General features: G+C 62.7%; 54 protein-coding genes (2 of these 54 cut by a window edge). 36 read left to right on the top strand and 18 right to left on the bottom strand.

Annotation, left to right across the window (positions count from 1 at the left end):
- Positions 1-461, top strand: partial view of a sigma-70 family RNA polymerase sigma factor gene (locus BLW22_RS17170; protein WP_074847107.1) — the 3' portion only. It extends 82 nt beyond the left edge of the window; 461 of the gene's 543 nt are visible here — the last part of the coding sequence; the start codon falls outside the window, past its left edge; the stop codon is at positions 459-461.
- Complete coding sequence (locus tag BLW22_RS17165; RefSeq protein ID WP_074847106.1) at positions 458-1,390, top strand: FecR family protein; 933 nt, start codon at positions 458-460, stop codon at positions 1,388-1,390. Before BLW22_RS17170 ends, BLW22_RS17165 begins: the two co-directional genes overlap by 4 nt.
- Here BLW22_RS17165 and BLW22_RS17160 read toward each other — a convergent pair.
- A complete protein-coding gene (locus BLW22_RS17160) occupies positions 1,387-3,204 on the bottom strand; it encodes a sigma-54-dependent Fis family transcriptional regulator (protein WP_074847105.1) in 1,818 nt (605 codons plus the stop codon). The two genes, BLW22_RS17165 and BLW22_RS17160, sit on opposite strands and share 4 nt — an antisense overlap.
- Before the next feature lie 262 nt (positions 3,205-3,466).
- On the opposite strand from BLW22_RS17160, the gene BLW22_RS17155 reads away from it, so the two are divergent.
- The 17 genes from BLW22_RS17155 to BLW22_RS17065 all read left to right on the top strand — a co-directional run bounded on the left by BLW22_RS17155 (position 3,467) and on the right by BLW22_RS17065 (position 21,880).
- The gene (locus BLW22_RS17155; protein ID WP_027607299.1) at positions 3,467-4,561 is read left to right on the top strand and encodes an ABC transporter ATP-binding protein; all 1,095 of its coding nucleotides are present in this window, start codon (positions 3,467-3,469) and stop codon (positions 4,559-4,561) included.
- Positions 4,561-5,658, top strand: coding sequence for an ABC transporter ATP-binding protein (locus tag BLW22_RS17150; RefSeq protein WP_065927119.1), 1,098 nt, complete (start codon positions 4,561-4,563; stop codon positions 5,656-5,658). The genes BLW22_RS17155 and BLW22_RS17150 overlap by 1 nt, the downstream gene beginning before the upstream one ends.
- Positions 5,655-6,521, top strand: a complete 867-nt coding sequence (locus BLW22_RS17145) for a carbohydrate ABC transporter permease (protein WP_065927120.1) — start codon at positions 5,655-5,657, stop codon at positions 6,519-6,521. Before BLW22_RS17150 ends, BLW22_RS17145 begins: the two co-directional genes overlap by 4 nt.
- 10 nt (positions 6,522-6,531) lie before the next feature.
- The gene (locus tag BLW22_RS17140; protein WP_003174634.1) at positions 6,532-7,332 is read left to right on the top strand and encodes a carbohydrate ABC transporter permease; all 801 of its coding nucleotides are present in this window, start codon (positions 6,532-6,534) and stop codon (positions 7,330-7,332) included.
- 10 nt (positions 7,333-7,342) lie between these two features.
- Entirely contained in the window at positions 7,343-7,615 is a 273-nt protein-coding gene (locus tag BLW22_RS17135) for a DUF2160 domain-containing protein (RefSeq protein ID WP_027607297.1), read from the top strand.
- 162 nt (positions 7,616-7,777) lie between these two features.
- A complete protein-coding gene (locus BLW22_RS17130; protein ID WP_074847104.1) occupies positions 7,778-9,520 on the top strand; it encodes an ABC transporter substrate-binding protein in 1,743 nt (580 codons plus the stop codon).
- 1,201 nt (positions 9,521-10,721) lie between these two features.
- On the top strand, positions 10,722-11,930 hold the full coding sequence (locus BLW22_RS17115; RefSeq protein ID WP_074847103.1) for a methyl-accepting chemotaxis protein: 1,209 nt from the start codon (positions 10,722-10,724) through the stop codon (positions 11,928-11,930).
- A 9-nt stretch (positions 11,931-11,939) separates the two neighbouring features.
- A complete protein-coding gene (locus BLW22_RS17110; RefSeq protein ID WP_053130151.1) occupies positions 11,940-12,308 on the top strand; it encodes a response regulator in 369 nt (122 codons plus the stop codon).
- 22 nt (positions 12,309-12,330) lie between these two features.
- Positions 12,331-12,618: an STAS domain-containing protein gene (locus BLW22_RS17105; RefSeq protein WP_074847102.1), complete on the top strand. Its 288-nt coding sequence runs from the start codon at positions 12,331-12,333 to the stop codon at positions 12,616-12,618.
- A 40-nt stretch (positions 12,619-12,658) separates the two neighbouring features.
- Positions 12,659-14,695 (top strand): chemotaxis protein CheA, encoded by a 2,037-nt coding sequence (locus BLW22_RS17100; protein ID WP_074847101.1) that lies wholly within the window; start codon positions 12,659-12,661, stop codon positions 14,693-14,695.
- 29 nt (positions 14,696-14,724) lie between these two features.
- On the top strand, positions 14,725-16,383 hold the full coding sequence (locus BLW22_RS17095) for a methyl-accepting chemotaxis protein (RefSeq protein ID WP_065924562.1): 1,659 nt from the start codon (positions 14,725-14,727) through the stop codon (positions 16,381-16,383).
- A 36-nt stretch (positions 16,384-16,419) separates the two neighbouring features.
- Positions 16,420-16,959 (top strand): chemotaxis protein CheW, encoded by a 540-nt coding sequence (locus BLW22_RS17090; protein WP_027607290.1) that lies wholly within the window; start codon positions 16,420-16,422, stop codon positions 16,957-16,959.
- A gap of 9 nt (positions 16,960-16,968) precedes the next feature.
- On the top strand, positions 16,969-17,778 hold the full coding sequence (locus tag BLW22_RS17085) for a CheR family methyltransferase (RefSeq protein WP_065924564.1): 810 nt from the start codon (positions 16,969-16,971) through the stop codon (positions 17,776-17,778).
- Positions 17,775-18,305, top strand: a complete 531-nt coding sequence (gene cheD / locus BLW22_RS17080; RefSeq protein WP_065924565.1) for a chemoreceptor glutamine deamidase CheD — start codon at positions 17,775-17,777, stop codon at positions 18,303-18,305. Before BLW22_RS17085 ends, cheD begins: the two co-directional genes overlap by 4 nt.
- Complete coding sequence (locus BLW22_RS17075; RefSeq protein WP_065948072.1) at positions 18,268-19,350, top strand: protein-glutamate methylesterase/protein-glutamine glutaminase; 1,083 nt, start codon at positions 18,268-18,270, stop codon at positions 19,348-19,350. Before cheD ends, BLW22_RS17075 begins: the two co-directional genes overlap by 38 nt.
- A 200-nt stretch (positions 19,351-19,550) precedes the next feature.
- A complete protein-coding gene (locus BLW22_RS17070; RefSeq protein ID WP_065924567.1) occupies positions 19,551-20,924 on the top strand; it encodes an iron-containing redox enzyme family protein in 1,374 nt (457 codons plus the stop codon).
- Positions 20,925-20,935: 11 nt separating this feature from the next.
- Positions 20,936-21,880 carry a class I SAM-dependent methyltransferase gene (locus BLW22_RS17065; protein ID WP_074847100.1) on the top strand — a complete coding sequence of 315 codons (945 nt, stop codon included), beginning with the start codon at positions 20,936-20,938 and terminating at the stop codon, positions 21,878-21,880.
- 143 nt (positions 21,881-22,023) lie between these two features.
- Here BLW22_RS17065 and BLW22_RS17060 read toward each other — a convergent pair whose 3' ends face one another.
- Positions 22,024-22,455 (bottom strand): hypothetical protein, encoded by a 432-nt coding sequence (locus tag BLW22_RS17060; protein WP_074847099.1) that lies wholly within the window; start codon positions 22,453-22,455, stop codon positions 22,024-22,026.
- 165 nt (positions 22,456-22,620) lie between these two features.
- Between BLW22_RS17060 and BLW22_RS17055 the strand changes: the two genes are divergently transcribed.
- Positions 22,621-23,634 (top strand): ABC transporter substrate-binding protein, encoded by a 1,014-nt coding sequence (locus BLW22_RS17055; RefSeq protein ID WP_065924570.1) that lies wholly within the window; start codon positions 22,621-22,623, stop codon positions 23,632-23,634.
- A gap of 109 nt (positions 23,635-23,743) precedes the next feature.
- Here BLW22_RS17055 and BLW22_RS17050 read toward each other — a convergent pair whose 3' ends face one another.
- Complete coding sequence (locus BLW22_RS17050) at positions 23,744-24,532, bottom strand: AraC family transcriptional regulator (RefSeq protein WP_074847098.1); 789 nt, start codon at positions 24,530-24,532, stop codon at positions 23,744-23,746.
- Between the two features lie 86 nt (positions 24,533-24,618).
- On the opposite strand from BLW22_RS17050, the gene BLW22_RS17045 reads away from it, so the two are divergent.
- Complete coding sequence (locus BLW22_RS17045; RefSeq protein WP_074847097.1) at positions 24,619-25,617, top strand: bile acid:sodium symporter family protein; 999 nt, start codon at positions 24,619-24,621, stop codon at positions 25,615-25,617.
- A gap of 88 nt (positions 25,618-25,705) precedes the next feature.
- Complete coding sequence (locus tag BLW22_RS17040) at positions 25,706-26,890, top strand: sugar transporter (RefSeq protein ID WP_074847096.1); 1,185 nt, start codon at positions 25,706-25,708, stop codon at positions 26,888-26,890.
- Between the two features lie 78 nt (positions 26,891-26,968).
- Here the strand turns inward: BLW22_RS17040 and BLW22_RS17035 are convergent, their stop codons facing one another.
- From BLW22_RS17035 to BLW22_RS16995, 9 genes are all read right to left on the bottom strand, one after another.
- Positions 26,969-28,168 (bottom strand): NAD(P)/FAD-dependent oxidoreductase, encoded by a 1,200-nt coding sequence (locus BLW22_RS17035; RefSeq protein ID WP_074847095.1) that lies wholly within the window; start codon positions 28,166-28,168, stop codon positions 26,969-26,971.
- Positions 28,169-28,294: 126 nt separating this feature from the next.
- Positions 28,295-29,290 carry a GlxA family transcriptional regulator gene (locus BLW22_RS17030; protein WP_074847094.1) on the bottom strand — a complete coding sequence of 332 codons (996 nt, stop codon included), beginning with the start codon at positions 29,288-29,290 and terminating at the stop codon, positions 28,295-28,297.
- Complete coding sequence (gene tal / locus BLW22_RS17025) at positions 29,287-30,210, bottom strand: transaldolase (RefSeq protein WP_065924576.1); 924 nt, start codon at positions 30,208-30,210, stop codon at positions 29,287-29,289. The genes BLW22_RS17030 and tal overlap by 4 nt, the downstream gene beginning before the upstream one ends.
- 24 nt (positions 30,211-30,234) lie before the next feature.
- Positions 30,235-31,188, bottom strand: coding sequence for a sugar-binding transcriptional regulator (locus BLW22_RS17020; RefSeq protein WP_074847093.1), 954 nt, complete (start codon positions 31,186-31,188; stop codon positions 30,235-30,237).
- 45 nt (positions 31,189-31,233) lie between these two features.
- Positions 31,234-32,034, bottom strand: coding sequence for an SDR family oxidoreductase (locus tag BLW22_RS17015; RefSeq protein WP_065924578.1), 801 nt, complete (start codon positions 32,032-32,034; stop codon positions 31,234-31,236).
- Positions 32,035-32,045: 11 nt separating this feature from the next.
- Entirely contained in the window at positions 32,046-32,810 is a 765-nt protein-coding gene (locus BLW22_RS17010) for an SDR family oxidoreductase (protein ID WP_065924579.1), read from the bottom strand.
- Between the two features lie 413 nt (positions 32,811-33,223).
- Positions 33,224-34,735, bottom strand: a complete 1,512-nt coding sequence (locus BLW22_RS17005) for a sugar ABC transporter ATP-binding protein (RefSeq protein ID WP_065924580.1) — start codon at positions 34,733-34,735, stop codon at positions 33,224-33,226.
- Between the two features lie 15 nt (positions 34,736-34,750).
- Positions 34,751-35,683, bottom strand: a complete 933-nt coding sequence (locus BLW22_RS17000) for a sugar ABC transporter substrate-binding protein (RefSeq protein WP_065924581.1) — start codon at positions 35,681-35,683, stop codon at positions 34,751-34,753.
- Between the two features lie 50 nt (positions 35,684-35,733).
- The gene (locus tag BLW22_RS16995; protein WP_027607262.1) at positions 35,734-36,741 is read right to left on the bottom strand and encodes an ABC transporter permease; all 1,008 of its coding nucleotides are present in this window, start codon (positions 36,739-36,741) and stop codon (positions 35,734-35,736) included.
- A gap of 361 nt (positions 36,742-37,102) precedes the next feature.
- Between BLW22_RS16995 and BLW22_RS16990 the strand changes: the two genes are divergently transcribed.
- The 3 genes from BLW22_RS16990 to BLW22_RS16980 are packed head-to-tail and all read left to right on the top strand — an operon-like array spanning position 37,103 to position 40,342.
- A complete protein-coding gene (locus tag BLW22_RS16990) occupies positions 37,103-37,939 on the top strand; it encodes a transketolase (RefSeq protein ID WP_065948088.1) in 837 nt (278 codons plus the stop codon).
- A complete protein-coding gene (locus BLW22_RS16985) occupies positions 37,929-38,861 on the top strand; it encodes a transketolase family protein (RefSeq protein WP_065924583.1) in 933 nt (310 codons plus the stop codon). Before BLW22_RS16990 ends, BLW22_RS16985 begins: the two co-directional genes overlap by 11 nt.
- Positions 38,862-38,866: 5 nt before the next feature.
- Entirely contained in the window at positions 38,867-40,342 is a 1,476-nt protein-coding gene (locus BLW22_RS16980; RefSeq protein WP_065924584.1) for an FGGY family carbohydrate kinase, read from the top strand.
- 161 nt (positions 40,343-40,503) lie between these two features.
- Here the strand turns inward: BLW22_RS16980 and BLW22_RS16975 are convergent, their stop codons facing one another.
- A complete protein-coding gene (locus tag BLW22_RS16975; RefSeq protein WP_074847092.1) occupies positions 40,504-41,448 on the bottom strand; it encodes an aliphatic sulfonate ABC transporter substrate-binding protein in 945 nt (314 codons plus the stop codon).
- A gap of 235 nt (positions 41,449-41,683) precedes the next feature.
- On the opposite strand from BLW22_RS16975, the gene BLW22_RS16970 reads away from it, so the two are divergent.
- Genes BLW22_RS16970 through BLW22_RS16960 form a run of 3 tightly spaced genes read left to right on the top strand, consistent with a single transcriptional unit; the run spans position 41,684 to position 44,500 of the window.
- The gene (locus BLW22_RS16970; protein ID WP_074847091.1) at positions 41,684-42,742 is read left to right on the top strand and encodes an ABC transporter substrate-binding protein; all 1,059 of its coding nucleotides are present in this window, start codon (positions 41,684-41,686) and stop codon (positions 42,740-42,742) included.
- Complete coding sequence (locus tag BLW22_RS16965) at positions 42,729-43,718, top strand: ABC transporter permease (RefSeq protein ID WP_143045145.1); 990 nt, start codon at positions 42,729-42,731, stop codon at positions 43,716-43,718. The genes BLW22_RS16970 and BLW22_RS16965 overlap by 14 nt, the downstream gene beginning before the upstream one ends.
- On the top strand, positions 43,712-44,500 hold the full coding sequence (locus tag BLW22_RS16960; RefSeq protein ID WP_065924588.1) for an ABC transporter ATP-binding protein: 789 nt from the start codon (positions 43,712-43,714) through the stop codon (positions 44,498-44,500). The genes BLW22_RS16965 and BLW22_RS16960 overlap by 7 nt, the downstream gene beginning before the upstream one ends.
- On the opposite strand, the gene BLW22_RS16955 is transcribed toward BLW22_RS16960, so the two are convergent.
- The gene (locus BLW22_RS16955) at positions 44,501-45,349 is read right to left on the bottom strand and encodes an AraC family transcriptional regulator (protein WP_065924589.1); all 849 of its coding nucleotides are present in this window, start codon (positions 45,347-45,349) and stop codon (positions 44,501-44,503) included.
- Between the two features lie 110 nt (positions 45,350-45,459).
- Here BLW22_RS16955 and BLW22_RS16950 point away from each other — a divergent pair, with 110 nt between their 5' ends.
- Positions 45,460-45,870 (top strand): hypothetical protein, encoded by a 411-nt coding sequence (locus tag BLW22_RS16950; protein WP_065948095.1) that lies wholly within the window; start codon positions 45,460-45,462, stop codon positions 45,868-45,870.
- 74 nt (positions 45,871-45,944) lie between these two features.
- Here BLW22_RS16950 and BLW22_RS16945 read toward each other — a convergent pair whose 3' ends face one another.
- Positions 45,945-46,280, bottom strand: coding sequence for a hypothetical protein (locus BLW22_RS16945; RefSeq protein WP_074847090.1), 336 nt, complete (start codon positions 46,278-46,280; stop codon positions 45,945-45,947).
- Between the two features lie 90 nt (positions 46,281-46,370).
- On the opposite strand from BLW22_RS16945, the gene BLW22_RS16940 reads away from it, so the two are divergent.
- On the top strand, positions 46,371-46,715 hold the full coding sequence (locus tag BLW22_RS16940) for a hypothetical protein (protein ID WP_053134342.1): 345 nt from the start codon (positions 46,371-46,373) through the stop codon (positions 46,713-46,715).
- A gap of 55 nt (positions 46,716-46,770) precedes the next feature.
- The gene (gene glsB / locus BLW22_RS16935; protein ID WP_027607252.1) at positions 46,771-47,679 is read left to right on the top strand and encodes a glutaminase B; all 909 of its coding nucleotides are present in this window, start codon (positions 46,771-46,773) and stop codon (positions 47,677-47,679) included.
- Between the two features lie 37 nt (positions 47,680-47,716).
- On the opposite strand, the gene BLW22_RS16930 is transcribed toward glsB, so the two are convergent.
- From BLW22_RS16930 to BLW22_RS16920, 3 genes are all read right to left on the bottom strand, one after another.
- Positions 47,717-47,956 (bottom strand): DUF6124 family protein, encoded by a 240-nt coding sequence (locus tag BLW22_RS16930; protein WP_065948099.1) that lies wholly within the window; start codon positions 47,954-47,956, stop codon positions 47,717-47,719.
- A gap of 677 nt (positions 47,957-48,633) precedes the next feature.
- Positions 48,634-49,878, bottom strand: a complete 1,245-nt coding sequence (locus tag BLW22_RS16925; RefSeq protein ID WP_065924595.1) for a saccharopine dehydrogenase family protein — start codon at positions 49,876-49,878, stop codon at positions 48,634-48,636.
- 28 nt (positions 49,879-49,906) lie between these two features.
- Positions 49,907-51,004, bottom strand: a complete 1,098-nt coding sequence (locus BLW22_RS16920) for a carboxynorspermidine decarboxylase (protein WP_074847089.1) — start codon at positions 51,002-51,004, stop codon at positions 49,907-49,909.
- Between the two features lie 185 nt (positions 51,005-51,189).
- Here BLW22_RS16920 and BLW22_RS16915 point away from each other — a divergent pair, with 185 nt between their 5' ends.
- The 5 genes from BLW22_RS16915 to BLW22_RS16895 form a co-directional block, all read left to right on the top strand.
- Positions 51,190-51,858: a DUF2268 domain-containing putative Zn-dependent protease gene (locus BLW22_RS16915; RefSeq protein ID WP_074847088.1), complete on the top strand. Its 669-nt coding sequence runs from the start codon at positions 51,190-51,192 to the stop codon at positions 51,856-51,858.
- A gap of 719 nt (positions 51,859-52,577) precedes the next feature.
- Positions 52,578-53,597, top strand: a complete 1,020-nt coding sequence (locus BLW22_RS16910; protein ID WP_027607242.1) for a LacI family DNA-binding transcriptional regulator — start codon at positions 52,578-52,580, stop codon at positions 53,595-53,597.
- Positions 53,581-54,585, top strand: coding sequence for an ABC transporter substrate-binding protein (locus tag BLW22_RS16905; RefSeq protein WP_065924596.1), 1,005 nt, complete (start codon positions 53,581-53,583; stop codon positions 54,583-54,585). Before BLW22_RS16910 ends, BLW22_RS16905 begins: the two co-directional genes overlap by 17 nt.
- A complete protein-coding gene (locus BLW22_RS16900; protein ID WP_053134326.1) occupies positions 54,586-55,404 on the top strand; it encodes an ABC transporter permease in 819 nt (272 codons plus the stop codon).
- Positions 55,401-55,815 carry the 5' portion of an ABC transporter permease gene (locus BLW22_RS16895; RefSeq protein ID WP_065948102.1) on the top strand. It continues 380 nt past the right edge of the window, so the window shows 415 of its 795 coding nt (coding positions 1-415); the start codon lies at positions 55,401-55,403; the stop codon falls past the right edge of the window. The genes BLW22_RS16900 and BLW22_RS16895 overlap by 4 nt, the downstream gene beginning before the upstream one ends.

Raw genomic sequence — 55,815 nt, 5'->3', positions numbered from 1 at the left:
TGCATGGCTGGCTGCGCCGAAAACTGGGGTGTTCCCAGCACGCCGCCGACCTGGCCCACGATGCCTTCATCCGCGTGCTGATGCTGGCCGAGCCGCAAAATATCCAGGAACCCCGGGCCTTCCTGGCCACCACGGCGGGGCGTTTGCTGATCGATGGCGCCCGGCGTCGACGCATTGAAAAAGCCTACATGGAAGCCCTGGTGATCCAGAGCGAGGACGCCGGCATGCCCGACCCGGCCGCGATCCATATCGCCCTGCAAGCCCTGGAACGCATCGCCGAAATGCTTGCCGGCTTGCCCGCCAAGGCCCGCGAAGCCTTCCTGTTGAGTCGCTTGGACGGGTTGACCTACAGCGAAATCGCCACGCGCCTGGACGTGTCTGCCAGTACCGTCAAAAACTACATCTCCAGCGCCCTGGTGCACTGCTACCACAGCCTGCACGCGGCAGACCCGCTGGCATGAATTCCGAACAGATCATCCAGCAAGCGGCGAATTGGCTGACCCGCCTGCACGACGAAGAGGTCAGCGACGCCGAGCGTCAGGCCTTCAACGCCTGGTGCCAGGCCGACCCTCGTCACGCCGTCGCCATCGACCGCATGCGCGCGCTGTGGGGAAGCCTCGATGCCTTGCCTGCACAACCCGCACGCGTGGCCCTGAACCGCGCATTTGCCCCGCGTCGCGCGCGCGGTGCCCAGGCGATGGGCGTGCTCGGCGTATTACTCTGCGGCTGGCTGGGCCTTACGCACCTGCCGGTGTGGATGGCCGACCAGCGCACCGACGTGGGCGAGCGGCGCCAGATCGTCCTTGAAGACGGCAGCCAGTTGCAACTCAACAGCAACTCGGCGGTGGACGTGAAATTCGACGGCCACCAACGGGTGATCGAACTGCTGCAAGGCGAGCTCTGGGTCGACGTGGCCAAGGATGCGACGCGGCCCTTCGTGGTGCGTACCGACCAAGGCACGGCGACGGCACTGGGCACGCGTTATTTGGTCAAGCGCGCGCCAGACGGCACGACGGTGGTGACGGTGATCGAGTCCACCGTGGCAGTCAAAGGGGACAGCAGCGAAGGGGTCAAGGTCACTGCCGGCCAGCGTTCGATCCTCGACCATGGTCGCGCCCAATCGCCCCAGGCCACCGACGACACCGACCCGGACGCCTGGACCCGTGGCCTGCTCAAGGTCAACGACCAACCCCTGAGCGAAGTGCTGCAAACCCTGGCCAGCTACCGCCACGGCCTGCTGCGCTTCGACCCCCAGGCCTTGCAGAACCTGCGGGTGACGGGGGTGTTCAAGCTGGATGACACGGCGGCGGCGCTGTCGACCCTGGCGGATAACCTGCCGATCCAGGTGGAGTACTTCACCGACCTGCTGGTGGTGGTCAAGCCGCGCTAGCGTTCGTTCTGGCGCAGGCGCTTGTACAGGGTGTTGCGGCTCACCCCCAGCTCCCGCGCCAGGTGGGAAATATTCCCGCCAGCGGCCTTCAAGCGCTGGGTCAGGTCGATGCTGGCATCCAGGTGTTCACTGTCGGGCAGTGGCGCCGTCACGTTCAAATCGACAAAAAAATCGTCCGGCAGATGCTCCGGGCGGATCGGCTGTTCCTCGGCCATCGCCAGCGCCACCTGCAGCACGCTGCTCACCTGGCGCAGGTTGCCGGGCCACGGGTGCTGTTCGAACAGTGCCAGCACCTCGGCGCTGAGCCCGGCCCACTGGCCTGGCTCCCGGTGTTGCTGCCACAGTTGCTGGAACAGCGCCCGTTTGTCGCTGCGCTCGCGTAGCGGTGGCAATTCAAGGGTCAGGCCGCCGATGCGGTAGTACAAGTCCTCGCGAAAGCGCCCGGCCTGGACCTGCTCGCGCAAGGCCCGGTTAGTGGCCGAGATGATGCGCAAATCCACCGGGAACAACTCGCTGCTGCCCACCGGCTGCACACAACGCTCCTGCAATACCCGCAACAGGCGCGCTTGCGTCGGCAGCGGCATGTCGCCGATTTCATCGAGGAACAGCGTGCCCTTGTCGGCCTTGCGGATCAGGCCAATGCTGCCTTTCTGGTTGGCGCCGGTGAACGCGCCTTTTTCGTAGCCGAACAGTTCCGATTCCACCAGCTCGGCGGGAATCGCCGCACAGTTCACCGCGATAAACGCCTGCTGGCTGCGGGAACTGGCCTGGTGCAGGGCCTTGACGAAGACTTCCTTGCCCACGCCGGTTTCGCCGTGGATCAGCAGCGGGATGTCCTTCTCCAGCAAACGCTCGGCCTGGCGCACGGCTTTTTCCACGCGCACATCGCCAAAGTGCAGGGTCTTCAAACCAATCGCGGCGGGCTTTGGCGCAACGGGTTCGCTGAACACGCGGGCCTGCACCGGCATCTGCTTCGGTCGCTTCAGCAGGCACTGGAAGCGATTGCGTCCCGCCGCCTGCAACGAAAAGGGCAGGCCCTCCGGTTGATTGAGCAACTCCAGCAGCGACACCTTGAACAAACTGTCGATCATCACCCGCGACAGGCTGATGCCCAACAGGTTGTCGGCCCGGCGGTTGGCCGAGAGCACCTGGCCGCTCTCGTCAAAGATCAGCAGGCCCGCCCATTGGCTGTCGAGGTTGCTCAGGCCGGTGTTGAAGGTCAGTTGGAAATGCTCACCGCGAAACAGGTTGAGGATCAGCCGATTCTCCACGGTCTGGCTCATCATCTTGACCATGCCCAGGGTGTGGGAGGGCGGCAGGTAGCTGTCACTGGAGACATCCAGCACCGCGATGATTTCGCGCTGGGCATCGAAGATCGGTGCTGCCGAGCCGGTCATGAAGCGGTTGGCCTTGAGGAAGTGTTCGTCATGTTCGATATGCACCGCCTGGGCACAGGCCAGTGCGGTGCCGATGGCATTGGTGCCGCTGGAACGCTCCATCCAGCTGGCGCCGGCGCTGAACCCCCGGGCCAGCTTGGGCTCGATAAAGCGCTGGGTGCCCCAACTGGTCAGCACCTGGCCCTGGTTGTCGGCCAGCATGATCAGGCAGTTGGAATTGCTCAGGATGTTTTCGTAGTAGGGCAGGACTTCCTGGTGCGTGGTCTGCACCAGGGAATGCTGGCTTTCCAGCAATTGGCTGATGCCCTCGGCGGGCAGTTGATCGAAGCTGGGCGTGCTCTGGTGGTCCAGGCCGAAGGCGCGGCAACGGCGCCAGGATTCCTGGATAAGGGTGTCGTGAGCCAGGGGTTCGGCCATGGGGCGACCTTCTTTTTATTGTTTTGGGGTCTTGCACAATCAACGGATGCAACCACGTCAATCGGGTTCAAAGAGTGTTGTTCATAACTGTTCATTGTCAACCCCCGGATTGTTCAGTTGTTCAGCCAGACCTGTTCATTTCTGTTCGCTCCTGAACATCCCGTTTCACCCATTTCCTTGCGGATCAAGCACCTGCCGTTTTTGGCATGAAACTCGCTCTGACGACTGGCCAGATTCATTCCAATAATAAAAAGGTCGTGTCATGTCATTGACCCTGGAACATGTCTCCCGCGTCGTCGAAGGCCAAACCTGGATCGACGACGCCAACCTGCGCTTCGAAGCCGGCTCCTTCAACGTCTTGCTTGGTCGCACCCTGTCCGGCAAGACCAGCCTGATGCGCCTGATGGCGGGCCTGGACAAGCCCGACAGCGGGCGCATCCTGATGAACGGCGTGGATGTCACCCACAAACCGGTGCGCCTGCGCAACGTGTCGATGGTGTATCAGCAGTTCATCAACTACCCGACCATGACCGTGTTCGAAAACATCGCCTCGCCGTTGCGCCAGGCCGGTGTGTCCAACGAGCTGATCCAGAGCAAGGTGCTGGAAACCGCGCGGATGCTGCGCATCGAGAAGTTCCTGCAACGTCACCCGCTGGAGCTGTCCGGTGGCCAGCAGCAACGCACGGCCATGGCCCGCGCGTTGGTGAAAGACGCCGAACTGATCTTGTTCGACGAGCCACTGGTGAACCTGGACTACAAATTGCGCGAAGAGCTGCGTCAGGAAATGCGCGAGCTGTTCAAGGCGCGGCACACCATCGCCATCTACGCCACCACCGAGCCCAACGAGGCCCTGGCCCTGGGCGGCACCACCACCATTCTTCACGAAGGCCGGGTGATCCAGAGCGGCAAGGCCGCCGAGGTGTATCACCAGCCACAGACCGTGTTGGCCGCCGAGCTGTTTTCCGAGCCGCCGATCAACCTGATGCCGGGACGTATCAGCGGTAACGAGGTGAGCTTCGCCAATTTCGTGCACTTCCCGCTGAACGTTGACCTGCGTCCCATCGGCGAAGGCGAATTCCGCTTTGGTGTGCGCCCCAGCCATATCAGCCTGGTGCCGAGCAACGACGACGACCTCGAACTGGCGGTGACCGTGGAAGTCGCCGAGATCAGCGGCTCGGAAACCTTCCTGCATGTGCGCAGCGAGCATTTCCTGCTGGTGCTGCACCTGCCGGGGGTGCATGAGTACGACGTCGACGCGCCGATCCGCGTGTACATCCCCACCCATAAACTGTTTGTGTTCGATGGCCAGGGCCGTTTGGTCCAGGCCCCCGGGCGCCGCGTCGCGAGGGTTGCCTGATGGCCGAGATCCATTTGCAGAACCTGGCGCACAGCTACAGTCCCACGCCGAGCGGCCCTGAGGACTACGCCATCCGGGCAATGAACCACGTGTGGGAGCAGGGCGGTGCCTACGCCTTGCTCGGGCCGTCGGGCTGCGGCAAGTCGACGTTGCTCAATATCATCTCCGGCCTGCTGAGCCCGTCCGAAGGGCAGGTGCTGTTCGATAGCAAAGTGGTCAATGACCTCACCCCGGAAAAACGCAACATCGCCCAGGTGTTCCAGTTCCCGGTGGTGTACGACACCATGACCGTGTTCGATAACCTGGCCTTTCCCCTGCGAAACCAAGGCATGGCCGAGGCGAAAATTCACAGCAAGGTGCAGGAAATTGCCGAAGTCCTCGACCTGCAAAACCTGCTGAGCAAAAAAGCCCGCAACCTCACCGCCGACGAAAAACAGAAAGTCTCCATGGGCCGTGGCCTGGTGCGGGATGACGTGTCGGCCATCCTCTTTGACGAACCGCTGACGGTGATCGACCCGCACCTGAAGTGGAAGCTGCGGCGCAAGCTCAAGCAGATCCATGAGCAGTTCAATATCACCATGGTCTACGTCACCCATGACCAGCTTGAGGCCTCGACTTTCGCCGACAAGATCGCGGTGATGTACGGCGGGCAGATCGTGCAGTTCGGCACGCCCCGTGAGTTGTTCGAACGGCCCAGCCACACCTTTGTCGGCTATTTCATCGGTAGCCCTGGGATGAATCTGATCGAAGTGCAGGCCGAGGCCGGCGGTGTGCGCTTTGCCGGTACGCTTCTGCCGTTATCCGAGGCCTTGCAGCAACGCATTGCCGGCAGCGACTACAAGACGCTGCAGGTGGGGATCCGCCCGGAATTCATTCACGTGTGGGACGAGTACAACCCTGACGCCCTGCAGGCCGATGTCACTCACCTCGAAGACCTCGGCACCTACAAGATCATGACCCTCAACCTTGACGGCGCCACCCTCAAGGTGCGCCTGGCCGAAGACAAACCGGTGCCCGAGGGCAGGGCGTCCATCAGCTTTCCCGCGCAGTGGCTGATGGTGTATGCCGACGACTACCTGCTGGAGGTGCAGCCATGAACAAGGTGCAGAACAACAGGGCCTGGTGGCTGGTGTTGCCGGTGTTCCTGCTGGTGGCGTTCAGTGCGGTGATCCCGATGATGACGGTGGTCAACTATTCGGTGCAGGACATCTTCGACCAGTCCAGCCGCTACTTCGTCGGCGCCGACTGGTACAAGCAGGTGCTGCTCGACCCACGCCTGCATGACTCGCTGCTGCGCCAGTTCATCTATTCGGCTTGCGTGCTGCTGATCGAAATCCCCCTGGGTATCGCCATCGCCCTGACCATGCCGACCAAGGGCCGCTGGTCGTCGCTGGTGCTGATCATCCTCGCCATTCCGTTGCTGATTCCGTGGAACGTGGTGGGCACCATCTGGCAGATTTTCGGCCGTGCCGATATCGGTCTGCTGGGCTACAGCCTCAACGCCCTGGGCATCAGCTACAACTATGCGGCCAACACCATGGACGCCTGGGTCACCGTGCTGGTGATGGATGTGTGGCACTGGACCTCACTGGTGGCGCTGCTGTGTTATTCCGGGCTGCGAGCGATCCCGGATGTGTACTACCAGGCCGCACGTATCGATCGGGCTTCGGCGTGGGCGGTGTTCCGGCATATCCAGTTGCCGAAGATGAAAAGCGTGCTGCTGATCGCGGTGATGCTGCGCTTCATGGACAGTTTCATGATTTACACCGAGCCCTTCGTCCTCACGGGGGGCGGGCCGGGGAATGCCACGACGTTCCTCAGTCAGACGCTGACCCAGATGGCCGTAGGCCAATTCGACCTGGGCCCGGCGGCGGCGTTTTCCCTGGTGTACTTCCTGATCATCCTGTTGGTGTCCTGGCTGTTCTACACCGCTATGACCCACTCCGACGCCAACCGCTGAGGCCGCCAACATGAGCAAGCGCAAGGTTATTCCGCTGCTGATCTACATCCTGTTCCTGCTGGTGCCGATCTACTGGCTGCTGAACATGTCCTTCAAGAGCAACACCGAAATCCTCGGCGGGCTGACCCTGTTTCCGCAGGATTTCACCCTGGCCAACTACAAGGTGATCTTCACCGACCCCAGCTGGTACACCGGTTACCTCAACTCGCTGTACTACGTGAGCCTGAACACGGTGATTTCCCTGAGCGTGGCGTTGCCGGCAGCCTATGCCTTCTCGCGCTACCGCTTCCTGGGTGACAAGCACCTGTTCTTCTGGCTGCTGACCAACCGCATGGCGCCACCCGCGGTGTTCCTGCTGCCGTTTTTCCAGCTGTATTCGTCCATCGGCCTGTTCGACACGCACATCGCCGTGGCCTTGGCCCACTGCCTGTTCAACGTACCGCTGGCGGTGTGGATCCTGGAGGGCTTCATGTCGGGGGTGCCCAAGGAAATCGACGAAACCGCCTACATCGACGGCTATAGTTTTCCCAAGTTCTTCGTGAAGATTTTTATCCCGTTGATCGGCTCCGGCATCGGTGTGACCGCGTTTTTCTGCTTCATGTTTTCCTGGGTCGAGCTGCTGCTGGCGCGCACCCTGACCTCGGTCAACGCCAAGCCCATCGCCGCGGTGATGACCCGCACGGTGTCGGCGTCGGGTATCGATTGGGGGGTGCTGGCAGCGGCGGGGGTGTTGACCATCCTGCCCGGCATGCTGGTGATCTGGTTTGTTCGCAACCATGTGGCCAAGGGCTTTGCCCTGGGCCGGGTCTGAGGAGTCGATGATGGAATGGATGGCCTGGACCACCCCCACTGCACTGTTCTTTGGCGGCATTGCCCTGATTCTGGCGGGCATGACCACCTGGGAGCTGCGCTCGCCGAGCATTCCGCGGCGCGGCGTCCTGCCGATCAGCACCACCCGTGGTGATCGCTTGTTTATCGGTCTTCTCGGCAGCGCCTACCTGCATTTGCTGGTGATCGGCGTTACCGACTGGAGCATCTGGGTAGCGTCCGCGCTCTCCCTGGTATGGCTGTTGAGTGTGATGCGTTGGGGCTAGTGCCCCGACACCTTGTAGGAGCGAGCTTGCTCGCGAAAATCGCCAACGATAACGCGGGCATTCTGGATGTACGCGGTGTCCTCGGGTTTTTCGCGAGCAAGCTCGCTCCTACAGAGGGTTGTGGCGTTTGTAGTCCTTTTTGAAATTAACCAGGAGGTCTCTATGTTGAATAAAAACAATAAGCTGCGACATAGCATTTCATTGGCCGCCGTACTGGCCCTCAGCGGTTTGAGCGCTTCGGCCTGGGCTGATGCGTATGAAGATGCGGCGAAGAAATGGATCGGCAGCGAGTTCAAGCCGTCGACCCTCACGGCCGACCAGCAGGTGGAGGAGTTGAAGTGGTTTATCAAGGCCGCCGAACCGTTCCGTGGGATGAAGATCAACGTGGTGTCGGAAACCCTCACCACCCACGAGTACGAATCCAAGGTGCTGGCCAAGGCCTTCAGCGAAATCACCGGCATCAAGCTGACCCACGACCTGCTGCAGGAAGGCGACGTGGTGGAGAAACTGCAAACCCAGATGCAGTCCGACAAGAATATCTATGACGGCTGGGTCAACGATTCCGACTTGATCGGTACGCACTTTCGTTATGGCAAGACCGAATCCATCACCGACCTGATGGCCAACGAAGGCAAGGCCTTTACCTCGCCAACCCTGGATATCAAGGACTTTATCGGCATCTCCTTCACCACCGCGCCGGACGGCAAGATCTACCAGCTGCCCGACCAGCAGTTTGCCAACCTCTACTGGTTCCGCGCCGACTGGTTCGAGCGTCCCGAACTGAAAGCCAAGTTCAAGGAAAAATACGGCTATGACCTCGGCGTGCCGGTGAATTGGTCGGCCTATGAAGACATCGCCAAATTCTTCAGTGAAGACGTCAAGGAAATCGACGGCAAGCGCATCTATGGGCACATGGACTACGGCAAGAAAGACCCGTCCCTGGGCTGGCGCTTCACCGATGCCTGGTTCTCCATGGCCGGTGGCGGCGACAAGGGCCTGCCCAACGGCTTGCCGGTGGACGAGTGGGGCATCCGCGTGGAGGACTGCCACCCGGTGGGCTCCAGCGTCACCCGTGGCGGCGACACCAACGGCCCGGCGGCGGTGTTCGCCACGCAGAAATACGTGGACTGGATGAAAGCCTACGCCCCCCCGGAAGCGGCGGGCATGACCTTCTCCGAATCCGGCCCGGTGCCGTCCCAGGGCAACATCGCCCAGCAGATATTCTGGTACACCGCGTTTACCGCCGACATGACCAAGCCGGGCCTGCCGGTGGTGAACGCCGACGGCACGCCGAAATGGCGCATGGCGCCGTCGCCGGTCGGACCGTATTGGGAAAAAGGCATGAAGAAGGGGTACCAGGACGTGGGTTCCTGGACTTTCCTCAAGTCGACGCCGGAGAAGCAGAAACTCGCGGCCTGGTTGTACGCGCAGTTCGTCACCTCGAAAACCGTGTCCCTGAAGAAAACCATCGTCGGCCTGACGCCGATTCGTGAGTCCGATATCAACTCCCAGGCCATGACCGACATGGCGCCGAAACTCGGTGGCCTGGTGGAGTTCTACCGCAGCCCGGCGCGGGTCGAGTGGACCCCGACCGGCACCAACGTGCCGGACTACCCACGTCTGGCGCAACTGTGGTGGAGCAACATCGCCGCCGCCGCCAGCGGCGAGAAAACCCCGCAACAGGCCCTCGACAACCTGGCCAAGGAGCAGGACGCGATCATGACGCGCCTGGAACGCTCCAAGGTGCAGCCGGTGTGCGGCCCGAAAATGAACCCCGAGCGTGACGCGCAATACTGGTTCGACCAGCCGGGCGCGCCGAAACCGAAACTGGCCAACGAGAAACCGAAAGGCGAGACCGTGGCCTACGGCGACCTGCTCAAGCAGTGGGAGGCCGCGCGTAAGTAAACGTGCCCGGGCGTGAACCACAAGACGGCACCCAGGTGCCGTTTTGTTTTGGTGCAAACATGAAGGCGCAGCTCTGTGACCGATGACGCGCGGTGGTCAGGCAATCCTGAGTATGGGTGTCTACACAATTTTCAGTGGTCTGTGGCGAGGGAGCTTGCTTCCGTGGCGGCCTTCGGGCCGACCATGTATTTGGAGTTGACCGAGTACATATCCGTTGCTGCGGTCACGGCTGCCTATGGTTCCGCTCTTACAGCGGGTCACTTTTGGAAAGACCCAAAAGTAACCAAAAGGTCTTCGCCCCAACACTCGGCACCTCGCCTAGGCTCGGTGTGTCCTCACTCCGGCTTTGGAGCGTGGGCCGCCGCGATGGGCCATCCCTGGCCCAGCGCGGCTAACCCGGCGTCCTGCCGGGTTACCCACGCTCCAAAGCCTGCGTTCGGCCAGCGTGTTTGACGGGGCGATTTTAGATCAAAAGCCAAAGCGAGGCGGCCTTAAAGCCGACCTGATCTTTGAAGCGTACGCGGTGTGGCTTCTACTTCCTTAACCGCTGACGAAGTCAGCAATCTTTTGATCTGCTCTGGCTCTGGCTCTGGCTCTGGCTCTGGCTCTGGCTCTGGCTCTGGCTCTGGCTCTGGCTTTTGATCTTGATCTCAGTCGCCCCGTTAACCACGCTGGCCGAACGCAGGCTTGAATCCGTGGGTAACCCGGCAGGACGCCGGGTTAGCCGTCCTGGGCCAGGGATGGCCCATGACGGCGGCCCACGGATTCAAGCCTTCGTTCGGGCATACCGAGCCTAGGCGAGGTACCGAGTGGTGGGGCAAGAGCCCTTTGGTTACTTTGGGGCTTTTCCAAAGTGACCCGCCGTAAGGGCGGAACCGTAGGCAGCCGTGACCGCAGCAACGGATATGTACTCGGTCAAACCCAACGACATGGTCGGCCCAGAGGCCGCCACGGAACCAACCGCCCTCACCACAAAGAGATTTTTCAGCCTGAAAGACAGACTCGCTAGCCAGCGCTGCGACAACCCCCTGTTCGGTAAACCACCGCTGATCCTTCAGGAACAAGGACCCAGAACTGACCGATCTGTCACCCACGGTTCATAAACCAGACGGAAGGCACCTAAGTCACCTCAAGTTGCAAGTTACAGCGCAGATAACAACTATGTCACTTACATCCGCAACAACGTTCAAGGATCGAACTCATGCCCCAGCGCCAATCCAGCCGCCTGCCTCTTCCCGTTTATCCACGTTTTCGCTGGTTCGCTTTGATCCCGGTCGTGCCCGCCGTGTTGTGGATACTCGTGCAATCAACCTCGCCGGCCAATCTGCTGGCCTGCACGGTACTGGTGCTGATCGGCCTCGGTGCCTGTGCCTGGAGCGCGAGTTCGCAGCGCAACGCGATGCTGCAAGCGCTTGCACTGGCGGAACAGTCAGATGCGCACGCGGTGCACGACGGCATGGCCTCTCGTGCCCAACTCGACGAGGTATTGCTGGGCGCCATGCCCATCTGGGCCAAGCAGGTGGAAAGCTCGCGCCATCAGACCGAAGAAGCGATCGTGAGCCTGGCCAACCGTTTCACCGGGATCGCCGCACGATTGCAGGAGACGGTACAAGCCTCGCAGCACGCGGCCGGTGAACTGGACGGGCAGGCCGCCGACGGCGCGCTTGAGGTGCTGGCACGCAGTGACAGCGAGCTGAGCCAGGTGATCAATTCGCTCAAGGCAACCCAAACCAGCCGTGACCAGACCCTGGCCCAGGTCCGCAGCCTGACCGCCTATACCGGCGAACTGCGGACCATGGCCGCCGATGTGGCGGCGATTGCCGCGCAAACCAACCTGCTGGCCCTCAACGCCGCCATCGAGGCGGCGCGTGCCGGTGAGGCCGGGCGCGGTTTTGCGGTGGTGGCCGACGCGGTGCGCAGCCTGTCGAGCAAATCCAGTGAAACCGGCCAGCAGATGTCGGCCAAGGTCGACATCATCAACAACGCCATTACGCAATTGGTCCAGGCCGCGTCCAGCAGTGCCGACCAGGACAGCCATTCGGTGGCCGAGTCCGAAAACAGTATTCAAGTAGTGCTCGAACGCTTCCAGAACATCACCGGGCGCCTGGCCGACTCCGCCGACCTGCTCAAGCAGGAAAGCTACGGCATCCGGGATGAGATGACCGAAGTGCTGGTCAACCTGCAATTCCAGGACCGGGTCAGCCAGATCCTCAGCCACGTGCGCGACAACATGCACGCCCTGCATGAGCACCTCCTGCAGGCCAGCCAGGCCCCGGACCAGCCGGTGGCCGTCGACGCCCGCCAATGGCTGGCGCGCATGGAAGCCACCTATGCCACCGACGAGCAACGGCGCCTGCACCATGGAGAGGCGGCCGTGCAGCAGAATTCTCAAGACATCACCTTCTTTTAGGAGCACATCATGGCGAAGAATGTATTAGTGGTCGACGACTCCAGCAGCGTGCGGCAAGTGGTCGGCATAGCCTTGAGAAGCGCCGGTTATGACGTCATCGAGGCCAGCGACGGCAAGGATGCCCTGGGCAAGCTGACCGGGCAGAAAGTGCACCTGATCATCAGCGACGTGAACATGCCCAACATGGACGGCATCACCTTCGTCAAGGAGGTCAAGAAGCTGGCTAACTACAAGTTCACCCCGATCATCATGCTCACCACCGAGTCCCAGGAGTCGAAGAAGGCCGAGGGCCAGGCCGCCGGCGCCAAGGCCTGGGTGGTCAAGCCGTTCCAGCCTGCGCAGATGTTGGCAGCTGTGTCTAAACTGATCCTGCCTTGATCCCGGCGCCAGGGAGGCTCCCATGCCGATTACCACTGAAACACTCGACGACACTGCCCAGGTGCGCATTGACGGCGAGCTTACGATCTACACCGTAGCGGAACTGGCGGCGGCGCTGCTGCCGCAGATGGGCGCGGCGCCACGCCTGGAGCTGGACCTGTCGCAGGTCACAGAGATGGATGGCGCCGGCTTGCAGTTGCTCGCGGTTATCCGACGAGAGGCCAGTAATGCCGGCATAGCCTTGAGCGTGACCGGCCAGAGCCAGGCGGTCACGCAGGCGCTCCAACTGTGTCGCAGCGCGGCCTCATAGTCAGCGCTTCCCATGTTTTTGATCGACAAGGAAAGTCACGGTGAGCATTAATCTCGATCAGGCACAGCAGACATTCATCGTAGAGGCTCGCGAGCTGTTGCAGGCCATGGAGCAATCCCTGCTGCAATTGGAAAGCGAGCCCGGCGACCAGGATGCCATCGGCGCGATTTTCCGCGCCGCGCACACCATCAAGGGTTCGGCGGGCCTTTTCGGCCTGGCGTCGATCGTGGGGTTCACGCATATCGTCGAAGACGTGCTTGACCGCCTGCGCGAAGGCAGTGTGGCGGTGGACGCCGCCTTGATCGCGCTGCTGCTCAAGTGCGGCGACCACATACTCGAACTGGTCGAAGTGGTCGCCAACCGCGGTGAGGTGCCGACCCCTGCCGCTCTGGAGCGCGGCGAGGCATTGCGCGAGGCGCTGAGTGCCTACCAGCCGATGCGAACCGCCGTTGCCAGCGTCGAAACCGCCGAGGTGACCGACGACGTGGCGGTCGAAGTGCTTTGGCATATTTCCCTGCGCTTCGGCACGGATGTGTTCCGTAATGGCATGGACCCGCTGTCATTTCTGCGCTACCTCGAGACCTTGGGGCAGTTGATACAGGTCGCCACCCTGACCGACAGCATCCCGCCCATGGACAGCTGGGACCCGGAAAGCTGCTACCTGGGTTTCGAGATCGACCTGCGCTCGATGGCCAGCCACGCCACCCTCAACGAAGTGTTCGACTTTGTGCGTGACGACTGTGAAGTGCACATCAGTGCCGTCGACGAAGCGCCCGACAGCACAGCGGCCATTGCTGGCGAGTTGGTCACGCCGGTCGAGCCGGGCCTTGTGACCGCCGCCCCCCAGCGTCCGGCAGCCAGCGAGGCGAAAACCCGCGACGGCAATTACGTGCGCGTCAACGCTGACAAGCTCGACGAGTTGATCAATCTGGTTGGCGAACTGGTCATCGCCAGCGCCGGCGCGAGCCTGCTGGCCCGGTCCTGTAACAACGACCCGTTGCACGAGGCCTCCTCGACAGTCTCGGGGCTGGTGGAAGAGATCCTCGATGGCGCCCTGCATTTGCGCATGATCCCCATCGGCGACACATTCAACCGCTTCCGCCGCGTGGTGCGCGATATCAGCCAGGAACTGGGCAAGGACATCGAACTGAGCATCAGCGGCGCGGAAACCGAACTGGACAAGACCGTGGTCGAGAAGATCGGCGACCCGCTGATGCACCTGTTGCGCAACGCCATGGACCACGGCATCGAAAGCGCCGATGCGCGGCGTGCGGCCGGCAAGTCGGCCAAGGGGCATCTGAGCCTCAATGCCTACCACGACTCGGGGAGCATCGTCATTGAGATCGCCGACGACGGCGCCGGCCTCAACCGCGAACGCATCCTGCAAAAGGCCCAGGAACGCGGGCTGGTGGCCAGCGGTGCGGTGCTCAACGACCAGGAGATCTACAACCTGATCTTCGAGGCGGGGTTCTCCACCGCCGAGGCGGTGACCAACCTGTCCGGGCGCGGTGTCGGCATGGACGTGGTCAAGCGCAATATCACCTTGTTGCGCGGCACCGTCGACCTCGACAGCCGTCCCGGCCAGGGCACCGTGGTGCGCATTCGCTTGCCGCTGACCCTGGCGATCATCAATGGGTTCCTGGTCGGCATCGACCAATCCACCTACGTGATTCCCCTGGACATGGTCCAGGAGTGTATCGAGCTGGATGAACAGCAGCGCCAGTCCAGTCGCGACACGGGTTATCTGGACCTGCGTGGCGAGGTGTTGCCGTTGGTGCACCTGCGCGACCACTTCAGCCACGAAGGCCCCGCGACCCGACGCCAGAATGTGGTGGTGGTGCGTTACGCCGAGCATAAGGCCGGGCTGGTGGTGGATGACCTGCTCGGCGAGTTCCAGACCGTGATCAAACCCCTGGGCAAGTTGTTCGGTGCACTGCGTGGCATCAGCGGCTCGACCATATTGGGCAGCGGCGCGGTGGCCCTGATCCTGGATGTACCGGTACTGCTCAACCAAATCGTACAACTGGAAGCCCGCACGGCCCAGGCGCCTCAGTCGCCACCGGCCGTCGCTCGCTGACGCATTTGCAATTCCATGGAGGTTCCCCGATGAAATGGTTCTACGATCTTAAGATTTCCACCAAGTTGATCTGTTCATTCCTGGTGGTCCTGGCGCTCACTGGGGCCATGGGCGGCTTCGCCATCCTCCAGCTCGGTGCCGTCAACCAGGCCGCCCAGGACATCAAGGGCAACTGGATGCCCTCCATGCGTGCCGCGGCAGGCATGCGCTTTTTTGCCGCCAACTATCGCTTGAAAGAGAACCGCCACATCGGCACCGAGATTGCCGAGGAAAAGGCCCAGGCCGAACGCGAAGCCGCCGACGCGCGCCAACAGTTCGAAACCCGCATGGGCACCTACGAGCAATTGCTGTCGAACGATGAAGATCGGCAACTCCTGGCCAGCGTGAAAAGCGCTTGGGACGCCTACCTTGCAAGCAGCAAGCAGGTGCTTGAGTTTTCTCGCCAGAACCAGGAAGCCCAGGCGCGCGGTTTGCTCAGGGGAGAATCCAAGGGGCATTTCGATGAGGTGACGGCCCGTCTGCAGAAAATGGTCGAGCTCAATGATGCCGGCGCAACGGCCGCAGGTGACAAGGGTTCCGTGCTGTATGAAAGCGCACGGGTGTCGATCATCGCGGTACTGGTCGCCGCCCTGTTGATCGGCCTGGGCCTGGCGATGTTCATCGCGCGGATCATTTCCCGCCCGTTGCGCCAGGCCGCGAGCGCCGCCGAGCAATTGGCCGAAGGCAACCTCAACGCGCACATCGAGCCGGGCGGGAAGGATGAAACCGGCATGGTGCTCAACGCCATGCGCAACATGGTCGGCAAGCTGGCGCATATCATCGGCGAAGTGCGTAACGCCGCCGACAACCTGGCCAGCGCCTCCGAGGAGGTCAGCGCCACCGCGCAATCGATGAGCCAGGCCACCAGTGAGCAGGCCGCCAGCGTCGAGGAAACCAGTGCGTCGGTCGAGCAGATGAGTGCCAGCATCAACCAGAACACCGAAAACGCCAAGGTCACCGATGGCATGGCCAGCAAGGCCGCCAAGGAAGCCACCGAGGGCGGCGAATCGGTACAGCAGACCGTGGTGGCGATGAAGAAAATCGCCCAGCGCATCAGCATCATCGATGACATCGCCTACCAGACCAATCTGCTCGCGCTCAACGCCGCCATCGAGGCCGCTCGGGCCGGCGAGCACGGCAAGGGGTTTGCCGTGGTGGCCGCCGAAGTGCGCAAGTTGGCCGAACGCAGCCAGGTTGCCGCCCAGGAAATCGGTGAACTGTCCTCCAGCAGCGTGGACATGGCCGAGAAGGCCGGCAAGTTGCTCGACGAAATGGTGCCCTCCATCAACAAGACGTCCGACCTTGTGCAGGAAATCAGCGCCGCGTCCGAGGAACAGGCCGCCGGTGTCGCGCAGATCAACACTGCGATGACCCAGCTCAACCAGGTAACCCAGCAAAATGCCTCGAGCAGCGAGGAACTGGCGGCCACGGCGGAAGAAATGAGCAGCCAGGCCGAGCAACTGCAACAGGCCATGAGCTTTTTCGTGCTGGATTCAGCGCCCAAGGCCGCAGTTCAAAGCAACAGCGTGGACAGCCCGGGCAGCAAGCCCAACCGTCAGGCGCCACAGCCGAAACCACCGGCGCAGCGCAAGGCGTTCGCCTACACCATGGCCAGTGCCCCGGACGAAGCGGATTTCACCCGCTTCTGATCCCATGATCAATACGGGCCTACTAGGGAGAGTGACATGGGTGCAGCAATGACGACTCGGCAGACCGCAGCAGCGGTCGATGAGGATGCGCAGTATCTGACCTTCATGCTCGGCGGCGAAATGTTCGCCATCGGCATTCTGGGGATCAAGGAAATTATCGAATACGGCAGCCTGACCGTGGTGCCGATGATGCCCGCTTTCGTACGCGGGGTGATCAACCTGCGCGGCGCGGTGGTGCCGGTGGTCGACCTGTCGGCGCGCTTTGGCCGGGCCAACTCGGCGATCACCCGGCGCTCCTGCGTGATCATCATCGAGGCGAGTACCGAAGATGGCCAGGCCCAGGACATCGGGCTGCTGGTCGATACGGTGTCTGCGGTGCGGGAGATCCCGGCGACGCAGATCGAGCCGCCACCCAACTTCGGCGCACGAATTCGCGCCGATTTCATCAGCGGCATGGCCAAGGTCGACGGCAAGTTCGTGATCGTGCTGGAGGTGGACAAGGTGCTGTCCATCGATGAGATGTCCAGCCTCGCCGAGGCCGGCCAGGCGCCGGCCCTCGACCTCGACCCGCGTTGAGACCCGACCATGGCAGACACCGTGTCCATCGATGACCATGAATTCGGTCAGTTCCAGACCTGGCTGTACCGCGCGGCGGGCATCAACCTGTCGCCGACCAAGAAAGCCCTGGTGGCCGGGCGCCTGTTCAAGCGCCTCAAGCACTATGAGCTGCACAGCTATGGTGAGTATTTCAAGCTGATCATGAATGACCAGCGCAAGGGCGAACTGCAGGTTGCGCTGGATTTGCTGACCACCAACGAAACCTATTTTTTTCGCGAGCCCAAGCACTTCGACTTCCTGCGTCAGCACGTGCTGCCCCGGGCCGCGCCGGGCAAGGTGTTTCGCGTGTGGAGCGCGGCCAGCTCCTCCGGTGAAGAACCCTACAGCCTGGCGATGACCCTGGCCGAAAGCCTCGGCAGCACGCCCTGGGAAGTGGTCGGCTCGGACATCAGCTCCCAAGTGCTGGCCAAGGCGCGCACCGGCCATTACTCCCTGGAACGCACCGAGACATTGCCCCAACCGCTGCTGGCCAAGTACTGCCTCAAGGGCATTGGTCGCCAGGAGGGCACCTTGCTGATCGACAAGGCCTTGCGTAGCCGCGTCAATTTTGTCCAGGTCAACCTTAACGAAGCGCTGCCGGCCCTGGGTGAGTTCGAGGTGATTTTCCTGCGCAACGTGATGATTTATTTCGACCAGCAGACCAAGAGCCAGGTGGTCGCGCGCCTGTTGCCGCTGCTCAAGCCGGGCGGTTACCTGATCATCAGTCACTCGGAAAGCCTCCACGGTGTCAATGACACCTTGAAACTGGTGGCTCCGTCGATTTACCGCAAGCCATGAAAAAGCCCGTCGGTACGGCCGAAGTGGTGTTGGCGCCTGGCCAGGTCAGCTTTGCGACGCGGCCGACGCGCCTGCGCACCTTGCTCGGCTCTTGCGTGGCGATCACCTTTTGGCACCCGCAACGGCTGATTGGCGGCATGTGTCACTTCATGCTGCCGGGGCGCGTGCGCGACCGTCAGCCCCTGGACGGCCGATATGCCGACGAAGCCCTGGAGCTGCTGCTGCGCCACGCCGAGATCAATGGCACGCATGCACAGGATTACCAGGTCAAATTGTTCGGCGGCGGCAAGATGTTTCCCCAGCTGTGCCGCCTGCCGACGCAGGACGTGGCCAGCCTGAATATTCGCGCGGCACTGGCCCTGGCCGAGCGCTATCACCTGCACCTGACGGCCCAGGACATGGGCAGTACCGGTTACCGCACGATCATGTTCGACCTGTGGAACGGCAACGTCTGGGTCCGGCACCAACCAATGGGAACAATTCAACAAGATGCCTACCAAAAAAATCAGTGTGCTGCTCGTCGATGATTCGGCCGTGGTGCGCCAGGTACTGCTGGCGATTCTCAGCGATACGCCGGATATCCATGTCATGGGCGCCGCCTCCGACCCGATTTTCGCCATGGACAAACTCGCCCGGGAATGGCCGGATGTGATCGTGCTGGACGTGGAAATGCCGCGCATGGACGGCATCACCTTTCTCAAGAAAATCATGAGCGAACGGCCGACGCCGGTGGTGATCTGTTCCTCGCTGACCCAGAAAGGCGCGGAAACCTCCCTGCAGGCGCTGTCGGCGGGCGCGGTGGAAATCATCACCAAGCCCACTACCGGGTTGAAGAATTTCCTGATCGAGTCGGCGGCCGAGCTGGTGGCCGCGATCCGCGCCGCAGCGAACTCCAACGTCAGGAACCTGGGCAAGCGCAGCGCCAGCCCGGCGCCGGCACTGGCCCCGGCCAGCAAGCTCACCGCAGATGCGATCCTGCCTGCCGCCAATGGCCATGCCATGGCACAGACCACCGAGCGTATCGTCGCCATCGGCACGTCCACCGGCGGTACCCAAGCGTTGGAGGCGGTTCTGACGGCACTGCCGAGGGTGTGCCCAGGCATGGTGATCGTGCAGCACATGCCGGAAAAGTTCACCGCCTCGTTTGCCGAGCGCCTCAACAGCGTATGCGAGATCGAGGTGCGCGAAGCGCGCAACAACGACCGCATTCTGCCGGGCCTGGCCCTGATCGCGCCGGGTGGCAAGCACCTGATGGTGACTCGCAGCGGCGCCTATTATCACGCCCAGGTCATTGATGGGCCCTTGGTCAACCGGCACCGGCCATCCGTGGATGTGCTGTTTCGCTCGGTGGCCAAGTTCGCCGGCAGGAACGCCACCGGCATCATCATGACCGGCATGGGCGACGACGGCGCGCGCGGGCTCAAGGAGATGCTCGAGGCCGGCGCCGCCACGGTGGCCCAGGACGAGGCCAGTTGCGTGGTGTTCGGCATGCCCAAGGAGGCCATCAAGCTGAATGCCGCCCAGCGCATCATGGCGCTGGAGGATATCCATCAGGCGATCTTGTATAAGTGACGTCGCGCGCCGGCTTTTGCGCTGCGCCAGAATCCGCGGCGTGGGCTACTGACGACCACTGATCCGCAGCCGCACAACCCCGATTGAATTTTCCCCATGCCCGCAGGCTCTGCATTTTAGACGCGTGTGCTGTTGAGCGCGCTTGCGGGGCCTCCTTGTCGGGAGGCCTGGTTGGATCGGACTTTGCGGAAACTGCCATCATGACGCTTCTCACAGCGCTGTCGGGCCAGCCGGCCTCCATCACCCAACCGGGTCAGTATCAGTGGTTGTACCAACACCTGTATGGCGAAACCCCTGGCGCTGAAGAGGTTGCGCGGGAGTTTCTACGCACGCACTTGGCGCAGGTGCGCGACGCGCCCAGTGAGTTGCCGCAGATGCCCGAACAACTGCCGGCCTGGATCGAACAGCGCTGCGCCGACGTGGCCCAGGCCTATGCCGATTACCTGGAGCAACGCCAGCAAGGCCGGCCACGTCGTTATTTTCAGAACAAGGCCCATGCGCTGTATTTCCTGCAGCGCGTGGCGCCGACCAAACAGGTCGACGGTGCCTGGCTCAATGGCCTGCTGCGCTATTGGCACGACCCGCGCTTCGACGGCCTGCTCACCACCTATCTCGAAGAGCTGGGTGACGGCGAAGCGGCGCAGAACCATGTGGTGATCTACCGCAAATTACTCAGCGAGCATGATGCCGACAGCGACGCCGGCCTTGAGGACGACCATTACCTGCAAGGCGCCCTGCAACTGGCGCTGGGCCTGTGCGCCGACGACTTCCTGCCGGAGATCATCGGTTTCAACCTCGGTTATGAGCAGTTGCCGTTGCACCTGCTGATCACCGCGTATGAGCTGAGCGAACTGGGCATCGACCCGTATTACTTCACCCTCCACGTCACCATCGACAACGCCAGCAGCGGCCACGCCTGCAAGGCCGCGCAGTCGGTGTTGAACCTGCTGCCGCTGGGGGAGGGCAGGGAGGACTTCTATCGCCGCGTGGCCGAGGGGTACCGCCTGAATGACCTCGGCCCGGGGACCAGCGCGGTTATCCACGACTTCAACCTGAATGACGAAGTGGTCGCCATGCTTGAACGCAAGCGCACGTTCGGCCAGCACATGCATTCGGATTACTGCCGCTTCGAAGGCAAGACCGTCAACCAATGGCTGGCGCGGCCGGGGCAGATCGGCGCCTTTCTCCAGGCCCTGGAAGACAAGGGCTGGATCAAGCGCAACCAGGATCCGGCCGAGAGCCGCTTCTGGCAGTTGATCGAAGGTGCGGGCGCGGCGATGTTTGGCGTGTTCAGCGGCTATGAGAAACAGCTGCTGCGCGATTGGATCGCGGGTGATTGGATCAGCGCTCAACGTGTGGCGCCCGTGCGGCCCGGACGCGGCAGCCGCTTCTCCCGCGAGCAGCATCGCCCGTCCGACCCGGACACCCAGGCGCTGGTGGATTCGCTGTGGAACCTGCCTGATGAGCAGCAGCTCAATGCGCTGATCCCGTGGCTGTCGGCGCGGCGTCACTGCACGCCCGCCGGGTTGTATGCCACTCGCCGCTTTATCCAACTGCGTGCGCGCCTGCGCTAAGGAAATCATCCATGTCTGCACAACAACTCGCCGACCGCGCCCTGCTGAACCTGGGCCGGGGGTTGAAGGAAAATGGCTACCGCTTCATCACGCCAACGCCCTTGACCCATGAACGGTTTTTCCAGCGCCAGGGGGCGCCGCTGGCGAAGGACCTGCGGGATGTCTTCGGCTGGTCGCTGCCGTTTGACCGCGAGCTGTTGCCGGAGGCGTTTCGAGAGGAGCTGCAGCAGGCCGATGTGGTCGAAAAACACGAGGCGCTGTGGCGCAGTGCGGTGCGTTGGTCGAGCCTGGACGACCTGCTGTTTGCCCACTCGGCATACCCCACCACGCAAGCGGACGCGGTGTTTTTCGGGCCTGACAGCTATCGGTTTGCCCAACTGATCGAAGCCCATCTGCAACAGCGCGTCGAGCCGATCAAACGCGCCGTGGACATCGGCTGCGGCGCCGGTGTGGGCGCGTTGGTGGTCGCCCGGGCGCGGTCTGACGCCGAGGTGCTGGCGGTGGACATCAACCCGCGCGCCTTGCGCCTGACGGCAGTGAATGCCGAGCTGGCCGGGTTGGCGAACGTCACCGCGTACCACAGCGATGTACTGGGCAGCGTCGAAGGCACGTTCGACCTGATCGTCGCCAACCCGCCCTATATGAACGACGACCGCCAGCGTGCCTACCGGCATGGCGGCGGGGCACTGGGCGAGCAACTGTCGGTGCGCATCACCGGCGAGGCCGTTGGGCGCCTGGCCCTGGGCGGCAGCCTGGTGCTCTACACCGGCGTGGCGATTGTCGCCGGGGAGGATCCGTTCCTGGCCGCCGTCACGCCGTTGCTGGACAGCGATGCCTTTGGGTGGACCTACCGCGAACTTGACCCCGATGTGTTCGGCGAAGAGCTGGAAAAGCCCGGCTATGAGCGTGTGGAGCGGATCGCCGTGGTGGCGCTCACCGTCACCCGTTTGCGCTGACGCTCATCTATCCCCCGTAGCAGCTGCCGAGCGCAAGCGAGGCTGCGTCAGGCGCGCTGCCGATTCAGGTTCTAGTCGCGGCCGACGCAGCCTCGCTTGGGCTCGACAGCTGCTACGCGACGATTTGATTCAGGGAGAAGGCGTCAGGCCGTGGCTTGTGGCTGCAGGTGCAACTCGCCGTCGACATCCTTGGCCAAACCACTGGCCAGAAACAGCGGCACCAGGCGCTTGTGCAACTGCGGTTCGACAAATTCCTTCACCGTCTCCAGCGCCAGCGCGCCATTCGAAGGCAACTCAGCCTTGGTGAAGGACAACCAGGCCTTTTTCAGCGCCATCAACACATCACTGCCCGCCGTGGAGGCAAAGCGGCGCTGGGTTGGTTTGCCGTCGAAGCTGAAGGTGTGTTGGAACGCGTAGCCGGTTTCGTCACCGCCGCTGGCGGTGCAACGAATGCAGGTGCACGGGCCGTCGCCGAAAGCGCTGCGCAGGTAGCTGTTGAAGTCCACCACGGGTTTGAGTGACAGGCGCTTATCCACCTCGAACAGGTCCCCGGTCATTTTTTCGTCAGTGTTCAACGTGCATGTCCTCGCAGTGTGCGGCAGTTTTTTCAAAGCGCGGCACGATACCAGCCGCGCGCCGTTTTAGGGGTATTTGCATAACAATAGACCCAGATATTCTTTTGCTGTCTAAAAAACCGCGGCTACGCTCCATCACCTTCTCGAAAACGCGGCAGATTCCCCATGACGTTCAAGCGTTCCTCCCTGACTCTCCTGGCCGCGTCCCTCGCCGCCGCCAGCGTCTTGCTCAGCCCTGGTGCCCAGGCCGAAGGCAAGATCAGCATCGCCCAGCAATTCGGCATCGGCTACCTGATCCTCGATGTGGTGCGCGACCAGCACCTGATCGAAAAACACGGCAAGGCCCAGGGCTTGGACATCCAGGTGGAATGGAACAGCATTTCCGGCGCCACCGCCATGAACGAATCGCTGCTGGCCGGCGCTCTGGATGTGGTGTCCGCCGGTGTGCCGCCGATGCTCACCCTGTGGGACCGCACCAAGGGCAAGCAGAACGTCAAGGCCATCGCCTCCTTGGGCTCGATGCCCAACTACCTGTTGACCAACAACCCCAAGGTAAAGACTCTCAAGGACTTCACCGAGAAAGACCGCATCGCCGTGCCCGCTGCTGGGGTGGGTTTCCAGTCGCGGACCTTACAGATTGAAACCGCCAGGCAGTTCGGCGATGCCAACTACAAGAAGTTCGATGACATCTCCATCAGCCTGGCCCACCCCGATGCCACCGCCGCGTTGATTGCCGGTGGTTCGGAGATCAACGCGCACTTCTCCAGCCCGCCGTTCCAGTACCAGGAACTGTTGAACCCCAATGTGCACAAGGTGCTCAGTTCCTACGACATCCTTGGCGGTCCGGCGACGTTCAACGTGCTGTACACCACGCAGAAATTCCACGACGAAAACCCCAAGACCTACCAGGCGTTCTACGCCGCGCTGGCCGAAGCCGAGCAGATCATCAAGGCCGACAAGCCCGCAGCGGCCAAGGCGTACATCCGCGTAGAACAGTCGAAGCTGCCATTGGACCTGGTGGAAAAAATCGTCCAGGACCCGGAAATCGACTTCACCATCGTGCCGCAGCGTACCTATATCTATGCCGAGAAATTGCAGGAATTGGGCGTACTGAAAAACAAGGCGGCGAGCTGGAAGGACTACTTTTTCGAAGAGGCTCATGGCGGTAACGGCAGCTGAACGTCGATCCCCATTGGAAATACGCTCAACTTTGTGGGAGGGGGCTTGCCCTAATACCGGTCAGTTAAGGAGGAACACTGTAACTGTGGCACGTTCAGCGTTTGAAGTGTCAGCGGAAGAACTCACCCGGCGTGGCATCGAACTGCTGCCGAAACGCGTTGATAAACGCCGAGGTGGACTCATAGCCACAGTTCAACGCCACATCCGTCACCCGCTCGCCTTGCTCCAGGGCGGGCAGGGCGCTCAGTAACCTTAAACGCTGGCGCCAGGCCCGAAACGTCAGGCCGGTGTCACGCAAGAACAACCGGCTCAGCGTCTTCTCACTCACCCCTAGCTTCTGGCTCCAGTGCCCCAGGGTGGTCTGCTGTTCCGGGTGCAGGTTCAGGCTGCGATAGATTTGCCGCAGGCGCGGGTCCAGCGGCAAGGGCAGCATCAGGTCCACCTGGGGCGCTGCCGCTAACTGGTCCAGCACCACCTGGGCCAAGCGCCCATCCGGGCCATCCTCGGCATATTCCACCGGCAGCTCGCTGAAACTGCGGATCAACTCGCGCAGCAGGCTGCTTACCTCCAGCACCTGGCAGCGCTCTGCGGCCCAGGCGGTGACGCTGCAATCAAGGTACAGGCTGCGCATCTCGGTATGGGGCGAGCTGTACACCCGATGCGGCATGCCCGCGGGGATCCACACCGCCCGCTGGGGCGGTGCGACGAAGCGGCCGGCGCTGGTCTGGATCTCCAGCACCCCGGAAATGGCGTAGGACAATTGCACCCACGGGTGGCTGTGCCGGCGGGTCAGCGCACGGTTGGGCAGCGATTCGGTGCGCCCATACACCGGCCGTGGCAGGCTGGAAAGCCCAGGCACACTGCGGCGTACGGTATTGGCATGTCCTTTAGGCGGCATTTACTGGCTCATTGGCGTTAGTCGGTAACAAGCCGTTACGTTAGAGTCGCCATGACGCTCTTGGCAACCCCCCGGAAGATTCGCTTATGACTCGCCCCCGTTTTCTGCCTGACAACTTCACCCTGACCTTGATCGCCACGGTGATCCTCGCCTCCCTGCTGCCCGTCAGCGGCCAGACCGCCGTGGCCTTCGGCTGGGTCACCAACCTGGCCATCGCGCTGTTGTTCTTTTTGCACGGCGCCAAGCTGTCGCGCCAGGCCATCGTCGCCGGCGCGGGCCACTGGCGTCTGCACCTGCTGGTGTTCAGCCTGACTTTTGTACTGTTCCCGCTGCTGGGCCTGGCGCTCAAACCGGTGTTGTCGCCGCTGATCGGCAAAGACCTGTACATGGGCATGCTTTATCTCTGCGCCTTGCCGGCCACGGTGCAATCGGCGATTGCCTTTACTTCGCTGGCGCGGGGCAATATCCCGGCGGCGATCTGCAGCGCGGCGGCCTCCAGCCTGTTCGGCATCTTCCTCACGCCGTTGCTGGTGACGCTGTTGCTCAATGTGCACGGCGAGGGCAGCTCCACCGTCGATGCGATCCTGAAAATCAGCGTGCAACTGCTGCTGCCGTTTATCGCCGGGCAGATCGCCCGCCGCTGGATTGGCGCGTGGGTGGGGCGCAATAAAGCCTGGCTGAAGTTCGTCGACCAGGGTTCGATCCTGCTGGTGGTGTACGGCGCGTTCAGCGAAGCGGTCAACGAAGGCATCTGGCACCAGATCCCGCTGTGGGAACTGGGCGGCCTGGTGGTGGCCTGCTGCGTGTTGCTGGCCTTGGTGCTGGTGGCGTCCACCGTGCTGGGCAAGGCCTTTGGTTTTAACCAGGAAGACCGCATCACCATCCTGTTCTGCGGTTCGAAGAAAAGCCTGGCCACTGGCGTGCCGATGGCCCAGGTGCTGTTCGCCGGGGCGAGCATGGGCGTGCTGATTTTGCCGTTGATGCTGTTTCACCAGATCCAGTTGATGGTCTGTGCGGCGTTGGCGCAGCGTTATGCCAAGCGGCCGGAGTCAATCCCGGAACTGATGGCACAGGTGGATCCTTGAAGGTCCGTGTTACTATTTTTCCGCGCTGCTCAAGGGCTGGCATTGGGCCGCCTTGACCCGCGCGGAAACCGAGTACGACGACCTGTAAATGAGCATTTCAGCCGCAACCCCCCAAGCCAACTGGCAACCGGTCATCGCCCTCGCGTTGGCCGCGTTTGTGTTCAATACCACTGAATTCGTCCCCGTCGGGCTGCTCAGCGCCATTGGCGCCAGCTTCGACATGCCCGTGTCCAGCGTCGGCCTGATGCTCACCATCTACGCCTGGATCGTGTCCCTGACCTCGCTGCCGGTGATGCTGCTGACCCGCAACATCGAGCGGCGCAAGCTGCTGATCGTGCTGTTCTGCCTGTTTATCGCCAGCCACATCTTGTCCAGCGTCGCCACCAGCTTCGGCCTGTTGATGGTCAGTCGCGTCGGCATTGCCTTGTCCCATGCACTGTTCTGGTCGATCACCGCCTCCCTGGCGGTGCGCCTGGCGCCGGAAGGCAAGCAGGTGCAAGCCCTCGGCCTGCTCGCCACCGGTACGTCCCTGGCGATGGTGCTGGGTATTCCCCTGGGGCGTCTGCTCGGCGAAGCCATGGGCTGGCGCACCACGTTCCTGGTGATCGGCGCGTTCGCCGCCGCCCTGGTGTTCTGGCTGGCGCGCACCTTGCCCTTGCTGCCGAGCCAGAACTCCGGTTCCCTGCGTAGCCTGCCACTGCTGTTCAAGCGTCCGGCGCTGGTGGCGTTGTATGTGCTCACCGCCATGACCGTGACCGCGCAATTCACCGCCTACAGCTACATTGAACCCTTCGTCGAAGGCGTGGCCGGCATGAGCGGCAGCGCGGTGACCCTGATCCTGCTGGTGTTCGGCGGCGCGGGTATCATCGGTTCGCTGTTGTTCAGCCTGGTGCACCGCTTCAACCCCCACCTGTTCGTGGTCGGCGCGGTGTTTATCCTGGCCGCGTGCCTGGCGCTGATGCTGCCGTTGAGCGGTGCCGAGTCGTACCTGGTGATCCTCAGCGTGTTCTGGGGCATGGCGATCATGGGCTTCGGCCTCGCCATGCAATCGAAGGTGCTGGTGCTGGCCCCGGACGCCACCGACGTGGCCATGGCGATGTTCTCCGGTATCTACAACATCGGCATTGGCGGTGGCGCCCTGATGGGCAGCTGGGTCGGCAGCCACTTCGGCTTCGCCTGGGTCGGCCTGGCGGGCGGGTTGCTGGCGGCGCTGGCATTGATCGGGTATTGCCTGGCGATTCGCAAGTTTGGGACGGGTGTCGCGCAAAGCTGAGGCAGGAGCGAGCCTGATCGCTCCTGGCATTTATGCTCGCCAGCAAACAGTGGGCTGGCGGGCACCGGGTGTGGGGCGTCAGGCCACCGGAATCAGCGGGTCAGCCGCCGCCAGGGCGGTGGCCCGTTCTGCGGCTGGCGGGTAGATCCACACCGTGTTGATCTGCTGCTTGAGCTCCTTGGCTTCCTGGCCCACCAGCTTGAGTTGACGATCCCAGCCCTCGGTGTACACCGCGCCCCAGGCCCCGAGGTCGAGGCAGGTGACGTATTTGGGCTGGCTGTAGGTCATCGGGGCCACGCCGATCAGGTCGGCGGCGACGTTGTTGCCGGCGTAGCGGCCCAGGGCGATGGCGTGCTGGCAGGACATGCCGGCGAAGTGACCGAGGTCGTCGGTGGCGGCGTAGGCCACATCACCGGCGGCAAAGACATCGGCCTGGCCCTTCACCTTGAGGTTGCCGTCCACATGCAGGCGGCCCTGGGGGTCAAGGGTGCCGCTGACCTGTTCGGTCAGCGGGTTGGCGCGAAAGCCGATGGTCCAGATCACGGTGCTGGACTCGATGCGCTGCCCATCGGCCAGGGTCACGCCGCCGGCATCCACCGCGGCCACGGAGGTGTTCAATCGCCATTCGAGGCCCAGGTGTTGGCTGGCTTCGACGATGGACGGGCGAATGCCATCGCCCATGGATGCCCCGATCTGCGGGCCACGGTCCACCACGATCACACGGATAGTGGCGTCGTCACCCAGTGCTGCGCGCAGGCGTGCCGGCATTTCGGTGGCGGTCTCGATCCCGGTAAACCCGCCGCCGGCCACCACCACGGTGTTGCGTGCCGGGCTGTCGGGCAGGTTTTTCAAACCCTTGATATGGGCTTCGAGGCGCGTGGCGTCTTCGATCTGGTCCACATCGAACACGTGCTGGAGGCCTTCCATCTGCGGGCGATTGAGACGACTGCCGGCGGCCAGCACCAGGCGGTCGTACTTGAGGGTGGTGGGGATGCCTGCTGCGTTGCGGTAGGTCACCTGCTTGCCGTGTTCATCGATGCGGTCGGCGGCGCCCTCGATGAAGTCCACGCCGACTGCCGCAAACAATGGGCCCAGCGGTGCCTGCATGGCATGCACGTCGGCCTCGTAGAAACGTGGGCGAATACGTAGCGCCGGCTGTGGGGCCAGGACGCTGATCTGCACGTCATGGCGATCATGTTTATCCAGCAGGCGCGCGGCGCTCAAGGCGCTCCAGACACCGCCGAACCCGGCGCCGATGATAAGGATGTGCTGCTTCATGGGGATGCTCCAGGGACCAGGTCGATACGATTGCTCAAGGCGCAATGCGTTACCGGCCTACTCTAAGAGCGCCGCGGTTTGGCGGGTAGGACAGAAAACCCTGAATAACTGCCAAGCGGCCTGCCGTCAGCGGGAAAAGCGCGCGCGGTAGTCGCGAGGGGAAATCGCAAGGTGGCGATGGAAGGTGTAGCGCATGCGCTCTTCATCGCCAAAGCCACACAGGTGCGCCACCTGGTCGATGTTGCGCTGGGAGTCTTCCAGCAGGCGCCGCGCCGCCTCCACGCGAAACAACTCGATGGCCTTGGCCGGGGTGCGCCCGGTTTTTTGCTTGTAGACCCGGGCGAAGTTGCGCGGGCTCATGCGGCTTTGTTCCGCCAGGCGCTCCACCGTAAGCTCGCGGTCGCTAAGGTTGTCGGCGATCCACAGGTGCAACGCATCGAAACCGGCAGTGTCGTCGGTCTGGGCTTGCAGCAGTTGGCTGAACTGGGCCTGGCCGCCAGGCCTTTTGAGAAACACCACCAGTTCCCGCGCCACTTGCAGGGCGACGTGACGCCCGCAATCGGCCTCTACCAACGCCAGCGCAAGGTCGATGCCGGCACTCACGCCTGCCGACGTCCACACATTGCCTTGCTGGACAAAGATCGCGTCCATGTCCACATCGATGCTGGGGAACCCGCGCTTGAGCATGTCGCACATCGCCCAGTGCGTGGCAGCACGCCGGCCCTGGAGCAAGCCGGCCTGGGCCAGCAGGAAGGTGCCGCTGCACACCGAGGCCGTGCGCCGGGCCCGAGTGGAGGCGTGACGCAGCCAGTCCACCAGGTCGGTGTTGGCGGCCAGCGCCTGTTGAATGGCGGGGGCGCCGGGTACGATCAAGGTGTCCAGGGCGGCGGGGTCAAATTGCGCCAATGGCAGGGTGTCGACGCTCAATCCTTCGGCCGTTGGCATCAAGCCGCCCGCCAGGCTGGCGGTGTGCACCACATAGCCCGGCAGGCCACGCTCGACCATGGCCTTGGTGGCAGCCCAGAACACGGTCTGGGCACCGGTCAGGTCGAGCAGGCCCATTTGCGGGTAGGCCAGGAACACCAAGGTGCGCGACTGGCCGAGCGGCTGGACGGGGGTCATAGCGCCGACAACACCGCCTCGAGTTTTTCCTGATCCCGCGCAAACTGTCGAATCCCTTCCGCCAGCTTCTCCGTGGCCATCGCATCTTCATTCGACGCCCAGCGGAACTGCGCTTCGTTCATTGGCTGACGCGCTTCGCCTTCGGTCACCGGCACCAATTTGCGCGCCAGCGTGCCCTGGTCTTCGTCGAGCTTCTGCAGCAGCTCCGGGCTGATGGTCAGGCGATCGCACCCCGCCAGCTGTTCGATCTGGCTGAGGGTGCGGAAGCTTGCGCCCATCACCACGGTGTTGATCTGGTTGGCCTTGTAGTAGTTGTAGATGCGCGTCACCGATTGCACGCCTGGGTCATCAGCGCCGGTGTAGTCCAGGCCGGTGTTCTTGCGGTACCAGTCGTAGATGCGGCCCACGAACGGTGAGATCAGGAACACCCCGGCATCGGCGCAGGCCTGGGCCTGGGCGAAGGAGAACAGCAGGGTGAGGTTGGTCTGGATGCCGGCTTTTTCCAGGCGTTCGGCCGTGCGGATGCCTTCCCAGGTGGAGGCGAGTTTGATCAGCACGCGGTCGCGGCTGATACCGGCCTGGTCGTACAGGGCGATCAACTGGTTGGCCTTGGCCCACAGCGCGTCTTCATCGAAGGACAGGCGCGCGTCGACTTCGGTGGAAATACGCCCGGGGATAACCTTCAAAATGCCGGCACCGACGGACACCGCGAAGTGGTCGCAGGCCAGGCCGACGTCGCCCTTGGCCAGGTTGACGGCATTGCGCAGCAGCTCGGCGTATTCCGGGATCGCGGCGGCCTTGAGCAGCAGCGACGGGTTGGTGGTGGCGTCCACCGGGCGCAGGCGGCTGATGGCTTCGAGGTCGCCGGTGTCGCAGACCACGGTGGTGAATTGCTTGAGTTGTTCGAGCTTGGACGTCATGAGCGGCAGTCTCCAGAAATAGGGTTAGTGGTTCAGGGCCTGTGCGGTGTCCAGGTCGGTGATCAGGATATCCAGGTAGCCGCCCTTGAGCGCGCCACGAATGGCCTGGACCTTGTTCAGCCCGCCGGCCAGGCCGAGCACGCGGTGGATACTGCGCAACTTGGGCAGCGCCACCGAGACCACGAATTCTTCATCTTCCTCCAGCACCGGCTTGCCCTGGGCATCGAAGTAGCGCAGGCAGATATCGCCGACGGCACCGCGCTCGGCCAGCAGGCGCAGCATGTCCTCGGTGTAGTAGTTGCCACTGTTGCGCAGCAACTGTGAGGGTTCCAGGTCGCCGATGCCGACGATCGCCAGGGTGATGCTGTCAAAGCGTTGCAGCACTTCCTTGACCTCTTCCATCTGCACGATGCGCTGTTTGCTTTCCACCGATTGCTCGATGCTTTGCGACGGCAGCAGGAACGCCGGGCAGTTGAGCAGGGTGGCCAGGCGCTGGGTGAGCAGGGTGGCTTCAAACGCGCCTTTGTGGCCGACGCCGCCCAACAGTTGTACCACTTCCTGGGCGCCTTGTTTGCCCGGCTGGGCATGCAGGTGGCCGACCATGGCGCGAATGGTGCTGCTCCACGACGAAATGCCGATATGGTCCTGGGGCGACAGGCTGGTCTCCAGGTAGTGGGCAGCCGCCGAGCCGATGGCTTGCTTGATGCTTTCATCGTTGCCGGGCTCGGTGGCTTCCACCACGATCACCTGGCGCACGTCGTAGCGGCGTTGCAATTGGTTTTCCAGCTCCAGGTGCAGGCCTTGCAGGCGCATCACGCTGATCTTCACCACGCCTTCCTGCAGCGCCCGGCGCAGGGCACGGCTGATAAAGGATTGGGACAGGTCCAGCTGGGCGGAAATCTCGGACTGCTTGAGCCCGTCTTCGTAATAGAGGCTCGCGATCTTGGTGATCAGGCGCTGTTCTTCGATCTGGCTCATGAAGGCCTCAGTGATGACATCAATGCGGGTGAGGATACCAAACCCTTACGACATGATCAGGCCGCCGTCGATATTGATCGCCTGGCCGGTCAGGTAGGCCGCGTCATCCGAGGCCAGGAACGCCACCAGGCCGGCGACATCCGAGGGCTTGCCGGCCCGGCGCAGGGGGATGTTCCTGACCCATTCGGCCATCAACTCGCCCTTGGCGTAGCGTTTTTCGTCGGTGCTGAGGATCTCGCCCCACACGCGGTCGTTGTAGTCCCACATCTCGCTTTCGATGATGCCGGGGCAGAACGCGTTGACCGTGATGTTATGCCGCGCCAGTTCCAGTGCCAGGCTCTGGGTAATGCCGATCACGCCCATTTTGCTGGCGGCGTAGTGCGGGGTGTAGATAAACCCCTGGCGGCCCTGGCCGGACGAGGTGTTGATCAAGCGCCCGCTGCCTTGCTTGACCATGTATTTGGCCGCCTCCCGGCAGCCCAGCCACACGCCGGTGGTGTTGACCTGCAGCACCTTGTCGAAGTCGGCGCGGGGCATCTTGTCGTAGTGGTCGATGGTGATGATGCCGGCGTTCTGCACTGACACGTCGATGCTGCCGAAGCGTGCGTGACCCTCGCGGTAGAGGGTTTCGATGTCTTCTTCGCGGGTCACGTCGATGCCCAGGGCCAGGGTGTCGACCTTGTATTCCCGGGCCAGTTGGTCGGCGGTGAATGTCACGCGCTCCAGGTCGTTGGAGGCCAGCACCAGGTTGGCACCTTCCTGGGCGAAGCGCTCGGCAATGCCGGCACCGATGCCACGGCAGGCGCCGGTGATCACGATGGTTTTACCGCTGAAACGTTGCGACATGACAAAACTCCTTACCAGCAGACAAAACCACCATCGACCAGCAGGTCGACACCGGTGCAGAAAGACGAGGCCTGGCTGACCAGGAAAATCGCCGGGCCGACCATTTCGTCCACGCTGGCCATGCGGCCCATGGGCGTGGTCTGTTCAAAGATCTTCACCTGGTCGGCGACTTCCGGGCGTGAGTTCATCGGCGTGGCGGTGTAGCCGGGGCTGATGCAGTTGACGCGCAGGCCTTTGTCGGCCCATTCCATCGCCAGGCTTTTGCTCAGGTGGATCACCCCGGCCTTGGAGGTGTTGTAGTGCGCCTGCAACAGGCCGCGGTTGACGATGCTGCCGGACATGGAGGCGATATTGACGATAGCGCCCTTGCCACGCGGCAACATCACCGCAGCCTGGGCCTGGCAGCTGAGGAAGATGCCGGTGAGGTTGATGTCCAGGGTGGTTTGCCAGCGTTGCAGCTCCAGGTCTTCGGCGGCCTGGGCATTGGCGATGCCGGCGCAGTTGACGGCCACGCTGAGCGGGCCGAGCTCATGCTCGGTGTGCGCGACCGCTGCATCCAGGGCAGCTCGCTCGGTGACGGTACCGCTCAACGCCAAGGCGCGCCGGCCCAGGGCCTGGATGCGTTCTACCGTGCTGGCAATGCCGGGGCTGCCCGGAAGATCAAAGCAGGCTACATCCGCGCCCGCTTCGGCGAGCCCGACGGCGATAGCCTGGCCAATGCCGCTGCCGGCGCCGGTAACAAAGGCCACTTGGCCCTGAAGACTAAAAAGCTGCATGAATAACTCCAATTTTTGAAATCACAGTAGATCCCCTGTGGGAAGGGCGGTGCGACGACTCGACTTGCTCCCGATAGCAGTGGTTCAGTTACAGATGCATCTACTGACACTCCCTCATCGGGGCATAGGTATTTACATAATTTTCAGAGACTGGCGAGTTCTCCTGTGGTGAGCGGGCTTGTCCCGCGCTGGGCTGCGAAGCAGCCCCATTACAGGCGATGTGTTTTTAACTGACACACCGAGGTGCCTGGTTTTGGGGCCGCTTCGCGCCCCAGCGCGGGGCAAGCCCGCTCACCACAGCAGCCCTATCTGCCGAGCGTTCAGCGCCGAGCCAACGTTGTGTAGATACCCACCGCAATCGGGGGCAAGCCCCCTCCCACATTTGATCGCCATTGTTTGTGAGGACCGGGTTCCTAGGCGGTGGCCATTTCCATGACCGCAACCGGAGTGGCCTCGCCACGCTCCAGAATCCCCATCTGCCGCCCTCGGCTCATCACCATCACCCGATGGGACAAGCCCAGCACTTCGTCCAGGTCGGAACTGACCACAATCACCGCCATGCCCTTGGCCGCCAGGTCCGCGATCACTTCATAAATCGCCGCCCGCGCGCCCACGTCGATGCCGCGTGTGGGTTCATCGAGGATGAACACCTTGGGGTTGCGCGCCAGCCACTTTGCAATGATCACCTTCTGCTGGTTACCGCCGGACAAGCTGGAAATCCGCGACTGCGGCGCACCTTTGACCCCCAGTCGCGCCACCGCCGTGCGCGCGAATTCGCGCAGTGGGGCAGGGAACACCCAGCCGCGTTTATCCAGCAGGTCGGTGTTGCCATAAATCAGGTTGTCTTCGATGCGATGCTCCACCACCACGCCTTGCTGCTTGCGGTCTTCGGGCACCAGCACCACGCCGGCCTGGATCGCCTCGAAGGGCGAGCGCAACTGGCGGACCTCGCCATCCAGCACCATATGGCCGCGAATATCCTGGGCCGCGCCGGCAATGGTACGCACCAGCTCGGTTCGCCCGGCGCCGACCACCCCGGCAATGCCGAATACCTCGCCGGCACGCACGCTGAAGTCGATGCCGTGCAAGGCAAACTCACGGCAGCTCAACGCCTTGACCTGCAACATCACCTGCTCCTGGGGCGCCTGCAACGCAGGAAAGATCCGCTCCAGGCTGCGCCCGACCATCTGCTCCACCAACTCCCGCACCGGCACCTGGGCCGTGGCATGCAGGGCGATCTGGCGACCGTCGCGCAGCACCAGCACGCGGTCGGCGATGCGTGCGATCTCTTCCAGGCGGTGGCTGATATAGATAAACGACACACCCTCGGCCTTCAGCCGTTCCACCTGCTTGAACAGCAGCTCGGTTTCCTCGCCACCCAATGCGGCGGTGGGTTCATCGAGGATCAACAGGCTGGCCTTCAGCGTCAGCGCCTTGGCGATTTCCACCAGTTGCTGGGCCGCCACGCTCAGGCCTTCGACCTTGCGCGAGGCCGGCACCTTGAGCCCCAGGCGCTCTAACTGGATCTGCGCCTGGGCCTCCATGTACTCGCGGTCCACCCGCCCACGGCGCATGGGCAGGCGGCCGACGAAGATGTTCTCGGCAATCGACAGTTGCGGCAGCAGGCGGATTTCCTGGTGGATCAGGCCGATCCCGGCGCCCAGCGCGGCCCCCGGTGAAGCGGGGGCGTAGGGCGCGCCGAGCCAGGTCATGCTGCCCCCGGCTTCCGGTTGCACCAGCCCGGCGATGATCGACGACAAGGTCGACTTGCCCGCGCCGTTTTCACCGAGCAGGGCCAGTACTTCACCGGGGCGAATGTCCACGTTGACCTGCGACAACACCTGCACCGGCCCGTAGGCCTTGCTGATATTGCGCAGGCACAGCACCGCGTCTGATCGAGCGGTGTCAACGGCTGCTGCTTGCATGACGACCTCCAAGGCTTACGGGTGCTGTTGCAGGAACGGCGCGACGTTTTCTTTAGTGGTCAGCACGGTGGGCAACAACTGCTCCTTGGGCAGGGTCTTGCCGGCTTTGAGGTCGATGGCCGAGGCCACGGCCAGGCGCCCCATTTTTTGCGTCTGCTGGGTCATGGTCGCGTTCAGCACACCGCTTTGCACGGCCTTGAGCCCGGCCACGTCGCCGTCGAAACCGACCACGACCACCTTGTGATCGAGGTTGCCGACTTTCACCGCCTGGGCAGCGCCCAAGGCCATGGCATCGGCTCGGCCGAAGAACACGGTGATGTTCGGGTCACGCTGGAGCAGGTCCTGGGCCACGGCGAAGCCTTTGTCCTGGGCCCATTCAGCTGGTTGCTGGGCGACGACCTTGAGGTCCGGGAAGGCTTTCAGGCCCTCTTCAAAGCCTTTGGCGCGATCATTCTCGGGGGTGGTACCGATCTGGCCTTGCAGGATCGCGATGCGGCCCTTGCCGTCGGTGATCTTGCCCACGTACTCGGCCAGGGTCTTGGCGCCGGCCACGCTGTCGCTGGCGATAAAGGTGTCGCCCGGTGCGTCGGGGGCGTTGCGGTCCACGGCGATCACCGGGATGCCCGCAGCCTTGGCGGCTTTCACCGGCACACCGGCGGCGGTGGCACCGGCCGGGATGTAGATCAGCACATCGATCTGGCGGGTGATCAGGTCTTCAATCTGGCTGACCTGGGTGGAGGAGTTGCCCTGGGCGTCCACGGTGATCACCTTGACCCCCTTGGCTTTGCCTTCGGCTTCCACCGATTGCTTGATCTGGTTGAAGAAGTCGGCCTGCAGGTTGGCCACGGCCAGGCCGATGGTCAAATCCTTGGCCCAGGTGGTGCCGGCAACGGTGAGGGTGGCGGCGGCGAGAGCGGTGGCCAACAGCAATTTCTTGGGGCTGAACATGTCGGTGACTCCTGGTTTTATTGTTGGAGGGTGTCAACTGTCGAACAGGTTTAACGGGCAGTGCTGGAGCGGCGTCGCAGGGTGTCGATGGTGACGGCGAGGGCGATGACCACGCCGATCACCACTTGTTGAATAAAGGGCGAAACCCCCAGCAGGTTGAGGCCATTGCGCAATACGCCAATGATCAGTACGCCCACCAGGGTGCCGCCGATGCTGCCGACGCCGCCACTGAGGCTTGCGCCGCCAATCACCACGGCGGCGATGGCGTCCAGCTCCAGGCTCAGCCCGGCGCTCGGTTGCGAGGAGTCCAGGCGCGCGGCCAGGGTCACGGCGGCGATGCCGGCCAGCGCACCGCTGATGGCGTACACCCAGAGGGTAATCGCCCGCACCTTGATGCCCGACAGCCGCGCCACTTCCGGGCTGCCGCCCATGGCGTAGAGGTTGCGGCCGCCGGCACGAAAGCGCAGGAACACCCAGGCCACCACCAGCATCACCAGGAACAGGCCCACGGTGGCCGAGAGGAAACCGAAGTGGCGCACCGTCGCCAGGCTGGTGAACCAGTCCGGATAGCCGACGATCTGCCGGCCTTCGGTGAGGATATTCGCCAGGCCACGGGCCACCGACATCATGGTCAGCGTGGCAATAAAGGGTGGCAGCTTGGCGTAGGTGATCAACGCGCCGGAGACCAGCCCGGCGAGCATGCCGCTGGCAATCGAGATCGGAATCGCAAAGCCCAGGGGCACCGCCTGATCCTGATACAGCCAGCCGAGCATCATCATCGAGAAGGCCAGCACCGAGCCGACCGACAGGTCGATGCCGCCGATCACGATCACCGCCGTCATGCCGATCGCCAGGATGCCCAGCACCGTGACCTGATCAAGGATGTTCAGGCCATTGCGCAACGAGAAGAAGAATTCGGAACTGAAGGAGAAGACCAGCACCAGCAGCACCAGCCCGATCAACGGGCCGCCGATATTACTGGGCAGCAGTTTGACAATACGTGGGCGAGGTGGCGGCTTGAGTTCGGCCGGGTGCTGGACAATAGCTTTGGCGTCCACAGTGTTCTCCTGAGTTATTTTTTTTGGAGTGCTTCAGGCTTCTTGAATATTTATGCGTGCCTGACTGTTAATTCAGATTCCAGTGACACCGTGTCAAAGTCAAGCGCTTAATTTTTCTTGCCTGCCGCTGAAACGGTGTTTTTGCCCGGCGCAAAGCCACGGTCTAGAGGAGCCGGCGTGGGATTTTGGCCGTTTGTCCGAGGGGGATTTCCGAGTTTTATTTGATTTTTCGGCGGTTCGCTCACTTGACCTGCCGGAGGATCGGCGTCTAAATAGAAATATATTGTCACTGCTGAATAAATATTCAAAGACAGCCTTGGACACTTTCACCCCGCGTGGTCAGCCTCAAAGGAGCCGCTGCATGAATGCCTTCCAGTACGACGCCCACCAGATCAAGGAACAGGCCCGCCTGATTCGTCGCCATGTGATCCGCCTGAACGCCGACTCACCGGCCGGCGGGCACACCGGGGCGGATCTTTCCGAAACCGACATCCTCGCCACCCTGTATTTCCGCGTCCTCAACACCGGCCCGGAACGCACCGAAGACCCCGAGCGCGATATTTATATCCAGAGCAAGGGCCACGGCGTGGGCGGTTTGTACTGCTGCCTGGCGCAGGCGGGCTACATCCCCACCGAGTGGCTGCCCACCTACCAGCACTTCAACTCGCACCTGCCCGGCCACCCGGTACGCCAGAAAACCCCCGGCATCGAACTGAACACCGGCGCCCTCGGCCACGGTTTGCCGGTGGCGGTCGGGCTGGCCCTCGCGGCGAAGATGTCCGGCAGCAACAAGCGCATCTACGTGCTCACCGGTGACGGCGAACTGGCCGAAGGCTCCAACTGGGAAGCGGCGATGGCGGCGGCCAAGTACGGCCTGGATAACCTGTTTGTGATCGTCGACAAGAACAAGCTGCAGCTTGCCGGTTTGACCGCCGAGATCATGCCGCTGGACCCACTGGACGTGAAATGGGCGGCCTTTGGCTTCCGCGTCAGCGAGTGCGACGGTAACGATGTCGGCCAATTGATCGAAGCCCTGGAAAGCATGCAGACCAAGACCGGCGCGCCCCAGGTGCTGATCGCCCACACCATTAAAGGCAAGGGCGTGTCGTTTATCGAAGCCCGCCCCGAATGGCACCACCGCGTGCCCAAGGGTGATGAAATCAACGCAGCACTGGAGGAGTTGAACCATGGCGAGTGAACATTTGGCGAGCGTCATGGTGCAAGCGTTTATCGCTGCCGTCGAGGCCGGGCTGGACGTAGTGCCGGTGGTCAGCGACTCCACCTCCACGGCCAAGATCGGCCCGTTTGCCCAGCGTTTTCCCGAGCGGCTGATCAATGTGGGCATTGCCGAGCAATCCCTGGTCAGCGTCGCGGCGGGCCTGGCCCTGGGCGGCAAGATCGCCGCCACCTGCAATGCGGCGCCGTTCCTGATCTCGCGGGCCAATGAGCAGATCAAGGTGGACGTCTGCTACAACCAGGCCAACGTGAAGATGTTCGGCCTGAATGCCGGCACCAGTTATGGCCCGCTTGCCAGCACCCACCACAGCCTCGACGATATTTCGGTGATGCGCGGGTTTGGCAATGTGCAGATCTTCGCCCCCGCCGATGCCGTCGAGTGCCGGCAGATCGTCGATTACGCGCTGCGCTACCACGGCCCGGTGTATATCCGCCTCGACGGCAAAGCCTTGCCCGACGTGCACGGCGCCGATTATCAGTTTGTGCCCGGTCAGGTCGACATCCTGCGCCAGGGCGCCGATGTGAGCATCGTGGCCCTGGGCTCGGTGGTGCATGAAGCGGTGGATGCAGCGGCATTGCTGGCGGAGCAGGGCATCCAGGCGCAGGTGATCAACCTGTCGTCGATCCGGCCCTTGCAGCGTGATGTATTGCTCAGCGCCTTGAGCGGCACCCGCGCGGTCATCAGTGTGGAGGAACACAATATCAACGGCGGCGTCGGCAGCCTGGTCGCCGAAGTGCTGGCCGAAGCCGGGTTGGGCATTGCCCTGATCCGCCTGGGTATCGGCGATGGCGAGTACGCCGCCGCCGGTGCCCGCGAACCGACCCGCGCCTTGCATAACATCGACGCGGCTGGGATCGTGGCGGCTGCCACTCGGTTGCGGTGAATTCAATGAATAACAATACCCCGCTGATCCTGGCGATAGATGAAGGCACCAGCAACGCCAAGGCGGTGCTGGTCAACGAACTTGGCCAGGTGATTGCGCGCGGTTCGCGACCCTTGAGCATCAGCCATCCCCAGGTCGGGTTTTCCGAGCAGGACCCGCTGCTGATCTGGCAAAACACGTTGGCTGCGATTGAAGAATGCCTGGCCCAGGTGGACCGTCCGATCACTGCGTTGGCCATCAGCAACCAGCGTGAATCGGTGGTGGCTTGGGATAGGCATACCGGTGAGCCATTGTCGCCGTGCATCAGTTGGCAGTGCCGACGCTCTACGGCGTTGTGCACGCACCTGCATGAGCAGGGCCATGAAGCGCTGATCCTGGAAAAGACCGGGCTGGCGTTGGACCCGATGTTCTCGGCGGGCAAGTTCCGCTGGATTCTCGATCACCTTGAGGATGGTCACGCCCGCGCTGCTGCAGGCGATATCTGCCTGGGCACCGTCGACAGCTGGCTGTTGTGGCAACTCAGCGGCGGCCAGGTGTTCGCCACCGACTATTCCAACGCCGCACGTACCCAACTGTTCAACCTGCACACCTGCGCCTGGGATCCTGAGCTGTTGGCGCTGTTCGGCATTCCGGCTGCGGCGTTGGCGCCGATCCGGCCGAGCGCCGGTTTCTTTGCCGAAACCGTCGCGTTGGGCGGCTTGCCCGCCGGCATCCCGGTGATGTCGATGATCGGCGACTCCCATGCGGCGCTGTACGGGCAGGGCGGTTTCGCGCCGGGGCTGGTCAAGGCCACCCTCGGCACTGGTTCGTCCTTGATGACGCCCATGGGCGGGCCGATTGCCTCCACCCATGGCCTGTCGACCACCCTGGCCTGGCACGATGGCAGCCAACCTACTTTCGGCATGGAAGGCAATATCGTCCATACCGGCGCTGCCGTGCAGTGGGCGTCGAAGCTGGTGGCGGGAGAATCCCTGGATGCGCTGACCGAACAGGCCGCGCAATTGCCGGATAACGGCGGCGTGTATTTTGTCCCGGCGCTGTCCGGCCTCGGCGCACCGCACTGGAAGGCCGACGCCCGTGGGCTGATCTGCGGGCTGACCGAAGCCACGTCCGGCGCGCACATCCTGCGCGCGGCGCTGGAATCCATCGGCTATCAGATTCGCGATGTGTTCGAGGCCATGCAGCAAGACATCGGCAGCCCGCTCAAGGAACTGTGGGTGGATGGCGGCGCCACGCGCAACCGCTGGCTGATGCAGTTCCTCGCCAACCTGCTGCAACGCCCGGTGGTGCGCAGCCTGTCGCCGGAGGTTTCGGCATTGGGCGCCGCGCACCTGGCGGGACGGGCGTTGGGGGTGTGGGCGAGTGATGCGGCGCTGGGGCAGTTGCAGCGCCAGCGCGAGCGCTTTGAGCCGCAGGAGGATCCGGCGATGGCGGAGCGTTACTCAGAGTGGAAAAAGGCTCTAGCCCGAACACTCCTCTAACCGCATATGCAAACCAAATGTGGGAGGGGCTTGCCGCCGATGAGCATAGGGATCTACATAACGTTGACTCAACACTGAACGTCCGGCAGATAGGGCTGTTGTGGTGAGCGGGCTTGTCGAATCGTCGCACCGCCCCTCCCACATTGAGATCACACCCGCCTTCAAGGCCGCCAGGTCTGCACATCCTTGGCATCCACCGCCTTGGGCAACAACCCCGCCTTGAAGAACGCATCGGCAATCTTCTGCTGCTCACCCAACTGCTCAATCGTCACCGGCTGCACCTGATAACTGCGGTGCGCATTCGCCGCTTCCACCGTGGCTGCATCCAGGTTGCCCCACAGCGGGCCGAGCACTTTTGCCGCGTCCTGCGGGTTGGTTTTTACCCAGTGGCCGGCGTTTTCCAGCTGCGCATACACCACCTTCAATACCTCCGGGTGCGCCTTGGCGTAGGGCGTGCCGGTCAGGTAGTAACGCTTGTAACTGGCCAGCCCGGCACCGTCCGCCAGGGTGCGTGTCGGCAGTTGGCGCTGCACGCTGGTGAGGAAGGGTTCCCAGGTGACCCAGGCGTCCACCTTGTTGTTCTCGAACGCCGCGCGGCCATCGGCCGGCGACAGGTAAGCCGGCTCGATATCCGAGAATGCAAGGCCGGCCTTGGCCAGCGCGGCAATCAACAGATAGTGAGTGCCGGCGGCCTTGGTCACCGCGATCTTCTTGCCCTTCAAATCCGCCAACTGTTGGATCGGCGAGTCCTTGCGTACCACGATGGCCTGGGCCGAAGGCGAGGGCGCTTCCTGGGCGAAGTAGGTGAGTTTGGCCTGGGCGGCCTGGGCGAAGATCGGCACGGTGTCGGCCACGTCGGCGCTGATGTCCACGTTGCCGACGTTCAGCGCTTCCAGCAGCGGCAGGCCGCTGGGGAACTCATGCCAGCTCACCTCGATGTTGTCGGCCTTGAGGGCTTTCTCCAGGGTGCCCTGGGTCTTGAGCAGGGTGATCAGCGTGGAGGATTTCTGGTAACCGATGCGCACGGTTTCCTGGGCGTGCGCACTGACGGTAACGGAAAGGGCCAGCAATCCTAATACAGCGGCGAGGGGACGACGAAGGGACATGGTGGGCTCGATCTTCAGCGAAATAGATCCAAGCTTAATGATCTGAAAACCATTCGATAAATACTCTTTCGATCTGAGCTTAGGGCGCTTTCATCCGCTTCCTGCCCATCAGGCATAACCATAGAATTATATTGTTATTTCATAAAAGTCAGTCGTTAATATAATTAAAATTGAATTTTTGACGTTGTCGGCCTTTCTCTGAAGCGGGCTGATTCATTCAATAGGGATACTTCGCATGGCTGCTTTTGACCACCTGACCCGTCGCCGCCTCCTGGGCCTGGCCGGCCTGACCCTGGCCAGCCTGTCGCTGCCGCGCCTGGGCTTTGCCGCTGACGCACATGCCGGCCACAACATCGCCCAGGAGCCCGCCGGCACGGGCGATTTCATCCGCCTCGACGCGCCGCGCAAACTCAAACTGGCGGTCAACCTCAACGCGGTGTGCCTGGCGCCGGTGGTGATCGCCCATGGGCAAGGCTTCTTCAGTAAGCACAACCTGGACGTGGAGTTGGTCAACTTCGGCAACTCCACCGAGGTCTTGCTGGAAGCCATCGCCACCGGCAAGGCCGACGCAGGCGTGGGCATGGCGCTGCGCTGGCTCAAGGCCCTGGAGCAGGGCTTTGACGTGAAGCTCACCGCCGGCACCCATGGCGGTTGCCTGCGGTTGCTCAGTGCCGCCAACGGCGGCGTGAGCAAGCTGGAAGACCTCAAGGGCAAGGCCATCGGCGTGACCGACATGGCCAGCCCGGACCGCAACTTCTTTTCGATCCTGCTGAAAAAACACGGCGTCGACCCGGTGCGCGATGTGGAGTGGCGCCTGTACCCGGCCGACCTGCTCGGCACGGCGCTGGAGCGTGGCGAAGTGCAGGCAGTGAGCGGCAGTGACCCGTTCATGTACCGCCTGATCAAGTCCGGCGTGGCGCGGGAGTTGTCCACCAACCTGGTGGAGGAATACGCCAACCTCAGTTGCTGCGTGGTCGGCGTCACCGGCAAATTGGTGCGTGAAGACAAGCGCGTGGTCGCGGCGCTGACCCAGGCGATCCTGGAGGCCCATGACTATTCCGTGCAGCACCCGGAGGACGTCGCCAAAGGCTTCCAGGCCTACGCACTGAACACCTCCACCGAAGAAGTCCAGGCGATCCTCCACGACCACACCCACGGCCACCACGCGGTCGGCGCGGCGCTGACCCAGGAGATCACCACCTACGTCACCGACCTGAAAACCGTGGAAGTGATCAGCAAAGGCACCGACCCGATAGCGTTTGCCAAGGAGATCACTGCCGATGTCTTCAACTGACGCAACCGTCCTCAACCCGCCTGTGGCGCTCAAGCTCGGGTGGCAAGGCGCGGCGGTGGTGACGGCCTGGGTGGCCGTCGCGCTGCTGATCAGTTACTGGCCCAACGCGGTGCGCAACTGGCCGATGACCCAGGGCCTGGCCAACCTCTGCTTGGGCGTGGCGGCGTTGTTTATTGTGCTGAGCCTGCTGGGGCGCAGGCTGTCGACACTCGCGCTGCGCTTGCGCACGGCCGCGCCCTGGCTGATCGCCTTGCCGGTGCTGCTGGGCCTCTGGGAATTGCTCACCGCCAAGCTTGCGCTGTTGCCGGTGCCGTTCTTCGCACCACCCCAAGCCTTGCTCGCGGTGTATATCGAAGACTACGCACGCCTGGCCGACAGCCTGCTGCATTCGGCGCTGCTGCTGGGCTCGGGGGTGGCGCTGGGCGCGGCCACCGGGTTTGTCGCCGGCGTCGCCATTGGCTGGTCCACGCGTATCGGCTACTGGCTGCACCCGGTGCTGCGCATCCTCGGCCCGGTGCCATCGACGGCGTTGTTGCCGCTGTGTTTTTTCCTGTTTCCCAGCAGTTGGAGTGCGAGCGTGTTTTTGATCGCCCTGGCCACCTGGTTTCCGGTCACGGTGCTCACTTGGTCCGGCGTGGCCAGCGTCGATAAGGCCTATTACGACGTGGCGCGCACCCTCGGCGCCCGGCCGGGTTTTCTGATTTTCAAAGTAGCGATTCCCGCCGCGCTGCCCCACGTCTTCGTCGGCCTGTTCATGGGCCTGGGCGCGTCGTTTTCCACCTTGGTGGTGGCGGAAATGATGGGGGTCAAATCCGGCATCGGCTGGTACCTGCAATGGGCCCAGGGCTGGGCCGCCTACGCGAACATGTACGCCGCACTGCTGATCATGGCGCTGGCCTGTTCGGGGTTGATCACCGGGTTGTTCCTGGTGCGTGATCGGTTGCTGGCCTGGCAGAAAGGAGCGATGAAATGGTAGCCCTGGCACACGCGGTATCGGCTTCGGAAGGATTGGCGCTGCGCATAGAAAACCTCAGCCATGGTTTTGCTCTGGACGGCCAGCATTTGCCGGTGTTGGAGCGGGTGTCCCTGGACGTGGCGCCGGGAGAGTTTGTGGCTTTACTCGGGCCTTCGGGGTGCGGCAAGTCCACCTTGCTGCGCCTGGTGGCGGGGCTGGAACCGGCGGACGCCGGACGACTGTTGGCCGATGGCGAACCCATCACCGGGCCGGACCCGAGCCGTGTGGTGGTATTCCAGGACCCGACCCTGTACCCATGGCGCCGGGTGTGGGACAACGTCGCCCTCGGCCTGGAAGCCCAAGGCCTGCTCAAGACCCATTCTGCCAAAGTCGATGAGGCTCTGGACAAGGTCGGCCTCGGCCAGTTCGCCCGCGCCTATCCTCGGCAATTGTCCGGCGGCATGGCCCAGCGGGTGGCGTTGGCCCGTGCACTGGTCAATCAGCCGCGGTTGCTGATCCTCGACGAACCCTTGGGCAAGCTCGACTCCCTGACCCGCATCACCATGCAAAAAGAGCTGATCGACCTGTGGCAGCGCCAGGGCTACACGGCGTTGCTGGTGACCCACGATGTGGAAGAAGCCTTGCTGCTGGCTAACCGGGTGATTGTGTTCAGCGACCGCCCGGCGAAGATCCAGGCACAGTTGAGCGTCGATAGGCCCTATCCACGGCACCGGGACGATCCTTACCTGGTGGACCTGCGGCGGCAGATAATGGGCCTGCTGGGGTTGGGCGAAAACTGGTAGTCAGTGGGCATCTTTCAGCGCAATGGTTTGGATGGTTGGGCTGAGCACCCCCGCACGGTCCGCCAGGTAACGCGCCGGCGGCTGGCCCACCGCCTTGCGGAACATGGTGATGAAACCGCTGGCGTTTTCATAACCCAGGTCCAGTGCCACCCGCTGCACACTTTCACCCTTGGCCAGCCGTTGCAGGGACAGGATTACATGCAACTGCCGGCGCCAGCGGCCGAAACTCAGGCCCAATTCCTCCAGCAACAGGCGCGTCATGCTGCGCTCGCTCATGCCGATGCGCACGGCCCATTGACCGAGGGTGGCTTTGTCGGTCGGGTCGGCCAGCAGGCTGTTGGCCAGGCGGCGCAAGCGGGCGTCCTGGGGCATGGGCAGGTGCAGGGCTTCGATCGGTGCGGCGGCCAGTTCATCCAGCAAGGTGTTGATCAAGCGGCCTTGGGCGCCGGCCTCGTCATAGAATTGCGGGAAGCTGACGGCCTTGCTGATCAGCTCATGCAGCAACCCGGACACGGCCAGGGTGCAGCATTGCGGCGGCAGGGCGTGGGCGGCGTCGGGGTCGATCAGCAGGCAATACACCTCGGCCTCGCCAGACCCGCGCGCAGCATGGGGCGTACCGCCGGGAATCCATAATGCGCACTGGGGCGGCACGATCCAGATCCCCGCTTCGATTTCACAGTGGATGACCCCGCGCAGGGTGTACATCAACTGGCCCTTGCGGTGGGCGTGCTGGGCATGTTCCCAGGTGTCCGACGTGCTGGTGGCGCCCACGGCCACCACGGCGCGGGGGAACAGGTCGGCGTCCTTGGCCATCAACGGGTCGAGCAGATCAAGACGGTGGTGCTTCATGGCGCGGGTCGCAAGTTGGCCGGATTGCGAAACAGTCTGGCTATTCTGTGCAATGCCGTCCAGGGGTTCGAGCTTTATATTGAGATCCACTCTCATTAAGGAGCTTTGCCATGCGACTCGACAGTACAACGTTCCCTGTGGTGAAAATCGTCTTCGATGCGCCCAGCGAAGGTGGGCCGCAGGATGCTTTCCTGGCCTTTGAAGGGCTATTGGCGAGGGAGCAGGCCTTTATGTTGCTGCACGAAAAATCCGTGGATGAAAACAACCATGAGCACTCCCACGAAGAGCGTAAGCAGGCGTCGATCTGGATGAAGAAAAACAAACAGGCGCTGCGCATGTTCGTCAAAGGCATGATCCAAGTTGAGCCCAGCGCCGCCAAACGCCTGGCACTCAAGCCGTTCGCGGTGATGTTCAGCAAGGCCTGGGGCTACCCGTTGCTGGTGGTGGAATCCAAGGACCAGGCCTGGGCACTGGCGCGGGATGTGCTGGATGAGCGGGTGTCGGATGTGGCGCATTTTTGAAGGGTAAAGTGGAGCAAAAAATGTGCGAGCGGGTCTGGCCGCGGGCCCGCTCCCACATGGGTTGGTGGTATGGCTCAGTCCACGCAGTTCGCTCGGCCCAGCTTGCCTTTCTCCACCGTCGCCGAGCAGCCGAAGTGGCCGTTATCCACTTGGCACGCGCCGGTCACCGGACCGTTGCCGGACTGGGTGGTGACGCTGGTCTGGCACTCGCCTTCACACTGGCTCGAATCGGTACATGCCTTGCCCGCATCCTTGTACGGGGTGATGCATTTCCAGCTCTGCAGCTTGCCGACTTGCTTCATGGTACCGCCGCCTGCCAGGCAGGTGGACGCCGCAGCGTCCTGGGCGGGTGGGGTCGTGGTACAGGCCGATACCAGCAGTACAGCGGCCAGGCCAATCATCAATTTCATGCAAAGTCCTCGTGGAGTAAGCGCAACGGTGCAGTGTACGGGCATATGGACTACTTTGATTGACAAGCGATCCCCACCCGGTAATGACTCATGCGCACGTTATGGAAGCGGTATGTGGCCCTGCTGGAAAACGACCTGAGCACGCAAATTTTCGACAACGTCAAAAACCTGCTGGTGTGCGCGCTGCTGTTTGCGGCGGGCACCAATACCCTCGTGGGGCAGCAGGACCTGTTTATCGGGGTGTTCGCCTCCAGCGTGGCGGGGTGGGGGCTGATCCTTCTGTCGACAGTGCTGATGCTGTTGAACGTCAGCGATGGCATTCGCCGGTTGGCCAAGCTGCGTTATCACCTGGCATTGCAGCTGTTGCTGATCCTGGTTTATCTGGTGGTGGCCGAGCGGGTGGTAGAGATTGTGTGGGGCTTCCGCGCCCATTGAAGTATCCTCCGCACCCCGCTTTCCACCGATTCAAAGACAGATGACAGGACAAGACATGCAGGCGCTGCTGGAGTCGATCCTCGACGAAGTGCGCCCACTGATCGGCCTCGGCAAAGTCGCCGACTACATTCCCGCGCTGGCCGATGTACCGGCCAACCAACTGGGCATCGCGGTGTACGGCAATGACGGCTCGGCCTACCGCGCCGGTGACGCCGATACGCTGTTCTCGGTGCAAAGTATTTCCAAGGTGTTCAGCCTGGTGCAGGCCATCGACCACGGTGGTGAAACCATCTGGGAACGCCTGGGCCACGAGCCTTCGGGGCAACCGTTCAACTCGTTGGTGCAACTGGAATTCGAACGCGGCCGCCCGCGTAACCCCTTCATCAATGCCGGCGCGCTGGTGATCTGCGACATCAACCAATCACGCTTTGCCGTGCCGATCCTGTCGATGCGCGACTTCGTGCGGCGCCTGTCGGGCAACCCGCAGATCCTGGTCAACAGCGTGGTCGCCGACTCCGAAGCCCAGCACGGTGCGCGCAATGCGGCCATGGCCTATCTGATGAAGTCCTTCGGCAATTTCCATAACGACGTGGACGCGGTGCTGCACAGCTACTTCAACTACTGCGCCTTGCAGATGAGCTGCCTGGACCTGGCCAAAGCCTTCAGCTTCCTGGCCAACGAGGGCACCAGCGCCCACAGCGGCGAACAGATCCTCACCGCGCGGCAGACCAAGCAAGTCAACTCGATCATGGCCACCAGCGGGCTGTATGACGAGGCGGGCAATTTTGCCTATCGCGTGGGCTTGCCGGGCAAGAGCGGTGTGGGCGGCGGCATTGTCGCGGTGGTGCCGGGGCAATTTACCGTGTGCGTGTGGTCGCCTGAGTTGAACGCGGCGGGGAATTCGCTGGCGGGTATCAAGGCGTTGGAGTTGTTGAGTGAGCGGATTGGGTGGTCGGTGTTTTGAGCTCGTTCCCACGCGCGTGGGAACGATGATCTGGGTGTCATGCCGCTGGATGGGCGTCATCCAGTGCTTTGTCTACCAACAGTTGCACACCTTCCAGCATTCGGCAGATGCCCAACGCCACATTGCGTTGTGCTCCGTCGATTTCAAAGGCCAGGTGCGTGGCGATATCGGTGATGGAGGATAGATCCTGGGAGGCGTTGACCAGCAGGGTTTCCGTGCCCAGGTCGGGGCGCACGGTGAAGAGTTTATCTGGAGGATTTGGGGTGTCTTTAATCATGGTGGAACTCCGTCGACAAGTGGAGCCGCCAGCGTTCGCGGTCAAACGAAGAGGGTGGCAGCTGTACGCGGGTTGACCGACCGGTTGTCAACGAACCCGGCATACCCGAAAGTATCCCGCGCACAACTGCCGCGACACGATACCTCAGGCACAAAAAAAACGCCTGGGATAGGTGCAGGGCGTAGCAGTTCGTTAACAAGGCCGGACGGTCAAATCCGGTCGCTGAATTGGCAGCGACGGCGCAGAGGTTAGTCAGCCGCGTTCCGAGCGACAACCTGAAACAGTCGTGGGAAAACTCTGAGAGTCTGGGGCGAAGTGCTATCCCTGTGGGAGGGGCTTGCCCCTGATAGCAGTGTGTCAGCCAAGATGCATCAACTGACACGGCCTCATCGGGCATGAGTATCTACACAACTCTTAAAGGCTTATACATAACTCTGTGGTGAGCGGGCTTGCCCCGCGCTGGGCTGCGAAGCAGCCCCAATCCAGGCACCGCGTTTTTTCAGTCATAACCCATTGGCCGGTTTTGGGGCCGCTTCGCAGCCCAGCGCGGGGCAAGCCCGCTCACCACAAAAGCCCCCTCCCACATTTGGATCTTCATTGGTTTGTAATCGCTACCTACCCCAAACAAAAAATGCGCCCCTGAGGGCGCATTTTTTTGTTCGGTCAGCTATCGCCTATCAGGCAATCGCATCCCAGGCCCGATCACCGTTCTCGTCCTTGATGCGAGTCGGCAGGCCCATCACGTCCAGCGCCTTGAGAAACGGCTCAGCCGGCAGTTCCTCGACGTTGGCCATGTGTTTCACATCCCACTCGCCCCGGGCGACCAGCAGCGCTGCGGCTACCGGTGGAACGCCTGCGGTGTAGGAGATGCCCTGGCTGTCCGTCTCGGCAAAGGCTTCTTCGTGGCACGCCACGTTGTAGATGAACATCTCGCGTGGCTGGCCATCCTTGGTGCCTTTGACCAGGTCGCCGATGCAGGTCTTGCCGGTGTAGCCCGGGGCGAGCGAAGACGGGTCGGGCAGCACGGCCTTGACCACTTTCAACGGCACCACTTCCAGGCCTTCGGCGGTGGTGACCGGCTTCTCGGAGAGCAGGCCGAGGTTTTTCAGCACGGTGAACACGTTGATGTAGTGTTCGCCGAAGCTCATCCAGAACCGCACGTTGGGCACGTCGAGGTTTTTCGACAGCGAGTGCACTTCATCGTGGCCGGTGAGGTAGAGGTTCTGCGAACCCACGACCGGCAGGTCGTCGGTGCGTTTGACTTCGAACATGGTGTTGCTGGTCCACTGGCTGTTCTGCCAGCTCCACACCTGCCCGGTGAATTCGCGGAAGTTGATTTCCGGGTCGAAGTTGGTGGCGAAGTATTTGCCATGGGAGCCGGCATTGACGTCGAGGATGTCGATCGAATCAATGCGGTCGAAATGCTGTTGCTGCGCCAGCGCGGCATACGCGTTGACGACACCCGGGTCGAAGCCCACGCCAAGGATGGCGGTGATGTTCTTCTGTTTGCACTCTTCCAGGTGGTTCCATTCGTAGTTGCCGTACCACGGCGGGGTCTCGCAGACCTTGCCCGGCTCTTCGTGGATGGCGGTGTCGAGGTAGGCGACGCCGGTGTCGATGCAGGCACGCAGTACCGACATGTTGAGGAACGCGGAACCCACGTTGATGACGATCTGGGATTCGGTCTCGCGGATCAGGGCCTTGGTCGCTTCCACGTCCAGGGCGTTGAGCGCGAAGGCCTGGATGTCGGCGGGAACCTTGAGGCTACCCTTGGCCTTGACGCTGTCGATGATGGCCTGGCATTTGGAGATGTTGCGCGACGCGATAGCAATACGACCGAGTTCGTCGTTGTGCTGCGCGCACTTGTGGGCCACCACCTTGGCGACACCTCCTGCACCAATGATAAGAACGTTCTTTTTCAATTGCTTTATTTCTCCTATATCCGCCAGCTTACGAAAGGCTGGACAGGTAGTCGTCGTAACCAAATTCACGAACCACTTCGACTGTACCGTCGAGTTGTTTCACTACGATGGACGGCATTTTCAGGCCGTTGAACCAATTTTTCTTGACCATGGTGTAGCCCGCGGTGTCGATGAACGACAGCCGATCGCCGATGGCCAGCGGACGATCAAATTGATACTCGCCGAAGATGTCCCCCGCCAGGCAGGATTTGCCGCACACCATGTAGGTGTGTTCCCCGTCGCTCGGTGCCAGCTTGGCGTTGAGGCGGTAGATCAGCAGGTCCAGCAGGTGAGCTTCGATGGAGCTGTCCACGACGGCGAGGTTTTTGCCGTTGTAGAGGGTGTCGAGCACGGTGACTTCCAGGGAGGCGCTGTTGGTGATCGCTGCTTCGCCGGGTTCCAGGTAGACCTGCACGTCATACTTCTGCGAGAACGCCTTGAGGCGCTGGCAGAAGGCGTCGATGGCATAGCCTTCACCGGTGAAGTGGATGCCGCCGCCGAGGCTGACCCAGTTGACCTTGTGCAGCAGCGCGCCGAAGCGTTCTTCGATGGTGTTCAGCATCTGGTCGAACAGGTTGAAGTCGCCGTTCTCGCAGTTGTTGTGGAACATGAAGCCGGAGATCTGCTCGATCACGCCTTCGATCTTCACCGGGTCCCATTCGCCCAGGCGGCTGAACGGACGCGCCGGGTCGGCCAGCAGGTAGTCGGAGCTGCTCACCTGCGGGTTGACGCGCAGGCCGCGGGTCTTGCCTTCGCTGCGTTCGGCAAAACGCTGCAGCTGGCTGATGGAGTTGAAGATGATCTTGTCGCAGTTATCGAGCATCTCTTCGATTTCATCATCGGCCCAGGCCACGCTGTAGGCGTGCGCCTCACCTTCGAACTTCTGGCGACCGAGCTTCAACTCATACAGCGACGACGAGGTAGTGCCGTCCATGTATTCCTGCATCAGGTCGAACACCGACCAGGTGGCAAAGCACTTGAGCGCCAGCAGGGCCTTGGCGCCGGACTGCTCGCGCACGTAAGCAATCTTCTGCATGTTGACCAGAAGCTTCTGTTTATCGATGAGGTAGTACGGCGTTTTGATCATTTTTGAGAGCCTGCGGCGGTGCCTGCCAAAAAAGGACACGCATTGTGCCCGCACTTGGATCGAATCGAAAGGTTAGTGGGCGGATTTTGCTGCGCCGCTTTTAATCTGACCTGCCAATGTGACAGCCCGTGGGTATGATGAGCCACTGGGGTGACGACACGACGTTGGGATGACGAGAGGTGAGAATGGACGCGTGGACACTGCACTGGTTGGAAGCATCGGGCTCGTTGGCCACGCATCGCAAGGCATTGATGCAAGCGTTCGATGTTGCCTACCGGGGGATCTCCCAAGTGATGCCACCACCACGCTTGGATGTTCTGATTCAACGGCTGCCGGGCGAAACCATCCCGGAGTTGGGCCTGGTTGGCCGTGCTTATCGCAGCACGATGTTCTCCCTGACCCTGGACCCCGACAACCCAAATTTCGCCACGAGCCTCGAAGGCGGCGCAATGAGTCGGCATGTGGTGCATGAGGTGCATCATTGCCTGCGCATGGCTGGACCGGGGTATGGCTGGACGCTGGGGGAGGCCCTGGTCAGCGAAGGTCTGGCGGGACGGTTTGTACAGCATGTGCTGGGCAGCGAAGCCGAGGCGTGGGAGAGGGCGTTCAGCCTTGATGCACTCAGGCGTTTTCCTGCACACCTTAGAGAGCTTGAGGCGACGTACTACGATCACAGCACCTGGTTTTTTGGCACCGGCGACAAGCCTCGATGGCTGGGGTATGCCTTGGGTTATCAGGTGGTCGGATTATGGTTGGCATCGGTAGGAGCGCCTGATGCAGATACCTGGCTCAACGTTTCAGCCAAAGACATCCTGGCGATCGCGGCTGAGGAGGGCCTGGTGATTCGTGCCTGACGAGGACCGGCGGATAGAGCCAGCAGGCTTGCCTGCTTTCAGCGCGATCGCATGCAGCTACCGTCCTATCCAACACCGCGCAAACCCGCGGCTGTCGAGCCCCGGCGAGGCCGCGTTGGCCGCGGCTCGGACTTGAATCGGCAGCGCGCCTGACGCAGCCTCGCTTGCGCTCGGCAGCTGCTACGGGGGGTGTGGCCGTGAGGTGGATTGGTTTTCGTAGCAGCTGTCGAGCCCCGGCGAGGCTGCGTCGGCCGCGACTCGATCCTGAATCGGCAGCGCGCCCGACGCAGCCTCGCTTGCGCTCGGCAGCTGCTACGGGGGGGGGCCGTGAGGTGGATTGGTTTTCGTAGCAGCTGTCGAGCCCCGACGAGGCTGCGTCGGCCGCGGCTCGGACTTGAATCGGCAGCGCGCCCGACGCAGCCTCGCTTGCGCTCGGCAGCTGCTACGGGGGTGAGGCCGTGAGATGGATGCTTTTCGTAGCAGCTGTCGAGCCCCGGCGAGGCTGCGTCGGCCGCGACTCGATCCTGAATCGGCAGCGCGCCCGACGCAGCCTCGCTTGCGCTCGGCAGCTGCTACGGGGGTGTGGCCGTGAGGTGGATTGGTTTTCGTAAGAGCGTGCCCGGGCCTGGCTGCCATCAAACCGTCATCTGCCCACCACCTTCCTGCCACATTTCGCCGTTACTGTCCTCGCCAATGAGATCGATCTCAAGCGAGTGACCATGACTGATTTGAAAGACGTCGCGCGACTGGCCGGCGTTTCCCGCGCGACTGCCGCTCGTACCTTTGCCTCCCCCGACCAGGTGCGCCCGGCGACCCGTGAGCAGGTGTTCGCCGCTGCCCGGGAGTTGGGGTTTCGGCCCAACCTGCTCGGCCGCCAACTGCGCCTGCAAACGACCCAGTTGATCGGCGTGGTGGTGCCCAACCTGCTCAACCCGGTGTTCGCCGAACAGTTCCAGGCCATGGAGCGTGCCGCACGTTTGCGTGGCTACAGCCTGGTGCTGGCGACCACCGACTACAGCAGCGAGCGCGAGTGCATCGTAGTGGAAGAACTGCTGCGCCAGCGCGTCGATGGCCTGGTGCTGACGGTCACCGATGCCGAAAGCAACAGCGTGCTCAGCAGCCTGAATACCGAACGGACGCCGTTCGTGCTGGCCTATCACCAACCGAGCAACCCCAACTACAGCGCCGTGTCGGTGGACAACCGCGCCGGCATGGCCTTGGCCACGCGTTACCTGCTGGAGGCCGGTCATCGACGCATCAGCATGGTCGCCGGCCCCGCCTTGCAGTCCGACCGCGCACGCCTGCGCTATGCCGGTTACTGCGACGCGATGAAGGCATACGGTCTCAAAAGCCGCGCGGTGATCGAAATGCCCGCCCATACCCAGGCTGAATTCGCTGCCATCCAGCCGTACCTCAACGGCCCCGACGCCCCCAGCGCGCTGGTGTGTTCCAACGATTTCCTGGCTATCAGCCTGATCGCCGAGCTGCGCCGCAACGCCTGGAATGTACCTGGGCAACTGTCGGTGATGGGCTTTGACGGCATCGCCCTCGGCACCCAGATGCACCCGACCCTGTGCAGCGTGGTACAGCCCATCGCGCTGCTGGCCAGCACGGTGATTGACCAACTGCTGGCGCAGATCGCCGGCAACGATCCCATTTCCCATTGCCTGCCTTGCCATATCCGGCCGGGCGAAAGTACCCAACCCTTTGAGGAGTCCCTTGATGCGCGCATTCAGTAAAACCCTGGCCACCGTGCTGCTCTGCGGTGTGGCCAGCCTGGCCCAGGCCGCCGACACCGCGATTTGCTACAACTGCCCGCCGGACTGGGCCGACTGGGGCACCCAGCTCAAGGCCATCGCCGCCAGCACCGGTGTGCAGGTGCCGCTGGACAACAAGAACTCCGGCCAGTCCCTGGCGCAACTGGTGGCCGAAAAGGCCGCGCCCGTCGCCGACGTGGTCTACTACGGCGTGACCTTCGGCTTGCAGGCGCAAAAGGCCGGCGTGGTCGAGGGTTATAAGCCCAAGGGCTGGGAACAGATCCCCGCCGGGTTGAAAGACCCCGCCGGCCAGTGGTTTGCGATCCACTCCGGCACCCTGGGCATCATGGTCAACGTCGAGGCATTGGGTGGCCTGCCGGTGCCGCAAAGCTGGGCCGACCTGCTCAAGCCTGAATATAAAGGCATGGTCGGCTACCTGGACCCGTCCAGCGCCTTCGTCGGTTACGTCTCTGCCGTGGCGATCAACCGCGCAATGGGCGGCGACCTGGACAACTTCGCCCCGGCCATCGACTACTTCCAGAAACTGGCGAAAAACGCCCCCATCGTGCCCAAGCAGACCGCCTATGCGCGGGTACTGTCCGGCGAGTTGCCGATCCTGGTGGACTACGACTTCAACGCCTACCGCGCCCGCTACAAGGACAACGCCAACGTCGCCTTCGTGATCCCCAAGGAAGGCAGCATCAGCGTGCCCTATGTGATGAGCCTGGTGGCCAACGCACCGCACCGCGCCAATGGCGAGAAGGTGCTGGACTTCGTATTGTCGGACCAAGGCCAGGCCCTCTGGGCCAAGGCGTACTTGCGCCCGGTACGCCCAGTGAACATGCCGGCCGATGTCGCCGCGCAGTTCCTGCCCGACAGCGATTACGCCCGCGCCGGTGTGGTGGACTATCAGAAAATGGCCGCTGTGCAGGAAGCCTTCGCCGCCCGTTACCTGAACGAGGTCAAGTAAGTGGCTGCATCGGCAAAACAGGCAGCCTGGGCGCTGGCCCCGGCCTTTGCAGTGCTGTTCGCGTTCTGGCTGCTGCCGCTGGCACACTTGATGGTGCTCGGCGCCGATAGCCGCGACAGCCACGGCAGCGGCTATTGGCAGGTGCTCAGCAGCGCGCAGTACCTGGGCAGCCTGGCGCAGACCTGCGTGCTGGCCATCGTGGTGACGTTCACCGCGTTGTTGATCGGTGGCATCAGCGGCGTGTTCCTCGCGCGCCAGCAGTTTTTCGGGCGCTCGGCGTTGGTGGCGTTGCTCACGTTTCCCCTGGCGTTTCCGGGGGTGGTGGTGGGCTTCCTGGTGATCCTGCTGGCCGGGCGCCAGGGGTTGCTGGCGTCCCTGGGCCTGCAATTGGCCGGTGAGCGCTGGATCTTTGCCTACTCGCTGGCCGGGCTGTTTGTCGGCTACCTGTACTTCTCGATTCCGCGGGTGATCCTCACGGTGATGGCCGCGTGCGAAAGCCTCGACCGCAGCCTGGAAGAAGCCGCGCATTCGCTGGGAGCAGGGCACTGGCGGGTGGTCTGCGACGTGATCGTGCCGGGCCTGGCGCCGGCGTTGGCGTCCTGCGGTGCGATCTGCTTCGCCACGTCCATGGGCGCGTTCGGCACCGCGTTCACCTTGGGCACGCGCCTGAATGTAACCCCGGTGGCGATCTACAATGTATTCACCAACTACGCCAATTTTGCCGTCGCCGCCGCGTTGTCGGTGGTGCTCGGCGCGGTGACCTGGGCGGTGCTGTTGCTCACGCGACGCCTGGTGAAAAATGCGGGGACGGTCTTGTGAAACGCTCATCGCTGTTTGTGATGCAACTGCTGTTCACCCTGCTGGTGTGCGCGTTCATGCTGGTGCCGGTGCTGATGTCGTTGCTGGCCGGGTTGACGCGCAATTTCTTCGTCGGCCTGTCCAGCGGCCTGACGTTCGACTGGCTGATCCAGGTATGGCAGGCCTATTCGCCCACCGTATGGCTGTCGTTGCAATTGGCCCTGGCGTGCGCGGTGTGTGTCTGCGTGATCGGCGTGCCGGCGGCCTATGCGCTGGTGCGCATGAACAACCGCTTCAGCCGTGCCTTCGAAGAGCTGATGGTGCTGCCCGTGGCGATGCCGGGGCTGGCCAGTGCGCTGGCGTTGCTGCTCACCTATGGCCAGTTCGGCACGTTTCGCAGCAGTTGGCTGTTCATCCTGGTCGGCCATGTGT

The organism is Pseudomonas marginalis, from assembly GCF_900105325.1.
GTDB lineage: Bacteria > Pseudomonadota > Gammaproteobacteria > Pseudomonadales > Pseudomonadaceae > Aquipseudomonas > Aquipseudomonas marginalis.
Note: the sequence above shows the minus strand (reverse complement) of the source record. Positions and strands in the feature narration are given on the sequence as shown.

What these genes read in the sequence shown, in the direction of transcription:
- BLW22_RS16945 (WP_074847090.1), bottom strand. Translation starts at nt 46,280, where the DNA reads ATGAAATTGATGATTGGCCTGGCCGCTGTACTGCTGGTATCGGCCTGT.
- BLW22_RS17115 (WP_074847103.1), top strand. Translation starts at nt 10,722, where the DNA reads ATGCCCCAGCGCCAATCCAGCCGCCTGCCTCTTCCCGTTTATCCACGT.
- BLW22_RS16975 (WP_074847092.1), bottom strand. Translation starts at nt 41,448, where the DNA reads ATGTCCCTTCGTCGTCCCCTCGCCGCTGTATTAGGATTGCTGGCCCTT.
- BLW22_RS16915 (WP_074847088.1), top strand. Translation starts at nt 51,190, where the DNA reads ATGGACGCGTGGACACTGCACTGGTTGGAAGCATCGGGCTCGTTGGCC.
- BLW22_RS17005 (WP_065924580.1), bottom strand. Translation starts at nt 34,735, where the DNA reads ATGCAAGCAGCAGCCGTTGACACCGCTCGATCAGACGCGGTGCTGTGC.
- BLW22_RS17165 (WP_074847106.1), top strand. Translation starts at nt 458, where the DNA reads ATGAATTCCGAACAGATCATCCAGCAAGCGGCGAATTGGCTGACCCGC.
- BLW22_RS16940 (WP_053134342.1), top strand. Translation starts at nt 46,371, where the DNA reads ATGCGCACGTTATGGAAGCGGTATGTGGCCCTGCTGGAAAACGACCTG.
- BLW22_RS17110 (WP_053130151.1), top strand. Translation starts at nt 11,940, where the DNA reads ATGGCGAAGAATGTATTAGTGGTCGACGACTCCAGCAGCGTGCGGCAA.
- tal (WP_065924576.1), bottom strand. Translation starts at nt 30,210, where the DNA reads ATGACGTCCAAGCTCGAACAACTCAAGCAATTCACCACCGTGGTCTGC.
- BLW22_RS17105 (WP_074847102.1), top strand. Translation starts at nt 12,331, where the DNA reads ATGCCGATTACCACTGAAACACTCGACGACACTGCCCAGGTGCGCATT.
- BLW22_RS16950 (WP_065948095.1), top strand. Translation starts at nt 45,460, where the DNA reads ATGCGACTCGACAGTACAACGTTCCCTGTGGTGAAAATCGTCTTCGAT.
- BLW22_RS17155 (WP_027607299.1), top strand. Translation starts at nt 3,467, where the DNA reads ATGTCATTGACCCTGGAACATGTCTCCCGCGTCGTCGAAGGCCAAACC.
- BLW22_RS17050 (WP_074847098.1), bottom strand. Translation starts at nt 24,532, where the DNA reads ATGCCGCCTAAAGGACATGCCAATACCGTACGCCGCAGTGTGCCTGGG.
- BLW22_RS17160 (WP_074847105.1), bottom strand. Translation starts at nt 3,204, where the DNA reads ATGGCCGAACCCCTGGCTCACGACACCCTTATCCAGGAATCCTGGCGC.
- glsB (WP_027607252.1), top strand. Translation starts at nt 46,771, where the DNA reads ATGCAGGCGCTGCTGGAGTCGATCCTCGACGAAGTGCGCCCACTGATC.
- BLW22_RS17055 (WP_065924570.1), top strand. Translation starts at nt 22,621, where the DNA reads ATGACGTTCAAGCGTTCCTCCCTGACTCTCCTGGCCGCGTCCCTCGCC.
- BLW22_RS16990 (WP_065948088.1), top strand. Translation starts at nt 37,103, where the DNA reads ATGAATGCCTTCCAGTACGACGCCCACCAGATCAAGGAACAGGCCCGC.
- BLW22_RS17135 (WP_027607297.1), top strand. Translation starts at nt 7,343, where the DNA reads ATGGAATGGATGGCCTGGACCACCCCCACTGCACTGTTCTTTGGCGGC.
- BLW22_RS17075 (WP_065948072.1), top strand. Translation starts at nt 18,268, where the DNA reads ATGCCTACCAAAAAAATCAGTGTGCTGCTCGTCGATGATTCGGCCGTG.
- BLW22_RS17130 (WP_074847104.1), top strand. Translation starts at nt 7,778, where the DNA reads ATGTTGAATAAAAACAATAAGCTGCGACATAGCATTTCATTGGCCGCC.
- BLW22_RS17145 (WP_065927120.1), top strand. Translation starts at nt 5,655, where the DNA reads ATGAACAAGGTGCAGAACAACAGGGCCTGGTGGCTGGTGTTGCCGGTG.
- BLW22_RS16930 (WP_065948099.1), bottom strand. Translation starts at nt 47,956, where the DNA reads ATGATTAAAGACACCCCAAATCCTCCAGATAAACTCTTCACCGTGCGC.
- BLW22_RS16910 (WP_027607242.1), top strand. Translation starts at nt 52,578, where the DNA reads ATGACTGATTTGAAAGACGTCGCGCGACTGGCCGGCGTTTCCCGCGCG.
- BLW22_RS17020 (WP_074847093.1), bottom strand. Translation starts at nt 31,188, where the DNA reads ATGAGCCAGATCGAAGAACAGCGCCTGATCACCAAGATCGCGAGCCTC.
- BLW22_RS16965 (WP_143045145.1), top strand. Translation starts at nt 42,729, where the DNA reads ATGTCTTCAACTGACGCAACCGTCCTCAACCCGCCTGTGGCGCTCAAG.
- BLW22_RS16920 (WP_074847089.1), bottom strand. Translation starts at nt 51,004, where the DNA reads ATGATCAAAACGCCGTACTACCTCATCGATAAACAGAAGCTTCTGGTC.
- BLW22_RS16955 (WP_065924589.1), bottom strand. Translation starts at nt 45,349, where the DNA reads ATGAAGCACCACCGTCTTGATCTGCTCGACCCGTTGATGGCCAAGGAC.
- BLW22_RS17010 (WP_065924579.1), bottom strand. Translation starts at nt 32,810, where the DNA reads ATGCAGCTTTTTAGTCTTCAGGGCCAAGTGGCCTTTGTTACCGGCGCC.
- BLW22_RS17045 (WP_074847097.1), top strand. Translation starts at nt 24,619, where the DNA reads ATGACTCGCCCCCGTTTTCTGCCTGACAACTTCACCCTGACCTTGATC.
- BLW22_RS17015 (WP_065924578.1), bottom strand. Translation starts at nt 32,034, where the DNA reads ATGTCGCAACGTTTCAGCGGTAAAACCATCGTGATCACCGGCGCCTGC.
- BLW22_RS17095 (WP_065924562.1), top strand. Translation starts at nt 14,725, where the DNA reads ATGAAATGGTTCTACGATCTTAAGATTTCCACCAAGTTGATCTGTTCA.
- BLW22_RS17030 (WP_074847094.1), bottom strand. Translation starts at nt 29,290, where the DNA reads ATGACCCCCGTCCAGCCGCTCGGCCAGTCGCGCACCTTGGTGTTCCTG.
- BLW22_RS17065 (WP_074847100.1), top strand. Translation starts at nt 20,936, where the DNA reads ATGTCTGCACAACAACTCGCCGACCGCGCCCTGCTGAACCTGGGCCGG.
- BLW22_RS17000 (WP_065924581.1), bottom strand. Translation starts at nt 35,683, where the DNA reads ATGTTCAGCCCCAAGAAATTGCTGTTGGCCACCGCTCTCGCCGCCGCC.
- BLW22_RS17150 (WP_065927119.1), top strand. Translation starts at nt 4,561, where the DNA reads ATGGCCGAGATCCATTTGCAGAACCTGGCGCACAGCTACAGTCCCACG.
- BLW22_RS16960 (WP_065924588.1), top strand. Translation starts at nt 43,712, where the DNA reads ATGGTAGCCCTGGCACACGCGGTATCGGCTTCGGAAGGATTGGCGCTG.
- BLW22_RS16985 (WP_065924583.1), top strand. Translation starts at nt 37,929, where the DNA reads ATGGCGAGTGAACATTTGGCGAGCGTCATGGTGCAAGCGTTTATCGCT.
- BLW22_RS17085 (WP_065924564.1), top strand. Translation starts at nt 16,969, where the DNA reads ATGGCAGACACCGTGTCCATCGATGACCATGAATTCGGTCAGTTCCAG.
- BLW22_RS16970 (WP_074847091.1), top strand. Translation starts at nt 41,684, where the DNA reads ATGGCTGCTTTTGACCACCTGACCCGTCGCCGCCTCCTGGGCCTGGCC.
- cheD (WP_065924565.1), top strand. Translation starts at nt 17,775, where the DNA reads ATGAAAAAGCCCGTCGGTACGGCCGAAGTGGTGTTGGCGCCTGGCCAG.
- BLW22_RS17070 (WP_065924567.1), top strand. Translation starts at nt 19,551, where the DNA reads ATGACGCTTCTCACAGCGCTGTCGGGCCAGCCGGCCTCCATCACCCAA.
- BLW22_RS16980 (WP_065924584.1), top strand. Translation starts at nt 38,867, where the DNA reads ATGAATAACAATACCCCGCTGATCCTGGCGATAGATGAAGGCACCAGC.
- BLW22_RS16905 (WP_065924596.1), top strand. Translation starts at nt 53,581, where the DNA reads ATGCGCGCATTCAGTAAAACCCTGGCCACCGTGCTGCTCTGCGGTGTG.
- BLW22_RS17140 (WP_003174634.1), top strand. Translation starts at nt 6,532, where the DNA reads ATGAGCAAGCGCAAGGTTATTCCGCTGCTGATCTACATCCTGTTCCTG.
- BLW22_RS17035 (WP_074847095.1), bottom strand. Translation starts at nt 28,168, where the DNA reads ATGAAGCAGCACATCCTTATCATCGGCGCCGGGTTCGGCGGTGTCTGG.
- BLW22_RS17090 (WP_027607290.1), top strand. Translation starts at nt 16,420, where the DNA reads ATGGGTGCAGCAATGACGACTCGGCAGACCGCAGCAGCGGTCGATGAG.
- BLW22_RS17040 (WP_074847096.1), top strand. Translation starts at nt 25,706, where the DNA reads ATGAGCATTTCAGCCGCAACCCCCCAAGCCAACTGGCAACCGGTCATC.